The sequence below is a fragment of the Microcoleus sp. Z1_B2 genome (genome assembly GCF_036700325.1).
In the GTDB taxonomy this organism is placed as follows: Bacteria; Cyanobacteriota; Cyanobacteriia; order Cyanobacteriales; family Microcoleaceae; genus Microcoleus.
Genome location: NZ_JAUBOQ010000006.1, coordinates 102,289 through 159,959, shown reverse-complemented (window position 1 = coordinate 159,959; position 57,671 = coordinate 102,289). Strand labels below are relative to the sequence as shown.

Sequence of the window (57,671 nt, the reverse complement as noted above, 5' to 3'; positions counted from 1 at the left end):
AAAACTGTGATGAAGTCGTCCTTATTCCCCCTGTCAGCTCTCCCCTTCTGCCCTCGGACAGTCCGCCGATGGCGATCAGTTTGTCACCGGGCGGGCGATCGAGCTAAACTGAGAACTGAGGCCTCCCTTCGATCGGAAGAAGTCCTCAAACTTCTTGGAAGAAATTGTTTTACCTAGGAGTGGGTCAAGCCCACTTTTTTTGTTGCATTAGTCGCAGGAAAAGAGCTCAGGGCGTCTGACTTGCAAGTTGAGGACTGATTTAGTAGGGGTATCCCCCCGCTTGAGATCCCTGCTGGGATGTTGGGTAAGTCCCAAAGTTGAAGACGAAAGTCGCAGCCACCTAATCAAACCACCTCAAAACCAAGCAATCTCAACAACAAATTTTTCCTTGCCCGTGTCCGAGTTTAGGAGTTTTAACTTAAGTATTCGATATGACTCATCCCCTAATCCCACAAATCATTGACTTAGCTACCCCCGTTGCGGAAACACTGGGATTGGAAGTAGTGGGAGCAGTGTTTCACACCAACCAAAATCCTCCCGTCTTGCGGGTAGACATCCGCAACCTCCAACAAGACACTGGTTTAGCCGACTGCGAGCGCATGAGCACAGCCCTCGATGCCGAGTTAGAGGCAGCCGACATCATAGCCGATGCCTACGTGCTAGAGATTTCCAGTCCCGGAATATCCCGATTGCTCAGCAGCGATCGAGAATTCATTACCTTTAAAGGTTTCCCCGTGACAGCCAAAACCACCGAACCCGACTCGCGAATCAAAGAGTGGAAAGGACTACTCCTGGGCCGGGATGAAACAGCGGTTTATCTCAATCAAAAAGGGCGACAGGTTAAAATTCCCCGCCCTCAGATTGTCAAAGTTGAACTAGACGAAGGAAAGGAGATGTAAAGGGAAATTTTGAGTTTTGAGTTGTAGGGGCAGTGCCCCTGTGCCCGCCCGATTTGAGTTTTGCGATTGCCTCGCAGCAAGCTGAAAACGCTTGGCTGCGAGTTAATTTTTAACAATCACATCTGTAGCAGCGGGTTGAAGAGGAACAACAAATAAATTGTTACTGCACCTAGCTTCCCTAATCCTATCCAGTAACTCATCACTCCTCGTCATCACTTTTTCTGGAAATTTTTCCAGTACCAATTACCGATTACCAGTTACTTGTTACCACAGCAAAAAAGGAGAGTTTTATATGTCAATGGTTCCCCTGCCCGGACTAAAAGAAATGGTCGAAGGTATTAGCAAAGAACGCAATTTACCCAAACACGCCGTCCAAGCAGCCTTGCGAGAAGCTCTGCTCAAAGGATACGAACGCTACCGCCGTACCCAAAAACTCGACCACTTCAGCGAAGAATACTTCGACAACTTTGATGTAGAACTAGACGCAGAACAAGAAGGTTTCCGCGTTTTAGCCAACAAAACTATTGTCGAAGAAGTCATCAATCCCGATCACGAAATCTCACTTACGGAAGTGCAAGAAGTAGCCACGGAAGCTCAACCTGGGAGCATCGTGCTCGTAGACGTAACACCAAATCAAAAAGAATTTGGTCGCATGGCGGCGATCCAGACCAAACAAGTTCTCGCTCAAAAACTGCGCGACCAACAGCGCAAAATGATTCAAGAAGAGTTTAAAGATTTAGAAGAAACCGTTCTTCAAGCAAGAGTGCTCAGGTTTGAGAGGCAGTCGGTAATTTTAGCTGTCACCAGCAGCTTCGGTCAGCCAGAAGTAGATGCCGAACTCCCTAAGCGCGAACAGTTGCCCAACGACAATTATCGGGCCAACGCTACATTCAAGGTTTATCTCAAAAAAGTAGGCGAAGGCTCAACTCGTGGGCCGCAGTTACTTGTTTCTAGAGCCGACGCAGGTTTGGTGGTTTACCTGTTTGCTAACGAAGTACCAGAAATAGAAGACGGGGTGGTGAGAATTGTTGCCGTAGCCAGGGAGGCAAATCCGCCATCCCGGCACGTCGGCCCCCGGACTAAAATAGCAGTTGATACTCTCGATCGCGACGTAGACCCTGTAGGAGCCTGCATCGGAGCGCGGGGATCGCGGATTCAGGTAGTAGTCAACGAATTGCGGGGCGAAAAAATCGACGTGATCCGCTGGTCTCCAGACCCAGCAACTTATATTGCTAACGCTCTGAGTCCCGCTAGAGTAGATGAAGTACGTTTAGTTGCTCCAGAAGGCAGGAGAGCTCACATTTTGGTCGCTGAAGACCAACTGAGTCTTGCCATTGGCAAAGAAGGTCAGAACGTGCGTCTCGCAGCCCGCCTCACCGGTTGGAAAATCGATATCAAAGATATTGCTAAGTACGATCGCGCGGCCGAAGACAGCAAATTGGCTGCAGAAGCAACTAGGCTCGAAGAACTAGAAGGCGACTACGAGGAAGCAGGCGACTACGACGAGGAAACCGCAGAATTTGAGGAAGAGGAGGCAGCAGCTACGGAGGAAACCGAAGCCGCTGTCTAAAAACTGTGACATTTACCGAAGAAGAATTCAGAATTCAGAATCCAGAATGGGTTCCGTGCGACAGGATGGAGAATCGAGCTTTAAAGCCCCCGATTTTAATCGTGGAACACAAAAAATTTTTTCCGTAACCCTTACCCCTGACTTGGGGCATGGCGTATTTTGAATTCTGAATTCTGTCTTCTGACTCCTTGTCCTAAGATTTTCTATCTTCGCCAGACAAGGAGGAGTTGTCCCCTACTCCCCCTCTCACAAGAAATGAAACCGAACTACCGGTGCTGTGCAAGTTGTCGAAAAATAGCTCCTAAGGAAGCTTTTTGGCGAGTAGTCAGGCTCTATCCTTCTCATCAGGTACAATTAGATCGTGGCATGGGTCGTTCTGCTTACCTTTGTCGGGAAGCCGAATGCCTCAAAGCAGCTCAGAAAAAAAATCGACTTGGGCGATCGCTCAAAGCGCCTGTGTCTGACGAACTCTACCAAACACTTTGGCAGCGTTTAGCCACATCTGACTGTACATCTTACTCGGGCCTAGCCGGACGAAAAACCGACAATAGTTCGGCATCGACTGTATAAACCCTCTTGGCAGCCCTACCAGTAATTACCGGTAGCGCCAGCTATAAAACCCCAATCCGATCTGCCCACCAGTCTGGAAAGATTTGTGTCAGATTAGATAAGGGTAGGGTACTAGCAGAGGTATCCTCAAGGTGGAAAGGCAAACTTTGAAGCTTGAGAGAGTGGGTTTTGCCAAAACTCAGACTTCGGAGTTCCAAGTTCCCAAACAGACTTGAGAATTCTTCAACCGCAGACTTCAGCGAGTTGCATCTTTTAGATAAAATTGCTGAGCGAGTACCAAAACCCCGATTCCTGACACTGAATCAATCACACCGAATGATGTCGTCATTAGCACAAAAAATCACAATGTAAAAACTGGTTGGCACAAAAGAGGGCAGAGTGGATGAACAACGGCAAAGTAAGAATTTACGAATTATCACGGGAACTAAATTTGGATAATAAAGACATCTTGGCAGTTTGCGAGCGGCTCAATATTTCAGTCAAGAGCCACAGCAGCACAATTACAGAATCCGAAGCAGAGCGCATTCGCAAAACGGCGGAAAAATACGTAGCCAGTAGCCACTCTTCCCCCGGCAAGCCAGCTCCACCCGAAAGAGCAGCCGCGCCATCGAGAGAATCTGGCCCTCACCCTAACGACCAACAAAAAAAGCAGCAAATTTTAGAAATACGCAGTCCAAAAGTACGGCCGGCTGGTGCCTCCTCCCAGCCTGCAGGCAACGAGGAGAACAAAAACCAGCCGGCGGCAACCGTGGCAACTCCTCCCAAGTCGCCTGCTGCTCAACAACTCCAGCCTCCAGCTAAACCAAATATCAATCGACCTGTACTGTCGAAGCCAAATGTCGCTGTGTCGGCGGCTCCGTCAGAAAGAGTGTCGGAAAATGTAGGTGCGATCGCCCCGGAAACCACCGCCCAGGCTCAGGCACCGGCGGCACCTCAACCGCCGTCGTCCAAGGCTCCAGAACGCACCCAGCAACCGCCGATGGCCCCTCCTGCGCCCTCGGCAAAACTCACGTCGCCGCCCGTCAGAGGGGCGTCCGAGTCGGCTAGCCGTACCCCACAAAATCTGGGGAACAAGCCGGTACTCAAACTGGCAAAAACCGAGCAAGAGCAATCAGGACAGTCAGAAACTCTGGAAGCGCCGGCTAAACCGAGCCGCCCCAGCAGACCTGCACCGGGAGGTACCGAATCTCGCGACGCGCGCATACCGCGCCGGGAAGGCCCTGGTGGCCCAGTCAAAACTCCACTGGCCGATCGACCCCAGCCCGGTGGGCCGCGCCGGAGCCTGGCCCCCGCAACGTCAGCTACCGGGCTGCGTAGCCGGGGCGGTGGCACCGGAGCGCTAGGGGATGACACTGATGACAATGAAGAAGATAATACGCCGTTGCTGGAGATTCCTCTCCTCGAAAGGCCCTCCCTCCCTCGTCCTGCCAAAAAGACATCGGTCATTTGGGAAGAAGATGATGACGAAAACTCAGATGCTGCCAAAGCTGCCAAAGCTGTTAAGGCAAAACGTTCTCGCCTCAAACCCATAGACGAGGATGACGATGACTTAGAAAACGGCTTGGATCTCCCAGCACCAGTCACGGTCAGCCTGTCCCTAGCCCGCCCAGCGAAAGCGAAGGGACAAGCAGCACCCAAGTCAACACCAACTCCGGGCGCACCCGGAAGCAGCGGAAAAAATAAGAGACCAGGCCCTTCTCACGATAAAAGTTCTTCAGGTTCGAGCGGGGGACGCGGCAACCGGGGCAAAACAGCCGAAGCTAAGGTAGAACGTCCAGAAAAGCTGCTGCTGAGCAGGCCGATGACCGTTCAAGAACTAGCAGTTACTCTGGCTGTTCCCGAAACCGAAATTATTAAGCGGCTTTTCTCTAAAGGAATTGCGGTAAATATTACCGAAACCCTGGACATTCCAGCGGTGAGGATGGTAGCCGAAGAAATGGGCGTAGAGGTGGAAACCCCAGAAAAAGTAGCCCCAGCTATCAAAGTGATCGAGATGCTGGACGAAGCGGATTTGGAATACCTCGAACGCCGTCCCCCAGTAGTAACGATTATGGGTCACGTGGATCACGGTAAAACTACCTTGCTCGACTCGATCCGCAAAACCAAGGTGGCTCAGGGAGAAGCTGGGGGCATTACCCAGCACATCGGTGCTTACCACGTGGATGTGGTACACGAAGGCAAGAGCCAGCAGGTGGTATTTTTGGATACGCCCGGTCACGAAGCCTTTACAGCGATGCGGGCTCGGGGAACACGGGTTACGGACATCGCCATCTTGGTGGTGGCGGCGGACGACGGCGTGCGACCCCAGACAATTGAAGCGATCAGCCACGCGAAAGCTGCGAAAGTGCCAATTGTCGTGGCTATCAATAAAGTTGACAAGGAGGGTGCTCAGCCGGAACGGGTGAAGCAAGAGCTTACTGAGTACGGCTTGGTGGCAGATGACTGGGGGGGCGATATCACGATGGTTCCAGTCAGCGCGATCCGAGGCGAAAACCTGGATACGCTGTTGGAAATGATTCTGACAGTCGCGGAAATGGAAGACCTCAACGCCAACCCGCACCGACCGGCTAAGGGTACTGTGATTGAAGCTCACCTCGACAAGGCAAGGGGGCCTGTGGCAACTCTGCTGGTTCAGAACGGCACTCTGCGAGTGGGCGATATTGTGGTCGCAGGCTCGGCTTTGGGCAAGGTGCGGGCAATGATCGATGACCGGGGCGATCGCGTAGAACACGCAACTCCATCCTTCGCGGTGGAAGTGCTAGGGCTGCGGGAAGTTCCTCGCGCCGGAGACGAGTTTGATGTCTTCGCAAACGAAAAAGAAGCTGCGGCGATCGCAAGCGGAAGAGCTACCTCCAGACGAGATTCACGCCTGCTGCAAGGCGGCCGGATCAGCCTCAGCGGCTTCTCTCAACAAGCTAAGGAAGGCGTTCTCAAGGAACTCAACTTGATCTTGAAGGCAGATGTCCAAGGCTCCCTCGAAGCAATTGTCGGCGCTCTGACTCAACTTCCTCAAAAAGAAGTTCAACTCCGACTGCTGCTATCTGCTCCTGGGGAAATTACAGAAACGGATATTGACCTCGCAGCAGCCAGTAATGCTGTAATTATCGGGTTCAATACTACTCTGGCCACCGACGCTCGCCTCGCGGCTGACCAAGCTGGCGTAGACGTGCGGGAATACAGCATCATCTACAACCTCTTGGATGACATTCAAGGGGCGATGGAAGGCCTGCTGGAACCCGAATTGGTGGAAGAACCTTTGGGAAGCGTCGAAGTGCGCGCTGTCTTTGCGATCGGTCGCGGGGCTGTGGCTGGATGTATGGTACTCTCTGGCAAAGTCATCCGTAACTGTAAGGTGCGGGTGCGCCGGGGCAACAATGTCGTTTACGAAGGTGTCCTCGACTCCCTAAAACGGATGAAGGAAGATGCCAAGGAAGTCAATGCTGGCTTTGAATGCGGCATTTCCTTGAGCGGGTTTAGCGACTGGGCGGATGGCGATATTATTGAAGCCTACCGGATGGTTACTAAACGCCGGACTCTCTCTCAATAGTTTTGAGTGGTGAGTGTTGAGAGGGAAGAGAATTTTTGAGCGATCGCAACTAAATTGCCGATCGCTCGCAACTCTTCTCTTCACTCAATACTCCTAAAGTCATCACTCGCAACTTTTGTTTTTAACTTATAGCAGAAGCAAGAATCCAGAAGGCAGAAGGTTTTAGTTATCGAGGAGAGAAGGAAGAAGTAAGAAAAGCAAATATATCCACAATTAACAACGTCCTCATCGTCTTGGCTGTTGCTAAAAATTCAAAATTTCAAACTCCAATAAGACTTACGCACCGCAATCGAGTTTCCTCCCAAAATGCTTGGTGTTACTTCTAGAGATGTACTCTTTGCACCAGGTTTATTGCTTAAGAATGCGTCCCCGACTATCAAAACTCAAAATTCAAAACTCATAACTCATAATTATTTTTTAAAGTGCGTTCTTTTTGGTCAGATCCTTTCTTGTGGATTCATCTTTCTGGGGCGGCTGCACTGCCGATATTCCTAGGAGTGTGCTTGCTGGGACTCGCAGTGGGTTCTCCCCTGCTCCCTGTCTGGTTAGAAATATTTTTAGTGGCTGTAGCCGGTATTGTTCCTGTGCTGTGGATGCAGTGGTTCCGCCCTTTTTACATTTTTAGTATTTTAGTTGTGGCGGTGAAACCGCAGAATTTAACTTCGGTGCAGCAGCGGCTTCTGACTCGATTTAAAACTAAGTTAAATCAAGGAATCGCTCTTTTTGTAGCTGTTTTGCTGGCAGTAATTTTGTGGCAACTCTACCGATTGGCTCCCCTCGCGGCAACGGTTGCTCCCTTTCCTCCTTCCTGGCGGTGGGCTGGATTGTTGTTGGCAGTTGCTGCTTTTTTAGCTAGCAATTTGTTTTTGCAGGTGTCTGCTAGTGTCATGGCGGTTTTGCTGACGCCGGAATCAGAATTTGCAGCGACACAGCCTCATGTTTTAGAAAAAATTCGGCAGGATTTTACGATCGCGCCTTGGCAAGTCGATCGACTTTTGCCGGCTTTGGCAGCCGAGACAACTGCCGCTGTGGCTGCAGCGGCAGAGTCAATTGGTTCAGCATCCACAAGAGGGAATTCGTCAGTCGGCAGTATTGTCAACCCAAAACCTGCTGACTCCAACGGCGTTACATCTCTACCCGAAGAGTCGATCGAAAAAAAGTGAAATAAAAAATTAATAAGGGGACAATTGTAGTTTAAGCTACTTTAATTTGTACAGATGTATGCTGTGAAGAAAATAGGTAACACCCCTCTTGTGATAGAGATTATTAATAGTCTTAATATTTAATTTTTAATCGCAGGTTGTGGATATTTTAGGTTGGCTCTTTGGAGAGAAGAATCTATAATAGAGAGTGTCAAGGTCAGCTTTCAATCCTTACAGGGGATTAAAACAGAGGTATAACAATATGGCGAATTATCTACCGATCGCACAAGAACCTCAAGCCGCCGAGCCGATCGAGCTGTGCGAAGATTCTGAAATCTGGGGCAGTCTCAAATCCGCGATCGGCGCAAGTTCAGGATTTCAACGCTGGCAGCTAGAACTCAATTTTGAGCGTCAGCACCAAAATGCCACCCTCGATCAGCAGGTTCGTTCCTATCTGCGAGAAACTTTAGAAACTTTGGCTTATTGAGCGCCGTAAAACCAAATATTGTCACGATTTGTGAACTTTATAGCCCAATTCTGCTGGCATCCCCTCCAATATGCTAACTGAGTACCGATAGTGAGTGTCGAGAGTGAGTGTCGATCGCAACTTCGGAGATCAAATTGCAGGGGACAGTATTTCTCCTTACTTAGTCGGGATTAATTCCCGCATTCTACTTGCAACACACTCTCAGATACATCAAGAGAAAATTAGCCTGAAACCCCCAATACAAAGCGACTGCGGCCGCTATCTATTGACCTGGCTGTTGCCGAAACTCTTTATAATAAGACTGAAGCAAAATAAAATTAATAGTGCGGTTGTGGCGGTACCTCAAACCGTCCCGATCAACCTACTTACACATCTTTTGCATCGTAAGTCCTATTAAATACTTTACAACCAGAGTTGAGGAAAATGCGCTTAGTCATAGTTCAGTATGCCGGCGATTACGCAGAAGCCTTTGATCGTTTAGCCAAAGGTGGAAGCGAAACATACTACGCTCAAAAATATTCTGTTGATGCCGTCACCGAGATGGCAAAACGAGCTGAGTCAGTAACGGTTATTTGCTGCATGACACCCGAATTTAACGATCGGGTTCTAGAAAACGGCGTGCGGGCGATCGGTTGCGGATTTAATTACAAAATTGATACCCAAAAATTGATCGAGTTAATTGCCCAGCAAAAGCCGACTCATTTAGTCATGCGGACGACTTTTCCAGACATTTTTAAGTGGGCAATAAAAAACAAAATTAAAACCATCGCTGTATTTGCAGAATCTATTGCGACAACAACTTGGCGCAATAAATACCGCAACTATTTCCTGTCCCAATTGTTGAATAACAAGCAAATAGAATGGGTTGGAACTTACGGCATTACGTCATCTTTATTGTTCCAACAAATAGGAGTAAAAGCTGATAAAATAATTCCCTGGGACTTTCTCTTAGAGACCAATCCCGGCTCTTTGTCGCCGAAAACAATCCCTGCGGACATCAAAAAAATTCAACTTTTTTACGCTGGTTCGTTAATACAAAGTAAGGGCGTGGGTGATATATTGAGAGCCGTAGCAAAGTTAAGAGAACGGAATAATATATCAGTTCACTTAAAAATGGCAGGTAAAGGTGAAGAGGAGTTTTTTGCCCAGCGAGTCGAAGAGTTACAAATTAAAGATTGTGTAGATTTTCTGGGAATCGTGCCAACTCAGAGTTTAGAACCTTTAATGAGAGAATCCGATCTCGTGTTAGTTACTAGCAGGCACGAGTATCCCGAAGGTTTTCCCCTGACTATTCAGCACGCTTTACGGACTAGAACACCGATAGTAGCTTCAGATCACCCGATGTTTAAAACCCACTTAAAACACGGTATTAATTCGATGATTTTTGAAGCGGGGAACTCTCTGGCTTTAGCAGAATGTATCGAAAAAGTTATTTCGGATTCAGCGCTTTACCACAATCTTTCTGTCGCTTCTCACTCAACCTGGCAGGAGTTGCGTCTGCCTGTCAAATGGGCGGACTTGATCGATCGCTGGCTGGATGATTCTCCTGAAAGCAAACAGTGGTTATTTGAACAACGACTAGCTTCTGCAGCCTATAGCGCGTCGCGTGAGAACCCCGGTATTTCAAGCTCTTGATGAAACGCAGTTGTAGTCTTTAGGCTACCAGTGTTGCGGAGTATTTATTTCTCTGTTCTTCAATATATTTTCGGACGGTTTCAGTTGAGACATTGCCAACACTACCGACAAAATAACTAGGAGTCCACAAGGTAGGCAATTTTCACTATTCAGGAAACTCTTTTCTTAAGTAACTGGAAGCCCTGCCTTTGACTCTTTGCAGGACAAAGCTAGCGACATCAGTCGGGTTAACGTTAACCAATAAATGTACATCCCACATTTTGCAGGTATTTAAATAGAATTGATGGTTATAAATTTAAAAAATTCCAGCCTGAAGTGATTGATCCGTAATCACTTCAGGCTTTTTTGAGTTACAATGAACGAATTAGGGCTTGCTGAATAATCGATCGCAAACTAAGAACAGGAGCTCACGATATATTCAAGCAGAGTTAAAGATGAGTTTTTCCTTCGTCAATGTGAGCAAGTTATAAACGCAGATTATATTAGAGCCAAAAATGGGCATTGTTTTCCACGAACGGCATAAAAACACAAAAAAAACCCATCTTAACCAGGTAGAAAGGTTCATGACTAAAAAAGTGATAGCAATAGCTGTCTGTGAAGTATTATCAAGTTTTGCCATGATGAGATCGAGACTAAATCTGCGTTTACGCAAGCCCCAAATTTTCCCTCAATTGCCTGACGAATCCTCTCATCTTCTAAGGCTTGCTTCTTTTTTTCTTTACTCACAGTTGCTGGGGGTCTTCCCAAGGGTGGCCCACTGATTCTAATTCCTTTTTCTTTGCACCATGCTCGGTTTTCCCGATTTCGGTAAATGCGATCCTCTTCGAGGGCTTCGCTAACGGCATGGACTGATTCACCGATAGTATCCTGTGTAATTTTTAAAGGCTTCAAATGAGTGCTTTTAAGTCTCCTGATTCGTTAAAATTATCCCAGCTCATCCGGTATAAAAATACATATCCTTCACTGCAACTCGCTGATAGTTTTGCTCCAAACTCTACAGGTTTCCCTGCTTTTCCTCTGACAATGGGACGGATGTGCGGTTGGCTTAAACTTACCCCAACTGTCCGATATACTCTGTTTTTTATTTTCAAATAACCAGAGTTGTTGCCGATAGACTTCTGTGACAACTAGCAAGGTTTTATATTGCTTTTTGGTCATACTTTGTAGGGTGGCACCTGATTCAATTAGCTGTTCAATATGAGCGAGGTTTCTTTTAATATATTGCCGTTATTTTTTCAAGGCTGGGATTTTTTTGTTTCGTAATGGTCGTGGTTGTTTGGCTACTGCTAAGTAGTCTTTTCAGGCTATTTTTCGGTAGGTTCTGGGTTTTTTATTAATTTTTACTTTGAGGGACTTATAAAGAATGTCGATGATTTTTTCTGTGTGAATTCTTGCCTTGTTTAATAGTCCTAAGTCGGTGGGGTAGCTAATGTCTGCTGGGGCACAGGTGGCATCTATGATTAATTTTCCTTGATTGGTTGATTCATTTTTTGCGTCTGATTCAAATTTCGACCAAGGAATTAGTTGGGCCATTTTTACCCAACGGTTATCTTCTGATAATCTTCCTTCAAAGGGGAGTTCTTGCGTCGGATGGGGGGCTTGGGGCAAGCTCAGCTTTTTTATACACGATCGCAGGTGGTGATGCACGGCTTTTGACCTATTCTACCTGTTGATCGCTGCGACTTTACTCTCGATCGCGCGATCAAATAACCCAGGCCACGTAACACGCGGGCGATATATTCAGCAACCCCTAAGTATTTCTGTCTAGTTAAACAGCGGGATGCTCCCACTTGGTTTGGTACTTTAGTAGGGTTGAGCTTTTTAGGCATTGGCGCAGCAAAATGCAAAATTAAGGATCGCAAATTAAATAATTTACACTATTGAAAGTGGGATGGGCGTCCCGCCCGTCCTTTATGCACGGGCGGGACGCCCATGCCACAAGAACAATAAAGATTGTAAGTTATTTAATTCTCATTCCTAAGCGCAAGATTTCCTAAGTTAGGTAGGGTGTGCATTAAGTACCTTACGAATAGCTGTTATGCACACCTTACGAATAGCCGCAGTGCCTCACAATTTGCTAACAGTAGAGTAAATTATGGATAGATAAAATGTGCCCAAACATTCCCATCTGGCCCAGCAACTTGATTGACATAACTGTAGGGATACATCAACTTTCTCCCCTCAGTATCGCTGTAACCAGTGAGTGCATCTCCCCAAGGATCTTGCACGATATAACCCTGAGAATTGTAGCCAATGACAGTAAGAATGTGACCGGCAGCAGTAAAATCTCCTGCTAAAACTACTGGCCGCCGATTTAGCAATTCCGATCGCACCTCGGCCCATTTGCGAGTCGTACTAAAACTCGTCTTAAACCCGTAGGCCTGAATCAGCGCCGAAAGCACGCTGTGATCCGTTTGAGATCCCTGGCCGGCATAGTCGAAACACCACTGCAACAACTCATCCTCCAACTGTCCGCCCCACTTAGAACGAAGGCCGTAATAATAAAGCACCATGGCGATCGAAGTTACGTTGCAAGTAGACCAGTCAAAACGCGGATTGTCTCGCTGCGAAAAATACGGCACGTTCAATTCCACATTGTTCGGAACCGGATCGAAAATTTTATCTCCCCGCTTGAACTGAACAAAACTAGGAAAAACATAACCTGTATTGCCCAAATTCGGCAGTTCTTCAGTCAGAGAAACTTTCAGGTGAGATCCTTCCGCACCGTAGCTGTTCACGCCGTAAACTCGACCTAAAGGCAGCGTAGTTTTCTCGGTACTGCTCAGGCTAGAAGAATCTACCGGCCGTTTTTTAAAGACAGTTGCTTGCAGGATTGTCATCGTCAAAGCATCCGCGTCAAAGGGAACTTCTTTGCCGTCTTTTTTAATTTTAACGTCCTGCCAATAAATAAATCCGATATTGCCGAAACCGGGAATAGATTGGGCGAGAGTTACTCGGAAATGCCCCAAAATGCAGGCATAACCAGTAATGGCATAGGTGCTGCCTAAAAGTAGGTCAGCAATTTGATCGGCAGGCAGTTTCGATGAATCTTCGGGTTTAGCTTTAATCTGAGTTGTTTGAGTTACCAAAAGTTGAGCGCCCCCGTTGCTATTGGGTACGTCAGCCAGGTCAAATCTTAGGATTTGAGTACCTTTTGCCAACTGAACGTCGGGTTCATAAAAATAGCCAAAAGTGCCGATCGGCCAAATTGCTGAATCCAGAACCACCTTGAGATGCCCGTCAATAAATCCGTATTTGCTAACGGCCAACGTCTGGCCTGCTTTGACAACAACTTTTTGCTGATTGTTGAGCCTGGAAGAATCAAGAGGAACTACCTTAAACAAAGTGTCAGAAACTATCTTTAAGGTCAAACCTCGTCCGACAGTTAGCGGATCGGAAGTTACGGCAATGTAAATTATTTGGCTGCCAGTAACGTTGCCTTTGCTGTCAGTTGCCCGCAACCTGAGCCACCGAGCTCCAGCTACGCTAAATCCTTTAGACAAATTAACTTGCCAAGTGCTAGTCTCTTGGTTTAGAGTGACGGTTAGGGGAAATTTATCCTCAGCTATCACGTCAATTTTTGCTGCTTGTTGCCGGTCAAAAGTACCCCGAAGGACGATCGGCTGATTTACTAAAACTTCTGACGGCCCTTGATAAGTTAAATTCACAGCGGGATTAAAAGATTTGCCACCGCGGCTGAATTGCACAAAATCGGGATAAATGAAGCCTGTATTGCCAAATTGTGGCAAATTCTCGGTCAGCGAGACTTTAATGTGGCTTTGTTCGATCAAGAATCCGGCAATTCCGTAAATCATTCCCGCCGGCAAGGTAATTTTTTCTTGGGGTGGCAGGCTAGCGGCATTTATCGGCCGCTTTTTAAACACAGTTGTTTTGATGATTGTCATCGTAACTGCATTTCTATCATACTCAATTCCCCTCCCGTCTCGCAAAATTTGGACGTGCAGCCAGTACAGAAATCCCGAAGTTCCTAAGTTAGGAACTGCCCGAGCAAAAGCGACTCTGAAATGGTTTTCCACGCAAGCGTAGCCGAGAAGATTGAAAGTTTCTCCTGGGTTAAATAGTAATTTCTGAGTTGGGCCTAAAGTTCCAGAATCTGCGGGGGTGAACTTTAACCAGGTCTTTTTGATCACCCACAGTAACTGCATTCCAGGAGGCGGGGTCGGCAACTCGGCGCGATCGAATATGAGAATTTTTGCGCCTTTGGTTATGAGTACGTGTTTTTCGTAGAAAAAGCCGGTTTTTCCCACCGGATAAATTGGATTATTTAGTTGAACATTCAGATGTCCGTCTTCTAATTCGTAGTCGCTAACTGGATAAATTTTCCCTGCTGGTATGTCCGCTTTTTGCAGCTCGTTGAGATTGCTGGCGGGCAGTGTTCCGGCTTTGAATTTGGTATCTGTGAGAGTAATTAACGTGAAAATTTGAGCGGGTGCCCCAGAAGCAGGATTAACTTTGATGTTAATTGTTTGTTGGCCGATAACTTTGCCAGTCTTATCAGTTGCCCTCACCTGCACTGTGCGAGTTCCTGCGCTATCGAATCCTTTTTCTAAACTGATGTTCCAAATGCCTCTAGAGAGATTTCTCCCGACATTCAGGGCATTTGAGCCTTCTAATGCTGAAATCGCTGCCACTAGATTTGTGTCAAAAGTGCCAAGTAACACAGCGGCTCTATTGACCTCAATTTCTCGCGGGCCTAAGTAACTCAAAATAATGTTGTTGGTTGTCATTATATATCCCTCTACCTACTTAGTTATTCAGCTAAAGCAAGGATAACTTCTGATTTTATCAGAAGATTGGGTTTAAAACCCCGTCCTTTGAGGACGGCTTTTTCCATTTTTAAGTAAAATAACACATCCATCTAAACAAATGAATATGGTACAATAAGCAGATCAGACAAGATTTAAAAACCTACCCCCGGACTGGGGGAAAGTCTACGCCCAAAACATTCACAGAGGAGATATGACTACACACCTATGTGCTTTTCGTGGTCAGCCTGGGAACCCTATTACTAGGGATATTAAGATCGAAATGTCTTAAGAATCCTCGTGCCTTCAGGGCGAGGAGTGTCAACAAACACAATGACTCGAACCAGGACAAAATCGCCCCTAGATTCAGCCTACGGGCGGTTAATGCCTTTTCCAGCATAAGTTTTTAACTATTGGCGGGAGTTGCGCCACAAATCTAACTTTAGACGTACCATAAGCACCTTAACCGAATATATGCCTGGTTGAGCTGATTTGTGGTGCAAGTTTTGAGGGAAGGAATTTAATTCGAGTCGGTTGTTTCCCCCTGTACCCTTGACCCCTCACTTGCTGAGTCAATCGATTGCGCGATTTTAGATTTTAGATTTTAGATTTTAGAATTGAAGCATTGACTTGCGCGAGATGAATGCGGGGGCTTGTATCCTGGATGCTTTCGGTCAATCGATTGCGCGATTTTAGATTTTAGATTTTAGATTTTAGATTTGAAGGATTGACTTGCGCGAGATGAATCCGGGGGCTTGTATCCTGGATGCTTTCGGTCAGGACTTACGAAAAAAACCCGGTTCCTAGGAGAATATTGCTTATAGCAACGAGGCATCTAGGAAGAAACCGGGTTTTTAGCCGTTTGGTGCGTGCAGGAAGGTTAGCGCGATCGGCTAAACTTCGGCTAAACTTCGACTAAACTATGGTGACGAGAATATCTTGAGCGTGAGTGTCAACTTTCATGGTTTCGCCCTCATAAACTTGAATGATTTTGCCGGTACCGTCGATGACGAAAGTAACGCGCTTGGCATAATCGCCTTTCTCGACATCGTAAGCTTTGGTAATCGTGCCATCAACATCTGCTAAAAGCTGGAAAGGCAAACCGTATTTCTCTGTGAACTTTTGGTGCGATTCCTCGTTGTCGCGGCTGACACCGAGAACTACTATATCTTTGCCCTTGTATTCTTCATGGGCTGCTTTGAAGCTTTGGGCTTGTCTGGTGCAGCCGGGGGTGTCATCTTTGGGGTAGAAATACAAGATTACGGTTTTACCTGCGAATTGGGACAGGGAGACGGTGTTGCCGTTGGTGTCTTTGGCGGTAAACTGAGGGGCAGCGCACCCAACTGGTAATGTCATAGTTTTGTTTTTCTTGGGATTTACCAACCTATTTTAGTTGATTTTGTGCTACTACCGTCAATGTTTTGAATGCGAGGTTCGGGATTGAGTTCATCCCAAGGAAAATTTGCGCTTGGAAATAGTTCGATTGGGCGATTTTCTGCGTTGACTTGCGGGCGATCGCGTGTTAGATTATCCGTGTGTTTTCCTGATTTGCCGACTCGCTGAAAATTAATTTAGCAAATAATATATGATTGATTTCTACACTGTGATTATCAGAAAAAGTGCTGATTATTGGGTTTCTTTGTGTTTGGAAAATGGCTTGGTGGGACAAGGCAATACTCCAGAACAATCTATTGATAAACTCAAACAAGCTATTGAGTCATTTTCCGAAGTCTATGAATCCGAGTCTGATGTTTATCTCAGCCCTCTTTCTATTAATGAGTTACACGAGTTTCTAACTTTAGAAGATGCCGAAGCCTCAGACACTTATGAACTAAGAAAAGTTTATGCCTAAAAACCTTCCATCTTTAAAACCTAAAGCATTAATTAAGATTTTAGAAGAAAACGGATGTCAGTTTTACCGAGAGGGGAAAGGGGATCACCGTTTGTATATGCGTGAAATTGAAGACCGAAAAAGGATTGTTCCGATTGATATGGGTGCTGGGGAAATGTCACCAGCTTATGTGTTGCGGATTTTCAGGCAATTTGGGTTTACCGATCCAGAAATTGAGGGGATGATTAGTTAAGTCCGCATTAATATGCTCCCTGGTTGGCTGTTTCAACATTGGGAGTAGCCGTCTTTGCGACTCAGAAAAGCGATCGCCTAAAATGGCTTTTACAGCCAAACTCGTCTAGCCTGTCCTAAAATAGAAGACACATCCTATATTAATTCCCTACCATGTCGATCGCCGTCATTAAAGAACATATCGAAATCACCCCAGGAATCTGTGGGAGAAAACCCCGTATCGCCGGACATCGCATCCGAGTTCAGGATATAGTTGTTTGGCACGAACAAATGGGAATGTCACCAGACGAAATTTTGTATCACTATCCGAGTATTACTTTATCTGATATCTATGCAGCTTTAGCCTATTATCACGATCGTCGAGATGAAATTCGCTCTGCAATCGAAGCAGATGCAGAATTTGCCAGCCAATTGAAAGCTCAAAACCCATCGCTCTTGCAACAAAAATTAAAAAATCGTCTGTAATTAATTCACTGGGATTTTATACAACAGGTGGCAAACAGGGAGCGACAACAGGTAATCCCTCAGTTTCTCGCTGTGCAACTTCAAAGTTTAATTCTAATAGAAACTTTAAGGGGTCTTGGTTTGTTTTGATATCGTAGGCTTTGCAAACGAGTTGGTCTAATTGGGCGTGGAGTTTGGCGAGTTGGCTGGCAGGTTCATTAAAAAACTCGTTGTATAATTGGGTAATACCACACTGTTTGCGCTCCATATACTCTGTACGATAGTTATGGAGAACCTGCATAGCTGCTCGAATTTCAGTTTTGGTTTTTTCTGGGCAATTTTGGGGAAAGGGAAAGGTTTCAAAACAGGTGTTGTGAGTGTAAGAAATATCGGCTTTAAGTGTTGATTTTTGTGCGTGCATCCAAATCTGATGAGTGCTAGATGTGAGTATTCCCAAAATATAAAAGTCGTCGCAGGTAACAACTCGCGTTCTAGCATTAGGTAGCCATTCAATAGGACAAGGAAGAAAAATTGCCCATTTCGATGTCTGAGTAACTGCAAAGTATTGAGAAACCGATTTTAGGGCTTGACGCATTGCGGGTCTTCGTTCTCCAAATTGCCACCAGTATTTTTGATAAACCTTTCTACGATTCAAATCTCTTTCTGGTTTCACTCTCATTTTAACCCATTGAAAAGGCTGGACATATTCACTTGCCTCTTCAATGCTCATGTCATTAAAGTCGATAATCAAATTTTTTAGACCTCTGTAGGGGTTGTTGGCTACGAGGTCATTACCTTCTAGAAAAGGACGAATTACTTCCCGATTTTTGGGATTGACTTTATTCCATGCTTCTGCTTGCTCCAATGACACAATAAAGCCCGTACCTACAGGAGTTATACCTGCAAAACATCGATTCAAATTTGTCTTCAGTCGCACTGCTTGGGTAACATCAACTTCAGCTTTTAGAGAAGAGTTAATGTTTGAGACAATTGTGTGATCGATACGGTAGGTTAATTCTTGAGCATCAGAGGTTTTGAGCCAGTTGATAATGCTAATATGTACTTTAGCTTCACCAGACCAAGGTTGTGTGGAGATGGCATCGTAAATGCAGCCGCCATTTTGGGCAATGTAATCTAGGGCAGCTTTACGACTTTTACCCTGAGAAATGGAATTGGTGGCGACTAAACCAGCGCGGCAATTTTCTCCTAAATGTTGATGGGCAAGACGGAACCAATAGGTGCAAAAATCCACAGAATCTTTTACTTCAGGAAATTTAGCAAAGATGCGATCGATATATTCATCACCCAAAACCAAGCGCATCTGCTTACCACCCAAAAAGGGAGGATTGCCAATAATTACATTAACTTGTTCCCACTCGCAAAACAGAGCATCATCACAGCGGATATTGCGATCGAGATTATCGAGCGGCAATGCTTGCTCTAGTTCCAATGCCAGGTTCAACTGTACCGTATTGAGCAACTGGTTTTCTTCATCTAAGGCTAACTTTTTGGCAAGCATCAGCGTCACTTTTGCCAATTCCACGGCAAAGGGTTTGATGTCAATGCCGTAAAACTGGCTTGTCTTCACCAGCGACATCGTACCTATCGCATTAGCAGCACGAGAGAAATTTTCATGAATTTTAGTTAGCAGTTGTGCCTCTAGTCGCTTCAGTTCCCGATAAGCAACATAGAGAAAATTACCGCTGCCGCAAGCTGGATCGAGAACTTTGAAATCAAGTAATTCTTGCCGCAGTGCCAACAAATCTTTGAGCGTCTTCGCAGCTTCAATCCGTTCTCGCCACGGGCGGATAATCGTAGGCAAAACCACTTTTTGAATGTCTGCCTCGCTGGTATAATGAGCACCCAAGGCATGACGTTCCTCTTTGCCCATACTGGACTCAAACAACGCACCAAAAATCGCAGGTTCTACCTTTGACCACCGTTCCTTTGCTGCCTCCAATAGCAGATCGATTTCGCTGCGAGTCAGGGCGATGGGTTCAACAACTGAGAAGATACCGCCATTAAAATAGGATACATCTCGATAGCGGCTGTCTTTAGGTGCGGGGCGATCGCTCCCCATTTGCCGAAACAATCCCCCAATTAAATCGTAGGAACTAACTCGATTCATCTGGCAATCACCTAAAAACTCGGTGAATAAACCGCGCGGCAACAAATCGATATCTTCAGCAAACAATGCTACTACACACTGAAGGATAAACCTTTGAGCCGTTTCTACTTTTTCGCCGCGCTCTACCAAGCGATTGAAAACTAGAGCAACTTTGTCAGCGGCAGTTCGCGTTACATCAATTTTATTGTTATTGAATAAAGGCTGGCGATTTTCGGGGAAAAGAAAGTTTAAGGCTGTGAAGCGATCGGGTATCTCTTCGAGATTTATGCGATCTACCGGTTCCCGCAGTTGTAAATCGAAGTCATAAATCCAAAATTCATCAAAGTTGCAAAGAACCACATATTTGGGACGTTGCGGCACTAGCTCCAGCCAGTATTCAAAGGCTTGTTGATAGTGTTTTTCCAGTCTTTCGCCCCGTTTTTTCATCTCCAGCAACAACCTGGGCCGCCACAGCAAATCGGCAAATTTCGTAGTTTTGCCTTTCGCCTTTACTCGAAATTCTAGTTCGGCTCCCGCTTCCTTGTAGCCTAGATGACCGAAGGCTTGAAACAGGCGATCGCAGAATACCTGTGCCTCGCCTTTTTCGTCTCCATTCAAAGTACGGACGTATTCAACAAACCTGTTGATATTATTTAGTGTATCGGTCATAATAAGTGTAAAATTAGGATCGATAGGGTGAATCAGCCCGCTCGGATATCTGTAACAATTAAAAATATAGTACCTGTTCAGAGGTTTTTTGAATGACTTTTATTCCATCTGAAGCGTTTAAATCTATTAGTTATCCCGATCGCACTGTCAAAAGAGCCGATCGCGCGGTCCGGTGCAGCCCTTTTCAATTACACTTCTTCCAGACCATCCGCGATAACAGTGTTTTCCTAACTGCGATCGCATCTAATTCCGGTGTCGAAAGCGGGTACACCCGATCGCCCGTATCCGAACTCGTAGCCGAAAACTCGCTACTGTGGCTTATCCAAGTCGGCGTACTGCGGCGGGAAGTAGACGGACAAGGGATTACCGACAGTTTTCGCCTCACGCCCCTGGGCCGCCAACTCGTGGAAAAATGGGAACAGGAAGGACAGGGAGTGCCGGATGCTTCGTTGTGCGATCGTATGGGAAATGCCGTTAGCCGCGGATTGGGAGTATTTCTTTAAGCGTTTATTGCTTGTCCCAGTCCGACAGTCCGACAGTCCGACAGTCCGACAGTCCGACAGTCCGACATTCCGACAGTCCGACAGTCCGACATTCCGACAGTCCGACAGTCCGACAATCCGACAATCCGACAGTCCGACAGTCCGACAATCCGACAATCCGACAGTCCGACAATCCGACAGTCCGACAGTCCGACAGTCCGACAGTCCGACAGTCCGACAGTCCGACAGTCCGACAGGGAATGAATTCCCTGTCTCATAGCGAAAGTCGGTTAAAACCGACTGCAAGTCTAAATTCAATTCGATGTTGAGTTTCGCATAAAAGCGACTGCAAGTCTCAATTTAACTTGATGTTGAGTTTCGCATTGCACGTTAATCAACCTCCTCAGTCCTCTTGCAGAGGACTTGCGCTATGAGACAGGGATTTCAATCCCTGTCGGACTGCAAGTGTCAATTCAATTCGATGTTGAGTTTCGCATAAAAGCGACTGCAAGTCTCAATTTAACTCGATGTTGAGTTTCGCATTTCACGTTAATCAACCTCCTCAGTCCTCTTGCAGAGGACTTGCGCTATGAGACAGGGATTTCAATCCCTGTCGGACTCGCCGTCAAACGAGTTAGACCCCTTAAAGCCGTCAAGCGAAGGACAGGGTTTTAGACCCATTTTCTTGATAAATTAAATGCCCGATCGCTTAACTAATACAAATTAAACTTAAATCAACTTAAAATAATGGTTCAAACCGCTTCTAAACCTTTGAGTCTCGATGAATTTCTCCAACTGTCGGAAACCAAACCCGCCAGCGAATTCATCGATGGTCAGATTATCCAGAAACCTATGCCCCAAGGAAAACACAGCACAATTCAAAGCGATTTGGGTGCTGACATTAACCGGGTACTCAAACCCCAACGCATCGCCCGCGCCTATTCAGAATTGCGCTGTACCTTTGGTGGTCGATCGACAGTACCGAATCTTGCAGTCTTTACCTGGGAACGCATTCCCCGCGATGAAAACGGCGAAGTAGCCAACACTTTCGCCCTCGCCCCCGACTGGACAATCGAAATTCTTTCCCCCGACCAAAGTCAAACTAAAGTCGTCCGCAACATTCTCCACAGTCTCGGCCACGGAACCCAGATGGGCTGGTTGATTGACCCGGAAGAAGAACTGGTATTTGTCTATTTTGCCGATCGCACTTTAGCAGTTTTTGAAGAACGGGGCGATCGCATCCCCGTTCCAACCTTTGCCGAATCCTTCAATCTCACCGTCGGTGAAATGTTCAGTTGGCTGACTGAGTAGCGCAACCTTGATTTATGAAGGATTTTTTAACCGCAGAGGGCGCAGAGGGCGCAGAGGAGGAGAAGAGAGAGAGCTCTACGGATTTGGTTCGATCTAATGTGCGGTCGATCGCTTATACTAAAATATCTGGTTGTCAGCTCTTCAATGACGAGAGATGACTAAAGTTGTCACTACCAACTTAATTATGATTATTTAACCGGACTTGATATCATCTTTCAAATAACCGCTAACTACTAACAACTAACTACATAAAACGTTTCTCAAAAATGGAAGCTAAATCTTACAAAGACACGGTAAACCTGCCCAAAACCAAGTTTGATATGCGCGCCAACGCCACCAAGCGCGAACCAGAATTGCAACAATTTTGGGCCGATCAAGAAATCTACGATCGCCTTTCGGAAAATAACCCAGGCGATTTGTTCATCCTCCACGACGGGCCACCCTACGCCAACGGACAACTCCACATCGGCCACGCCCTCAACAAAATCCTCAAAGACTTTATCAACCGCTACCAAATGTTGCGCGGCAAAAAAGTCCGCTACGTGCCCGGTTGGGATTGTCATGGATTGCCGATCGAACTTAAAGTATTGCAAAACATGAAATCGGACGATCGGCTAAATCTTACGCCGATCGAACTCCGCCGCAAAGCCGCCACCTTCGCGCAGCAAACAATGGAACAGCAGCGCGAATCCTTCCAGCGCTACGGCGTTTGGGGCGACTGGGAACACCCGTATTTAACCCTAAAACCCGAATACGAAGCCGCTCAAATCGGCGTTTTCGGTCAAATGGTGCTCAAAGGCTACATCTACCGCGGCTTTAAACCGGTTCACTGGAGTCCGAGCTCGAAAACAGCCCTCGCCGAAGCGGAATTGGAATATCCAGAAGGTCACACGTCGCGCAGCATCTACGTCGGCTTCCATGTGAGAAAATTGTCAAAATCTTTGCAGTCGAAGCTCAAGCGCTATATGCCAAGCCTCTGGGCGGCGATTTGGACGACTACCCCCTGGACAATTCCGGCAAACTTGGCGATCGCCGTCAATCCTGAACTGACTTATGCGGTGGTGGAACCGCCGGCAAATTCCCACATCGCACAACAATTTATGTTAGTAGCTGTCGATGCGGTCGATCGGCTGTCGGCAACTTTTAACACTGAATTAAAAATACTGGCCACCTTCAAAGGCAAAGAATTAGAAGGTTGCATCTACAAACACCCGCTGTTCGATCGCGAAAGTCCAATTGTTGCCGGCGGTGACTACATTACCGCTGATTCCGGGACGGGATTGGTGCACACTGCACCGGGCCACGGACAAGAAGACTTTATCGTCGGAAAACGCTGCGGTTTGCCAGTTTTAACGCCCGTAGACGAGAACGGAAATTTCACCGCAGAAGCGGGACAGTTCGCAGGTTTAAATGTCCTCGGAAATGGCAATGGCGCAGTGATTGATGCCCTTGCCGAAGCAAATTGTTTGATTAAAGAGGAAAGTTACGCTCACTCTTATCCTTACGATTGGCGCACGAAAAAGCCGACTATTTTTCGGGCGACGGAACAGTGGTTTGCCTCGGTTGAAGGGTTCCGAGATGAAGCCTTAAAAGCGATCGCCGGTGTGAATTGGATTCCCGCCCAAGGGGAAAATAGAATCACTGCAATGGTGGGCGATCGATCGGATTGGTGTATTTCTCGCCAGCGGACTTGGGGCGTTCCCATTCCCGTATTCTACGACGAAGAAAACAACGAACCGCTGTTAAATGAAGAAACGATCGCCCACGTGCAAGCCATCTTTGCCGAACGCGGTTCCGATGCTTGGTGGGAATTGTCGATCGAGGAATTGCTGCCGGAATCTTACCGCAACAACGGCCGCACTTACCGCAAGGGAACCGACACGATGGATGTGTGGTTTGACTCCGGTTCTTCCTGGGCCGCAGTTGCCAAAGGGCGATCGGAATTAAACTATCCTGCTGATATTTATTTGGAAGGTTCAGACCAACATCGGGGCTGGTTTCAATCCAGCTTGCTGACCAGTGTAGCAACTAACGGCGTTGCTCCTTACAAAACAGTTTTGACTCACGGTTTTGTGCTCGATGAAAAAGGCCGGAAGCAGAGCAAGTCTGAAGGTAATGTCGTCGATCCGGCAGTCGTAATTAAGGAATATGGAGCCGATGTTTTGCGGTTGTGGGTGTCTTCGGTAGATTACTCCGCCGACGTGCCTTTGGGCAAAAACATTCTCAAACAGCAGTCGGATGTTTACCGCAAAATCCGCAATACAGCTAAGTTTTTGCTGGGTAATTTGCACGACTTCGATCCGGCAAAGGATGCCGTTGCTTACGAGGAATTGCCGGAACTAGACCGCTATATGCTGCACAGAATGGGCGAAGTATTTGCGGAAGTCCAAGATGCTTTTGAAAGCTTCCAATTCTCCCGATTTTTCCAAACTGTGCAGAATTTCTGCACGGTGGATTTGTCTAATTTTTACTTGGATATTGCCAAAGACAGACTTTACATCAGCGCGACAGATACCTTTCGCCGTCGCAGTTGTCAGACGGTGATTGCCATTGCTGTGGAGAATTTAGCACGGGCGATCGCACCTGTTTTGTGTCACATGGCTGAGGATATTTGGCAGTACCTTCCCTATCCGACTCCTTACAAGTCCGTGTTTGAAGCAGGCTGGGTGCAAATTGATGCTTCATGGCATAATCCAGAATTGGCTACTCGCTGGCAGTATTTGCGACAAGTGCGGGGCGAAGTTAACAAGGTTTTGGAAAAAGCCCGGATTGAAAAGGCGATCGGTTCTTCTTTGGAAGCTAAGGTTTTATTGTACGTTCCTGATGTTGAGAAAAGAGAGCAATTGCAAGCTTTCAATCCCAGCAGCGAAGAATTGGTGGATTATGTGCGATCGCAAAATTCAGTCATAGAGTTAGCTGCAGAGGAGGAAGCAAAAGCAGCACAAGATAAACAGGAAGAACAAGCGGCAAAAGTTGCCAAAGTCTTGACAGAAAATACAATTTATGTTGAGCCGAAAACGATCGCACAAAAGAGCGATCGACCTTCTCAGATAGTAGAGTATTCTGTCCCTGAACTGTCGGCTTCAGATTCGGGGCAAATCTTCGATCGAGCCGCCGAGTTTGTGGCTAATTTGCCTGAATATGCGGGCAACTTTTTCACAGAATACCAACAAGCGCTGGTAACACTTGGGCTGTTAGCCTCTGTGTTAGTAACGGGCAGAGTAACGCTGGCGATTTTGGATACGATGAATCAGATTCCGATGTTGGGAGGCCTCTTTGAAGTCATCGGCATCTTATTTACAATCTGGTTTGCTTTCCGTCACTTGCTGTTTGCGGCCAACCGTCAAGAAATTGCACTACAAATTGATTTGCTGACAGCAGATGTGCTGGGCCAGACAACCGCGATCGTGCTTGCAGAAACAAAGGCGATCGTCCTCGCACCGGCATTAGATACAGCGCTTGTGCTTGTAGAAACAGAGGCGATCGCCCAAACAGCCCCAGCCGAAAAAGTGTTTGTAGAAACACCCCAAATCCCGCAACCAGAATTAGTTGCGATCGAACCCAAACCAGAAATTCCTGCTGACCTAGCTGCAGGGCACCATTCTACAATGACCGGCAAGGGTGTAGATGAATTGCGCTATTTGTTCATTACTTCGGAAGTGGAACTGGTAGAATCGAATGCAGCCATCCAGGAATTGCCGTACAGTTATCAGTCTCCAGAGTTGGCGATTGGTGTAGTCAAAGCAGACGGCCAAAAGTGCGATCGTTGCTGGAACTACTCTACTCACGTCGGAGAGTCGATCGAACATCCGCTAATTTGCGAACGTTGCGTTTCAGCAGTAGACGGCAAATTCTAACTAAAATGTGTACTGCGGAATGAGAATTAAATAATTTCCCTTTTTTCTTGTGGGATGGGCGTCCTGCCCGCCCAGAAAGGACGGGCGGGACGCCCATCCCACAACAAACATGAAAAGTTGATTACTACTCGTTACCAGGCTCCTGCCTGGTAACGCAGATCCGGAGGCTCTGCCTCCATCTTCCCAGCCGAGGCAGAGCCTCGCTTATATGGGTTCCAAGGCAGAGCCTTGGAAGCAGTTAAATCAATCAAACAATGAGTGGGATGGGCTTCTAGCCCGTCACAAATATGCTATTTCTTAAAAAAACTGCAGACGATTTCACCAGGGTTGTTTTGTCCAAACGTCAAAACAGTTCCATCTTTCTTAACTGTAGTGCGATCGCGGCAATTGTAGACTTCCAGAGGCTGTTTCACTCCATCAACACTCAGAATTACCCTGTATTCCCAATAATTTTTTGCACTGCGTTTGATATCGACAATGCAAATCTCGCTTCCTTGATAATTGCGGCAAACAGAGGCGTCAGCAGGAAGGGCGGCCCCGAAAAAAGATATTAATAACAAAAAGTAGCAAACACATTTCATCATCTGCGATCTATTCCACTGCATAACCCGTATACTTCCGCATAAAGGGCGGCTGAAATCCCCAAACAATATCCTCTTTTGGAACTCCGGCTATTACTAAATTTTCAGCAATATCATCTTCAGTCGCATTCCATTGAAGCCAAATTTTTCCGCCCTTGATATCAATGTGAATGCTACAATGATGCACCCTAGTCTGCTTGTCCCAGCCCACATAAAAGATTTGGTAATGATCTCGTTCTGTATCAATAATTGTCTCGACTTCAATGTCTCCGTGAGCAGGTTTGTGCTGGCCGTACTCCAGTAACATTTGCTGCACAATTTGCCGATATTTGATTAATTTTTCCATTCTACAATAACCTCAACTGCTGTATCATAAACAATCATTTTTACCTGATTTTCCTCGATCCTTGCTTTCGGGAAATCTAGTTGAAAGAATTCTTCATAAGTTATTAACGGCACAGCCAAGTACAAAATGCGATCGGGTGCTTTTTCTTTGAGTGCTGCTCGGTAATTAATGAACTGCCCCAATGCTCTGTGAAATTCCGAGATTGCCGACGATTTTGCCAAAAAACTTTTGACCTCAACGGCAATTTTTTCGCCTTGCCTTTCTGCCGCAATCAGCCTTTCTGCTCCCAGATCGATCGACATATCTACACCGCCCACACTAATCGGAAACGGATCGTGGGTAATATGCCAGCCTTCTTTTTGCAAAGCTGTTTTGACAACTTCATGAAAAACATCTTTGGCAGACATAATATATCGATAACTAACTTACTTATTCCTATCTTACCTTTTTTGATAACCAACTGACAGTATTTTTGCAAGCGACTTAGCAATTGGGCGCGCCCTCAAGTCGCGACATCATAAGATAGCTGAACCATGCCAGAACTGTATGTCTGACATCCAGTTAACTGCAAAGCTGTAGTATTTATCGGATTAACAAATAAAGGAATTCCCTCGCCCAAAATAATCGGGTGCACCGAGAGAATTAGCTCCTCAACAAAATTTTGATTCAGGAAATCGCGAATCAGCAGAGAACCTCCCACCAACCAAATATTCTTTCCCTCAAGCAAGCGCAAATCCTTGACAAAATTCTCGAAATTTGTTACCACTTCGACATCCGAAGTAGCTTGAAAATCTAGATTATTCGTAAAAACATAACTCTTTTTTTCCTGGTACGGGTACTCGCCAAAAGTTAGAACTTGTTCGTAAGTTTTCCGACCCATGAGAACCGTATCGATGCTATCTAAAAATTTACTATAACCGTAATTTTGGTCTGTAAACAGCCAATCAATATCGCCATTCGATCGGGCGATATAACCGTCCAGACTAGATGCAATGAATAGTACAATTTTACGCATGGCAACACCTAGGTTTTGGGAATGATTGGGGTGATCATCGCCCCAACTTTAATTTTAAATGATTTAGTGTCCTGACGGTAGCTTGAGTTCGATACCCACTTGGTCTCTCGGTAGTCTTGATTTTATTGTGACAGGATTTTTCGCTGGTTGGGGATTAGCCCGCGCGTCACAATCAAAGAAACCGAGTTTTTTGGGGTTTCTACACTGTCATGCGTCTTCTCAACAAAAACCCGGTTTCTGGCCTACGCATCAGGGAGCATCTCAATGAAAGCAGCCACGCTAAAAATTGGAGTTTTGAGGCCCTCTTGCTGGGGAGCATCTCAATGAAAGCAGCCACGCTAAAAATTGGAGTTTTGAGGCAGGAGGGAAGAGGGAAGAGGAAGAAGGAAGGAGCCAGAAGAAGTGTTTTTACAAATATGAGATGCTCCCAGTACACACAATCCTGTAGTAAGCATCGGTGCGTCGCCACCCGTCAATCTGCAAGTTCTATTTAAAAGGTTGCAGATCCGCACCCTACATATTAAAATCACACAACATAAATATAGCGGCTACTGTACTTCATCAACCACCGAATCTGCTGTATGATTTACTAAAAATTAAAAACAGTCGAGCGAGCAGACTTGACAATTTAACAATGATTCCCAGGGAGGGTTTTATGAAATCCATTGCTAAAAACAGCCTCCACTAGACTTACTCAGTGGCTAGTTTCTGTCTCCTTTTCGCAATACAGCAACAAAAAGCTACAGCAGCAACGCTATCTAACGGCTGGAATTACGCGATCGATTCCTTGAACGACGGCGTGACAGGGGCTCAAATCGGCGGCGGGGAATTTGAATTTTACGGCATCGCCATCAAAGAAACATCAGATACAGCTTTCATCGCCATCAATTCTAATCTAAGTTTAGCCGGATATGCCGACTCACTAGCTCAAAGAGGCAACATCAACTACGGCGATTTATTCTTCAATTTTTCCGGTCAAAATTTCAATACAGCTAACGCAAACGGCAGCTTGTTTGGTAAGCTGTTGTGCATTTAAATTGTATGTTGAGGGCGGGCTATAGCCATCCTAAATCATTTGTGAATTTCTTACTCCCTCCCCTTGGGTTCGGGGAGGGCTGGGGTGGGGTAAAAAATTTATGACTCCTGCAAGGATTGCTATATGGGGCGTGATTTTGTAGATGCCGAGACCGGATTCTATTAATAATTCGATTGTTTGATTAATAATTTTCATAAATTGTCTTTCATCGCCAGCCCTGTTCAATATACCTCTCCAATAATTATTGTGGAACAGGCATCCTGCCTGTTCAAGACAGGCTTTGCTGGAGATGTCTAATAATTATAATTACCTTGGTTGGGATGACTTCATTCCTCAAACTCTTCAAATGCCGATCGCGCACAGCAATTTTACTAATTTTACCATCAGCGTTCAACCCAACAGGCTCTCATGAATCAGCACTTTTTCTGTAAGTGCCACCCAAAGCGAGAATTGGATAGTCAAAAAAAATCATACGGCAAGAACGATCGCACGTTTTTAGAACACCCAATCAACTTCCGGCCCTACATCCGCTGCAGGCATCGTGGGTTCCTTCTAACTCCCTCGGTGGTTTCTGCACTCTTAGGCGCTGCATGAATCAATCAAATTTTTAAATCCTGTTAATATATCGCCGACAGTTCGTTGACTATCTTGACTCTTCCCTTGATCACAGAACGCAGCAGGCGGTTGATCGAATGTCTGTATTCATCGTCGAGAGAGTCGTCCAAAACAGCGGCCATCAAGCCGTAGCGATCGGCTAAAGTCAAACAACCCGTCTCCGTAACAGAGGCAAGCATTTCGGAAATAGCGCCGGGGATAAGTTGAACTAAAAGCATGAGACGTTCCTTAAATTCGATGCTTATATCATCTCTCGTTCTGGGAAAATTAATAGTGACGCTGGCATAGCACACAATGTGATGTTTTGAGGCAAACTGTGTGACAGCGACCGCTCTAATGTTGTGACGATCTCGTTTTAAGTCTGCGATCGCAATCACAAAATTAATTTTAGATATTCCAATTTCCCCCTTTCCCTCCTAAATCTAAAGATTTAGAGAGATTTTTCGGTTTTGGGGGTCTCTTTACCCATTTCCCATGTATAAAACGCATGGGCATTATGCGAAATATTCATAAAACTCAATATTTTGTAAAAATAGATACGAATATTTACAATCGTGGGCTTTACATTAGCTCATAACAAAGGTGCATCGAAACAGAGCGATCGACCGAATCATCGGTAGCAACTATAACCATAAATAGTTTGGCGACGTTCGAGCTAGCGCCCAGTCAAGCTCAAGTTTACAGAAGACCAACCATGCTTAAAAGAAATTCCATCTAGTAACTAAATATACAGTTTTAAATCCATACAGTCACTAAGGTTAGCAGGAAACACACACTTTATGCTCCAAGTCAATACCTCCCCACACAAGCCAGCAGCGAGGGTAAACCGATGACCCAAACAGTAGAACCCAAAGCCCAAGCGAGCCTGAACAAGTTTGAAAAACTCAAAGCCGAAAAAGATGGCTTAGCATTAAAAGGCGAACTCGACCACTTCGCCGCAATCGGCTGGGAAGCAATGGACGAAATCGATCGCGAGCACCGCCTCAAATGGCTCGGCATCTTCTTTCGGCCAGTAACTCCGGGCAAATTCATGATGCGGCTGCGCTTGCCCAACGGCATCATAACTAGCAATCAAACCAGAACCCTAGCAGAAATCGTCCAACGCTACGGCGACGACGGTAGCGCCGACATCACCACCAGACAAAACCTGCAATTGCGCGGAATTCGCATCGAAGACGTACCCGACATCTTCCGCCGCCTCAAAGAAGCGGGCATGACCAGCATCCAGTCTGGCATGGACAACGTGCGTAACATCACGGGTTCCCCAGTCGCGGGGCTGGACGCCGACGAACTGATAGATACGCGGGAACTGGCGAACCAAGTCCAAGACATGATTACGAACAACGGCGAAGGCAACCCCGCGTTTTCAAATTTGCCGAGAAAGTTTAATATTGCGATCGCAGGCTGCCGCGACAACTCAGTCCACGCAGAAATCAACGACATCGCCTTCGTACCCGCTTACAAAGACGGCAACATCGGCTTTAACGTATTAGTCGGCGGTTTCTTCTCCGCCAAACGCTGCGACGCTGCAATTCCTCTCAACGCATGGGCAAGTCCCAGCGACGTTGTAGATTTGTGCAAAGCAATTTTAACTGTGTTTCGCGATCGAGGCCCAAGAGCAAACCGCCAAAAATCGCGGCTGATGTGGCTGATTGACGAACTCGGAATCGAAAAATTCCGAGCCGAAGTCGAACAAGAATTAGGGCGCACTTTGCCCGCCGCCGCGCCCAAAGATGAAATCACCTGGGACAAACGCGACCACATCGGCATCTACGCCCAAAAACAATCAGGGCTCAACTATGTAGGGCTCCACGTTCCCGTCGGACGGCTGCAGGCATCGGATTTGTTCGATTTGGCCAGAATTGCCGAGGTTTACGGTAGCGGCGAACTCAGGCTCACTGTGGAAGAAAACGTGATTATTCCCAACGTTCCCGACTCGCGGATAGAATCGCTGGTCAAAGAACCCCTGTTGCAGCGTTTTTCCATCGAGCCCGCACCGCTGACACGAGCCTTGGTTTCCTGCACCGGCGCCAAGTTTTGCAACTTCGCCCTCATCGAAACCAAAAGCCGATCCGTGGCAATGATTGAGGAACTCGAAGCTGAACTGTCAGTACCCAAACCGGTCAGAATTCACTGGACGGGTTGCCCCAATTCCTGCGGTCAACCCCAGGTAGCAGACATTGGTTTGATGGGAACAAAAGTTCGCAAGAACGGCAAAACCCTCGAAGGTGTAGACATTTACATGGGAGGCACAGTTGGCAAAGACGCTCATTTGGGTGCTTGCGTCCAAAAAGGCATCCCTTGCGAAGACCTCAAACCGCTGCTGCATCAACTGTTAGTCGAGCAGTTTGGGGCAGTTCCTAAAGAGATTACAGGGGATGTAGCTGTGCTGAACCGGCAACTGCAATTGACGGTTGAGGAGGGCGAAACAGCAGTCTCGGCAGCCCAACCTCAGACATCTACTGTCATTTTCGCTCGATCGGGCAAAGAAGTTGCTTGCAGCGAAGATGAGTACATTCTCGATGTTGCCGAACGGGCCGGGGTCGAACTTGACAGCAATTGCCGGTCAGGAAGCTGTGGCACTTGCAAGCAAAAACTCCTAGAAGGCCAAACAGTCTACGACAGCAAACCAGACGCGGCTGCTGACTTAGAACCAGGGTTCATTTTAACTTGCAGCGCGCGGGCGATCGGCAAAGTGTCGATCGACGCCTAATCTAAATAATGTCAGATGCGATGCGAAGGTCGCGAATCAATCTGACATCTCACATTTCCACCATCTCCAAGTACAACAACAATTCAAGACAAATGAGCAACCTTTCTAGAAGAAAATTCATCATCACCGCTGGAGCAACAGCAGCCGGCACCCTCCTAGCCCACGGTTGCAGTTCCAGTCCCACCACATCTAACGCAACTCCCGGCGGCGCTTCGCCCACCGCCGCCCCAGCAGTCAACATCAATCCCGCCGACGCCCCAGAAGTTACCGCAGCCAAACTCGGATTCATCGCCCTCACCGACGCAGCACCCTTAATCATCGCCCAAGAAAAAGGGTTATTTGCCAAGTACGGCATGAAAGACGTACAAGTTACCAAACAAGCATCTTGGCCAGTTACTCGCGACAACTTAGAACTCGGTTCCGAAAAAGGCGGCATTGACGGGGCCCACATCTTATCCCCCATGCCTTACCAAATGACATTAGGCACTATTACCAAAGGCAATCAGCCAGTGCCGATGTACATTCTCGCCCGGTTAAATACTAACGGTCAGGCAATTTCGCTCAGCAAAAAATACCTAGATTTAAAAGTAGGTACAGACAGCGCACCGCTGAAAGCAGCTTTTGCCAATCAAAACGTTCCTATTGCTATGACGTTTCCCGGCGGCACCCACGATTTGTGGATACGCTACTGGCTAGCAGCAGGCGGTATTAATCCAGATACAGATGTTTCCGTGATTCCCATACCGCCGCCCCAAATGGTAGCGAACATGAAATCTGGCAGCATGGAAGCCTTTTGCGTAGGCGAACCTTGGAATGCTCAGCTAGTTACTCAAAAGGTAGGATACACCGCCTTAATAACTGGAGAAATGTGGAAAGATCATCCTGAAAAAGCTTTAGGTTTAAGAGGAGATTGGGTTGACAAAAATCCCAAAGCTGCAAAAGCACTTACCATGGCCGTACTGGAAGCCCAGCAGTGGTGCGACAAGCCAGAAAATCACGATGAAATGTGCCAAATCATTTCTCAAGATAGGTGGTTAAAAGTGCCAGTAGCAGATATTATCAGTCGCTCTAAGGGCCAAATTGACTACGGTACCGGTCGCGTTGAAGCCGCCAGCCCTGTGGCAATGAAATTTTGGGCAGATAATGCTTCTTATCCCTACAAGAGTCACGATGCTTGGTTCTTAGCTGAAAATATTCGCTGGGGTTATATCCCGGCAACTACCGATATCAAAGCAACGGTTGATAAAGTTAACCGCGAAGATATTTGGAAAGCAGCAGCGACAACACTTGGCGTCCCCGCAGCCCAAATTCCTACTAGCAGTTCTCGCGGTGTAGAAACATTCTTTGACGGCGTGAAGTTTGACGCCGAAAAACCAGAAGAATATCTGAAGAGTTTGGCAATCAAAAAAGCATAATTAGTGCACAGTTGACAGTTGACTGTTCACTTTTGATAGTTGACCGATTTTTTAATTGAGTGGAGTTGGGTTTCCTAACTCAACCCACCCCAGACACGGTGAACACTTCAAAGTATCTACAAATAATCGATTATTCACAATCTTGGAAAAAGAAAAATGGCAACAAACCTCGCTGTTACTAAAAGCAAAAATCCAGTAAATTTCGTTCTGGATCAGGTTCAGAAAAACCGCCGGAAAATCATCCGCCCGCTGGTAGCAATTGCAGTTCTGCTCATAATCTGGCAAATCCTCTGCAACAGTCCAGAGTCCAGCTTGCCGGGACCCATCAAAACAGTCCAAGAAAGCTGGAATCTAATTATCAATCCTTTCTTCGACAACGGCGGTACAGACAAAGGCTTGTTCTGGCAAATTTTGGCTAGCTTGCAGCGGGTGGCGATCGGCTTTACTTTAGCAACAGTTCTCGGCATCAGTTTAGGAATCCTGATCGGGACAAACTCCCTAATGTTCGATGCTTTAGATCCGCTGTTTCAAGTATTTAGAACTATCCCGCCCCTGGCTTGGCTGCCGATCGCCCTGGCCGTATTTCAACAGTTCAATCCCTTTGAAGGCATGGGGGTGAAAGCTAACGAAGTTTCTGCACTCTTCGTAATCTTAATTACAGCAATTTGGCCGATTCTAATTAACACCACAGTAGGCGTTCAACAAATACCCCAAGACTACAGAAACGTCGCCCGCGTCTTGCGCCTCCCCAACCAAAAATACTTCTGGAAAATCCTGCTTCCCTCTTCTGTTCCTTACATCTTCACTGGCTTGAGAATTGGCATCGGTTTGTCTTGGCTGGCGATCGTAGCTGCGGAAATGTTAGTCGGCGGCGTCGGCATCGGCTTCTTCATCTGGGACGCTTACAACAGTTCTCGACTCAGCGCAGTGATTATAGCAGTGCTTTATGTAGGAATCGTCGGTTTGATTTTAGACAGAATCGTTGGTTTCATTGCTTCCAAAGTTGTTCCTGAAGAACAAAAATAGGATTTGGGCATCGGGCATCGGCCAAACAGGGCATCGGGCATGGCGAATGGGGAATGGGGAATGGTTGCCAACTACAAACTGGTAGAAATGAGTTGTAAATTAATGCCCAATGCCCTGTTTGGCCAATTCCCAATTAATAATCAGCATCATACAAATTACAAACTAACCTAAAATTGCCATGTCAGTATTTGTTGAAGTAGACCACGTTGACCGCGTATTTAACTTGCCCAACGGAGAGCAATACATCGCTCTTAAAAATATCGAACTGAAAATTAAAAAGGGAGAATTCATCACCTTAATTGGGCACTCTGGCTGCGGCAAATCTACGCTGCTAAATATCATCGCCGGCCTCGACAAAGCAAGTCAGGGCGGGATTACTTTAGAAGGGCGGGAAGTCCGCGATCCAGGCCCGGACAGAATGGTGGTGTTTCAAAATTACTCGCTACTACCTTGGCTGACGGTGCGCGAAAATATCGCCCTAGCAGTAAATGAAATTTACAGCGGTAACTCTCAAGAAGATCGGGAGTTGGTGATCGAACACCACATTAAATTGGTCGGACTCGGACACGCGGCCGACAAACGCCCAGGCGAAATTTCTGGGGGGATGAAACAAAGAGTTGCGATCGCCCGCGCCCTGGCGATTCGCCCGAAATTGCTGCTGCTAGACGAACCCTTCGGCGCCCTCGATGCCTTAACTCGCGGCGGTTTGCAAGACCAGTTGATGAAAATTTGCGAGGAAAGCAAAGTCACCAGCGTGATGGTAACTCACGATGTGGATGAGGCTTTATTACTGAGCGATCGCATTGTGATGCTCACCAACGGCCCGGAAGCCCAAATCGGGCAAATCCTCGAAGTGAACATTCCCCGCCCCCGCAAGCGCATGGAAGTTGTCAACCATCCGAGTTACTACGCGCTGCGTAACGAAATGGTTTACTTCCTCAACCAGCAAAAGCGGGTCAAACAGCGCCGGGCCAAACAACAACCCGCTGTCATCGCCCGCAACGGCCTGGAAAAAATCAACCTCGACATCGGCTTTATTCCCCTCACCGACTGCGCCCCCTTAGTAGTAGCTAAAGAAAAAGGATTTTTCAAAGCCCACGGGTTGGAAGAAGTTACTCTCAGCCGCGAACCGGGCTGGAAAGCGATCGCCAAAGGAGTTGCCGAAGGACGGCTGGACGCGGCGCAAATGGTCGCAGGAATGCCGATCGGGATGCTGTTGGGCCTCGACGGTGAAGCCCCTGTACCCGTCTGTAGCGCCATGACGCTCTCTCGCAACGGCAATTCGATTGTTTTCAACAAAGACCTTTACAGACAAGGCATTCGGACATTAGAGGATTTCAAAGCTGCGATCGCCAAGACTCCCGATAAAGTTCACACCTTGGGCATGGTACACTCGGCCTCCATGCACAATCTGCTGTTCCGTTACTGGCTGGCCGCCGGCGGCATCGACCCCGACCTCGACGTGGGCTTGACCGTGATTCCGCCCCCGCAGATGGTATCAAATTTAAAAGCAGGCAACATTGACGGCTACTGTTCAGGCGACCCCTGGAACTCGCACGCAGTCAACAGTGGTACGGGTTTTGTTATGGCCCGTTCCCTGGATATTCTGCCCGGACACATCGAAAAAGTTCTCGGTGTTAGCGAAGATTGGGCTCAGAAATATCCTCAAACCCACCTCGCCCTCGTCAAAGCGCTTTTGGAAGCCTGCGAATACTGCGACGATCGCCGCAACCGCGAAGAAGTCCTAGGATTGATTAGCCAAGAACAATACATCGGCGCCGATCCCAAAGACATCCGTCCAGGGTTCATCGATCCGTACAACTCCGGTACGGAGGCAGAACCAGAAATGCTCTACAATTTCAACCAGTTCTCTGTTGACAAAACCAATTTTCCAGACCGCCTAGAAATGGTGTGGGTGATGGCGCAGATGGCTCGGTGGGGACTGATCCCGTTCCCGAAAAACTGGGTGGAAGTGGTCGATCGAGTTTTGCGGCCCGATGTTTTCGGTCAAGCAGTACGGGAATTGGGTTTGCCGGATATTGCCAGAGATCGCCGGACGATCGAGCTATTTGACGGCACTGTGTTTAATCTCGACGACCCGATCGACTATCTTCACAATGTCAAAATCAAACGCGCCGTCCGCATTGAAGAAATCTTAATTGAACAAATAGGCAGTCAGTGTTCCATCAAACTGCCAGCATAACTAGCAAATAGGAAGAGGGAATGAGGAGCCAGAAATCAGGAAACAAGACTCCACATTTTCCGCTTCCTAACTCCCTAATTTCAAATTCTCAATCGAAATTTGTCATGTCTAATTCATCAACCCAAAATCCAAATCCTGAAAATATGCAAACTCTCAAAACTCCCCAAACAACCAAAATTCAAACGCCAAAGCAAGACTTTCTTACTATTAAAGACGTATCGAAAGTCTACGAAACTCCTAAAGGCCCTTACGTCGTTCTCGACGGTGTAAACCTGACTATTAATGAAGGCGAATTTATTTGTTTGATAGGTCACTCTGGCTGTGGCAAATCAACTTTGCTGAATATGATCGCGGGATTCAACGGGCCGACAAACGGAGAAGTAGCCCTGGAAGGTTCGCAGATTACTGAACCAGGCCCCGATCGCATGGTGGTGTTTCAAAACTACTCGCTGCTACCGTGGCTGACTGCTACAGAAAATATTCACCTCGGTGTTGAAAATGTTTACCCGGAAAAGTCCGCAGACGAACACAATACGATCGTCAAGGAACACTTGGAATTAGTGGGGCTGACCGAAGCTTGTAACAAAAGACCCGGCCAATTGTCCGGGGGAATGAAACAGCGGGTGGCGATCGCCAGAGCCCTGGCAACTCGTCCCAAACTGTTGATTTTGGACGAACCTTTCGGAGCTCTGGACCCGATTACCAGGGAAGAGTTGCAGGAAGAATTGCTGAAAATTTGGCGGCAGGAAAAAATTACCGTCATTATGATTACTCACGATATTGATGAGGCTTTGTTTTTGGCCGATCGCATCGTGATGATGACCAACGGGCCAGCAGCTTCCATCGGCGAAGATATGCACATTCCGTTCAGCCGTCCCCGCAACCGGGCGCGGATTATGGAAGACCCGAAATACTACGAACTGCGTAACTTTGCTTTGGAGTTCCTGTTTTCTCGCTACGCCCACCACGAAGAAGGTGAAGAAACGGACTCGGAGACAGAAGCCGTCGCGCTACCGATGCCATTACCTGCTAGCAAAAAGCCTGCGGTTGCTGATAGGCCTCTTGCACCTGCACCTTTTGTGTCTCACGCTGCCGAACCCTCAGAAGCCTCGTCGATCAAACGTGGCATCCTGGCAGCCTCGTGGTTCGTCGCAATGTTTACTTTAGCTGCGGTCAATATGTCGGTTGTTTCCAGCCAGCTAAAGCAAGCGAAACTAGCAGAAACTGCACCTCCGGCGCCGACTGCCGGGGCGATTGTGAGTTCTCCCCCCAGCCCGCCAATCGCAGCAAGTTCGATCGCACCGAATCCTAGTCCTGCACCCATCGCTGCTGCAAGTCCTGCACCCATCGCTGCTGCTGCCACATCACAGATTTCTGACCAAGCCGAACTCGATGCGATCGGACAGAAGTTGTATGCACAAATCGACCAACAATGGAGAACAACTCCGACATTTACCGAAAGCTTGACTTATCGGGTCAAAGTAAAACAAAACGGCGATATCCTACAGTTCGATCCCACAAATAAAGCAGCTAAAGATTTCGTCAAAGAAACTCCTCTGCCGGTTTTGCAAACTCCTGCCGGTGCCACAGCAGGCGCTGCTGAAAAAACTGCTGAATTCCAAGTAACTTTTAGCCCCAGCAACGGAGGCGTATTAGAAGTTAAAACACAGAAATAGGCGACATAATACTCGCCCACTAAATCTCAGATTGCTATCAACAACAAGGTCAAAAGTAGTATCGGCGCGCTGTTTGAGTCCTGCAACAATTCTTCCTCGCTCCCCTAGGTGGGGTGACAAGATTTAGGGCAGGAGTACCTCTGTTAGAGAGGTATTTAGGAGCGAATATCCACTGACTACAAACCCGATGGCTCGCGAGTTTTAGAAGATAGCGGTTTATTTTAAGTCAGGGTATTGTCCGTTGCTGTGAAGCATTTTTGCGGTAAGTTAGTAATGATTAAAACATTATTTGCAGGAGCCCTCAGTTCCGACTATAATGACGAATTACCAATTACCCATTAGCTTTCAAAAATTAGCATCTAAAATCACCAGATGGAAACTATAAAAACTCTTTGCCCATACTGCGGTGTAGGTTGCGGTCTAGAAGTTGTTGCCGACAAAAAACAAAGTTGGAAAGTGCGGGGCGATCGCAATCACCCATCGAGTCAGGGCATGGTTTGTATTAAGGGAGCAACCGTAGCAGAGTCTATTCGGAGCGATCGGCTAATGTATCCGATGATGCGAGATACTCTCGACCAACCCTTCCGCCGCGCTAGCTGGGACGAAGCTCTCGATGCAATTGTTAACCGCATCCAAACAATTCGCAGCACCAGTGGCCCCGATGCTTTGTGTGTTTACGGTTCGGGTCAATTCGCAACAGAAGATTATTATATTGCCCAGAAACTACTGAAAGGTTGTCTGGGTACTAATAATTTTGATGCTAATTCTCGCTTGTGTATGTCTTCAGCAGTCTCTGGATACGTTCAAAGCTTTGGCTCGGATGGGCCGCCTTGCTGTTACGACGATTTAGAATTAACAGATTGCGCTTTTATTATTGGTAGCAATACAGCGGAATGCCATCCCATCGTATTCAATCGATTAGCAAAATACCACAAAAAGCATCCCCATGTCAAAATGATTGTGGTAGATCCAAGGCGGACTCCGACTGCGGAAGCGGCGGATTTGCACTTAGCAATTAAACCGGGTACCGATATAGATTTGCTTAATGGAATTGCATATTTGCTGTTACGCAGGCAAGCAATAGATTCTGAGTTTATTGAAGAATGCACGGCGAATTTTTCAGCTTTTGCTGAGGTTATTAGCAGCTACACGCCGGATTTTGTAGCCTCGCGCTGCGGCATTACTGTGGGCGAGTTAGAAACGGCGGCAAACTACTGGGAACAGTCGCAGCGCGTTTTGTCTCTGTGGTCGATGGGAATAAATCAGTCGTCGGAAGGCACGGCAAAGGTGCGATCGCTGATTAATTTGCACTTGATGACCGGTCAAATTGGCAAACCGGGATGCGGCCCGTTTTCCCTCACCGGCCAGCCAAACGCGATGGGAGGGCGGGAAGCGGGAGGACTGTCTCACTTGCTCCCAGGCTACCGATTTGTGAAAAATGCTGAACACAGAACCCAAGTCGAGGAATTTTGGGGAATCGCACCGGGAAGTATTTCCCCGAATCCAGGCCGCACAGCTTGGGATATGATCACCGGTTTGGAAACTGGCGAAGTTGAGTTGCTGTGGATTGCAGCTACTAATCCGGTGGTGAGTATGCCGGATTTGGAACGCACGAAAGCCGCTTTGCTGCGATCGCCCTTTACTATTTATCAAGAAGCTTACTATCCCACTGAAACCTCCGCCTACGCTCACATCCTGCTGCCGGCAACGCAGTGGAGCGAAAAAACCGGAGTAATGACCAATTCCGAACGCCGCGTTACCTTTTGTCCCGGTTTCGACACTCCCTCCGGGGAAGCCCGCGACGACTGGAGCATTTTCGCCGAGGTGGGACGGCGGTTGGGTTTTGCCCAACACTTTGCTTTCGAGAACAGTGCGGAGGTTTTTAATGAGTACGTGCAGTTGACGCGGGGCCAGCCTTGCGATATGACCGGCCTGAGCCACGAATACATCCGCCAAGAAGGGCCGCAGCAGTGGCCTTGCCGGGAAAACGAGCCTGTGCATCCAGCGAACGAAGCGAAACGGCTGTATACAGACAGGCGTTTTCACACTCCTGACGCGCGGGCAAGATTTTCGGCCTATCACTCGCGGGGACTGGCAGAACCTCCCGATCCGAATTATCCGTTTGTGTTGACGACAGGGAGACTTTACGGACACTGGCACACGATGACGCGGACGGGGAGAACAGAGAAAATTAATCAATTGCACCCCGATCCGTTTTTGGAAATTCACCCCCGTGATGCTGCCAAATTGCAGATTAAGGAGGGGGATTTGCTGGAAGTTCGATCGCGCCGCGGCAAGGCGCAGTTTCCGGCAAAAGTCACAAAGGCGATCGCCCCAGGTACGCTATTTGTACCGATGCACTGGGGTTCTCTGTGGGCCGAAGGCGCTGAAGCCAATGCCATGACTCATGCTGCAAGCTGTCCAGATTCCAAACAGCCTGAGTTAAAAGCTTGTGCGGTGCAGTTGGTGCTGGTTGGGGCAGAAACTGTCGCAGAAGTTGAGGAATTTAATTGGCAAAAATCCACCCTCGCCGTCACTTCTTGAGCTGCCATCGAACGACGGGATGCTACACATCACCGCCGAACGAGCGGGAACCAGCGGGCGATCGACATGGGGAAGAACGTGGTTGACGTTCGGGGATCTCTGAGTCAATCGCCCTCAGTTGAAAGATTGGAGATTTACTCCACAGATGAATCTGGGATCTTGAACAAGAGTCTAAAATTTTGCACTCTTGGCGACAGGAGTCCGGGGCTTGTATCCGTTTTTAGGATAACAACCTCTCTCGATCGAGCAATTTTGAACCCGGACATACCCTACACATAAATCTTAAATCCCAAATCCCATATCTAAAACCTAAAATCGTTATGCCATTACGCAGCCTAAAAACAGCGTTTCCCCGGCAGAGCCCGGAAACAAGGAAAATTAAATTTATATTAAATTTATTTATTCTGAGTTGTTCCTTCTTGATTGGGAGTTTTTCCTTCCGCAGAATGCCTTCTGGCGAAGGCCTTCTACCTTATTTTTAATTAATTGAGTCAGACAATTGCAGTTTGCACCTATAGGTGCTATGATTTTTTTACAAGGCTTTATTTTCGGCAGTACAGTTCGTTCGATCGGCGTTCCTCCGGATTTAAATCTCTACACCCTCTGATTCTGGAGAATGTTCAATGTCAATCTATGTCGGCAATTTATCCTACGAAGTAACGCAGGAGCACCTCAACCAAACTTTTGGAGAGTACGGTACAGTAAAGCGCGTTCAGTTGCCTGCTGACCGGGAAACAGGTCGGATGCGGGGCTTCGCTTTTGTAGAAATGTCTACTGAAGCCGAAGAAGCCGCAGCCATTGAGGCTCTTGACGGTGCTGAGTGGATGGGTCGCGACCTCAAAGTCAACAAAGCAAAACCCCGTGAAGAACGTCCTAGTGGCGGCGGTAACTGGGGTAACAACGATCGCGGTGGCAATTCTCGTCGCTACTAAACCACCCGAGCTAAATTTTTAGCTATCTTCTATATTGCGTCGGAGCAAGCTGGGAGTCAACCATCATTCTCTGTTGAGAATAGATAGTTAGTTCAGTATTAGCACCGCGCCTTAAAAGCCTCAAAATATTGCTAGACAATAGTTTGAGGCTTTTTTATGGCAAAAATTTATTAAGCAGGAGTTCATCGCGTGCGATCGATTCCTAGCTGACACGAAAAACTATAAAATATAACAGGCAGAGAGAGTCGCCTTCCCCAGTGCCCGGGTTGCCACCGTGAAACCAGGCAATCAGAGAGTTTTGCGCTTGCAAAGCGTACCGAAAAATGACAAAATCATCAAAAATGATGACTAAATCACTGGTATGCTGAAAAAAATATTTAGGCAAATTGCGAAGTTAAGCAATGATGAAAATTTTCTGCATTTTACAGAAAGTGTAGAAGTAATAATATCGAAAGTTTTATCACTGGCGATGATTTTGGTAATTATCGTCAGCGTTGCCGATTTGGTGATTTTTTTAGCACAAGAATTGGCAAACCACACTGATAATTTTTTAAAAGACACGTTGTTTGTGATATTTGGGTTATTTTTAAATGTTTTAATTGCATTGGAAATATTGGAAAATATTACAGCTTATCTGAAAAAGCACGTAATTCAAGTTGAGCTGGTTATTGTAACTTCTTTGATAGCAGTATCTAGAAAAATCATTATTCTTGACTTGGAAAAAAAAACCGCAGCCGACTTGATTGGTTTGGCGACTGCAATTTTCGCGCTTTCCATCAGCTACTTGATAGTGCGGTATACAAATAAAGGAAATGATTAATATTGGAAATTGGGAATTGGGGATTGGGCATTGTTAATAACTAATATCATATCCGGTCGAGCGACCGGACATGATATTATTCCAACAAACCAGGAGGAGGCACAATTTCAATTCTGCCTTGTTCTAAGTCAACCACTGGCACAATCTCTTCCACAAAAGGAATCAATATTTTTGTGGATTTAGGCTCTTTAACACGAATTTTCCGTGGTTTGCGGGTATTTCTGGGGTCAGCGTTTGCTTGGGGAGTTTCAGGCTGTTTTGGCTTTTCTAATTCTGCGGCGACAGTTTCCGGCGCAGTTAGATTCGTTTCTACTTCTAAAAGGTCGTTACCTGCGGGAATAATATCACTTACCTTGCCTAGGATTTCCCCGGTTAACTGGTTAAAAACTTCCATACCGATCAAATCTTGGACGTAAAACTCATCAGATTCGAGGTAAGGTCGATCGGTCTTTTCAACAAACAACTTACAGCCCCGCAGCGCCTCAGCACTATCGCGGTCTTCCACACCCTCTACCTCTACAGCATACAGCCCTTTGCCCGGAATGTAGCGACCGCCCAAAAACTCTATCGGTTCCGGTTCACTTTTGTTAGGGCGCAAAATCCACCGCTTCCCCGGTTCGATAAACCTTTCCGGGAAATCAGAATCGGGATAGACTCGCACTTCCCCGTCCAAACCTTGAGCTGCTACAATTTTACCGATTTCTATCCATTCAGACATAAACTTTTTGGGAATTGGGAATTGGGAATTGGCAATTGGGAATTGGGAATTGGGCATGGGGCATTGGTAGCAGAAAAGCCTTGGTAGCAAACAACAAATAACTAATGACTACTGACTAATGACTAATGACTACTTACTTCTTTACACCAATCCAGTTCTCAGCGCTACAACTGCGGCTTGCACGCGGTCATCCACTGCCAACTTATTCATAATACCGCGAACGTGAGTTTTAATAGTATTTGGACTCAAGTAAAGCGCCGCTGCTATCTCAGGATTGCTGTTACCTTCCACCATTAATTTTAACACCTCCAATTCCCGCTGCGACAACTGACCAAAAGTAGTTGTAGAGGCAGGTATGGGGGGTTTGAGGTGTTCGATGACAGTCCGGGCAATTTGAGGGTCAAGATATGTAGCCCCCTCTGCGGCGGCTGCAATCGCTGCTAACAGCCTGTCTACAGAAGCACCTTTAATGCAATAAGCATCAGCCCCGCTAGAAAGGGCAGCAATAATTTCAGTTTCTGCCGTGTGAGAAGTTAACATTACTACTCTAACTTCTGGCAATTGTGCTTTAATTTGCTGCGTCGCTGCTATGCCGTCGAGCCGTGGCAAACCTATATCCATCACAATGATATCAGGTTTGAGTTTCAGTGCTGCTGCTACGCCTAAATAGCCGTCTTCTGCTTGTCCTACTATTTCTATGTCTGGGGAATCGGCTAAAACTTGCTCTAATCCCAGTTGCATCATCGGGTCATCTTCAACAATTAAAATTTTCATAATACGAAGAAAGTTCGGCAACGGATTGTGTAACGGATGTAACGGATGTCAGGAAGAAGGAAGTTCGGCAACGGATTGTGTAACGGATGTAACGGATGTAACGGATGTAACGGATGTCAGTCCGATGTCCGTCGGAAGAAGGAAGATTACTTAGTTGTTAATATTTTACATGAACTTATACCGAACCAATAACCAATAACCAATAACCACTAACTACTGACTAACTTTTAAAACCTCCACGAATTCGCCCGGTACAATCCAGGTGTCCCCTGGTGGCAAAACTGCTAAACCACTCGTATTTGCGAGATTAATTAAATTAGCTGAATTTTGGGTGCCGCTAGCAGGTTCAAATTCCCAGACTCCGGCAACTAAATGTAGTTTACCCCAAACATAAGTTTCGCGTCTGCCGTGCGATCGCAATTCAGCATTACACCTAGCTTTGACAAACTCCGGCCCCCAAGCATCCGGGCCAAGCCCAGACATCTTTCTCAAAGCAGGCACAACAAACCGCCAACAGCAGACTAAAGCCGAAACCGGATTTCCCGGCAAACCAAAATAGAGACTATCCGAATTTTTTTCACCTCGTTTAAACTCAGCAACCGTTAAAGGTTTCCCCGGCTTAATAGCCACAGAACTAATGTGAACTTTTCCTCCCAAATCTGCCAAAATTTTCTCGACATAATCGTAGTCTCCTACCGAGACGCCGCCCGTAGAAAGCACCACATCCGCCGTCGCAACAGCCCCGGATATCGCCTTGTTTAATGCATCTTCATTATCAGGAACAATGCCCAATCGAATCGGTTCAAATCCCATTTGTGCCAACAAAACTGTCAAAGCATACTGATTCGAGTCTACCAGTTTCCCCGGTGCCAAAGGTTCGTCAGGCGATACCAATTCGTCACCAGTAGAAAAAATTGCCACCCGCAGCCGCCGATAAACTGGAACTTGAATGCACTGGGCAGTTGCTAACACTGCCATTTCTGGGGCATTGATAACTGTACCGGGAGTTAGCAAAGTTGTTCCTGCTTGATAAAAAGCGCCTTTGTGCCTAACAAATGCTTGCGGTTTTTCAGGAGAAACTAAGATAAAAATACGATCGCCCTCACGCCTTGTTTCTTCCTGCATTACCACCGTATCAGCACCCGCAGGCATCACCCCCCCCGTAAAAATTCGCGCCGCTTGCCCCGATTTTACGGTATTTTGAGGCTGATATCCGGCTGGAATCTCTTCAACTACTTCGAGTACCACTGGTTTTTCGGCGCTACAGTTTTCCACATCAGCAAACCGCACCGCGTACCCATCCATTGCTGAATTATCCCAATAAGGAAAATCAAGGGAACCAGTGACGGCAGCAGCCAAAATGCGCCCCGATGCTGCCAGCAAGTCTACAGTTTCTACATCCCGCTGACTGTCGAGGGGTTGCACCAAATTTAGAACGATCGATTCTGCTTCTTTCACTGACAGCATGACTGTCTCCTTGTTTTGATAACACTCATGATTAAGTTTAGCAAAATATCCAGAGATATTGGTGATATAATTTTTTTTGATTTGGGCAGTAAACCTAATTTTTGGTGTTAATTGCTTATGACTATTTCTCGTTTGGTTGTTAGACTCAATTGTTTATCCTTATTTGTGGTGGCGATACTGATATTTTTCACTCAACTTTCCGGGTTAAAAGTCAGCGATTTATTCTTGCCGCCTTATTCTTATCCCCATCCCAATGTCGCTTTGTTAACTCGGACTTTTCAAGTTTTATGTTCTGTACCCGTCATTATTTGTACTTTCACCTATAAATTAGCTCAAAGTATTCAACCGCGCACTTCAGAAAATCGATTTATTCTGTTTTCGGCTTTGTTAACAGGTGGATTTTTACTAAATGAAATTTACAGAATTCATATATATATGGTAGCAGGGGGAATTCCTAAGCTCGGAGTAAGTCTTTTATACGCCGTGGTTTTGTCCTCCTACGGATGGTTTTTTCGGCGAGAACTACAGTTAACTCCCTACCAAATATTCTTAGCGGGTGTAGGCTTGTTGTTTTTTGCGATCGGCGTCGATGCCCTGCATATAAAAAACAAAATATTCTCCAGTTTACTAGAGGGACTACCTAAACTGTTTAGCGAAATCAACATTGCATTTTATTATTGGTATGTCTGTAAGTGTTTCCTCCAAAAAGCGTTTGATAAAACTATTAATAGCTAGTTATAAGGATGTGATATAATGAGCAAAAGTGCATAAAAAGATATCCATTAAATCCTCTTAACCCTTAATAATATTTACAGCATCTGCATCGCTCGGCATTGAGCCGCATTCATATACATAATCTGGCTTAAAAGTCCCAACGCATCCTGATAAAATACCATGATAGCAGTTACCATTAACTTCAACTCGATCGCCAAAATAACCGACGACCAATTTTATCAACTGTGTCGCGAAAACCCCGATGTCAAATTTGAACGCAACGCCGAAGGAGAAATAATCGTTATGCCACCCACAGGAGGAGAAACCGGAAATTACAATTCAGAAATTAATGCGGATTTTGTGATTTGGAACCGACAAACTAAACTGGGAATTTGTTTCGATTCTTCAACTTGCTTCAAACTGCCAAGCGGTGCCAACCGTTCTCCCGATGTCTCTTGGATTGAAAAATCAAGATGGGATGCACTCACTCCCGAACAAAAACAAAAATTCCCTCCCATTGCCCCGGATTTTGTCTTAGAGTTAATGTCGCCGACAGACAGCCTCAAAGATACTCAAGACAAAATGCAAGAATACATGAATAACCAAGTCAAATTAGGCTGGTTAATCAACCGCAAAACCCGGAGAGTCGAAATCTATCGCCAAGGACAAGAAATAGAAGTTTTGGAATGTCCAACAGAACTTTCAGGAGAAGATGTTTTGCCCGGTTTCGTGCTAAACTTGCGATCGCTGTGGACATAATAGCTAAATCCGAAGCCGAGAAACCGGGTTTTTTCCCGAATCTGCGGGTGGCATCGAAGTATGTATTAAAAAACCCGGTTTCTGAGTCCCTAATCTGCGTTAAAAAAATCTAATGGAAACTAAAGAAACAACTTCCCTAACAGCCGAACAGCACAAACAAAAAATGCAGCGCCGACAAGAAGTACAGGCGCAGCGAATTGCCGGGGCTTCCAAAGACAAAGGTTTAATAATTGTCAATACGGGTAACGGGAAAGGCAAAACCACGGCAGCTTTGGGAATGGTTGTGCGATCGCTCGGTCACGGATACCGCGTCGCCATAGTACAATTTATCAAAGGAGCTTGGGAACCCGCAGAAAAAGCGGTTTTTCAACTCTGGGAAAAACAGCTAGAATTCCACGCAATGGGAGAAGGCTTTACTTGGGACACGCAAGACCGCGATCGAGATATCGAAACAGCTCAAAAAGCCTGGGAAAAATCCCTAACTTTTATCTGCAATCCCGAATTTAAATTAGTTCTTCTAGATGAAGTTAATATAGCATTAAAACTAGGTTATTTGCAAGTAGAGCAAGTGCTTTCTGGGTTAGACCAAAAACCCGAAGAAACCCACATTATTTTAACAGGCAGAGGCGCCCCGCCCGCGCTAATCGAACGGGCCGACTTGGTGACAGAAATGACTTTAGTTAAGCATCCATTCCGAGAACAAGGGATTAAAGCTCAAGCAGGTATTGAGTATTAATGTTGTTGGTCTTCAAAAGTTTAGTCCTAATTAGCTAAAAGCTGATTGGGAGTGGACTGATATTATGTCCGGTCGATTACCCCCAATACGGTAGGGGATCCCCTCACGAAAAATATCTGCCAATAATTGACAATCTCAAAAACCCGCCCTTTTAATCGCGGTAACTCGATCGGACATGATATGAAGCCCTGACTACAAACCGTATTTATGTTGTTTCTAGTCAGGACTTTTTACCAAATCTAAAATCTAAAATCTAAAATCTAAAATCGAGCTATGCTGGCAACATCAGAGTAAAAGTTGACCCCTTGCCAAACTCGCTAGTCACAGTAATTTCTCCCCCCAGCATCTGAGAGTATTTCTGCGCTATTGCCAAACCCAAACCCGTTCCTCCGTACTTGCGGGTAGTCGAAGCATCCGCTTGCGTAAAAGGTTGAAATAACTTTTGTAGCTGTTCAGGAGTAATCCCAATCCCCGTATCAGTACAGTTAAAAATCAACTGTTCCGAATCCCAACTATTCTCGTCATTTTTAATTCTTTCAACGCTGAGTGTAACTGTTCCTTTATGAGTAAACTTAGCTGCATTACTGAGCAAATTAAACAAAATTTGAGTAAACTTAATTTGATCGGAATACAATTTGCCAATATTATTAGGACACTCCACATTCAGGCGATTAGTGTTTCGCAAAAATAGCGGTGCAACAGTTTTGGCTACATCTTGAACTGCCTCCGACACGTCAAAAGTTTCTAATTCAATTTCGGCGTGACCAGCTTCAATCTTCGACAAGTCCAGAATATCATTAATTAAGGAAAGTAAAAGCTGGCCTGAATTGTGAATTCTCTCCAAATCCGACACAAAATTTTCTTCGCCTAAATCAACAGCCTCTTCTTGCAGGATCTCGCTGTAACCGATAATCGCATTCAGAGGAGTTCGCAGTTCGTGGCTCATGTTAGCCAAAAACTGACTTTTAGCCAAATTAGCTGCTTCTGCTGCTTCCTTTGCCTTGTAGAGTTCTGCCTCGGCTTGCAAGCGGTCGGTCACATCGTGAGCCAGCACTAATTCAGCATTTCTGCTATCAAATACCAGAGCATAAGAAGTAATTTCTACATCAATAATTGTTCCGTCTTTTTTCTGGTGCTGCCACACACCTGCAAACTCAATACCGGCATCTACTTGGGATATATTTTCTAGCAATTTCGGCAGATATTGGGGGGGACGAATGTCCGCAACGGTCATGTTGAGAAATTCGTCGCGAGTGTAGCCGTAGTGTTGGATAGCAGCCTGATTGACGGCTATAAATTCCTGAGTTTCTAAATCGTAAACCCACATCGGATGGGGGTTATTTTTAAACAAAAGTCTGTAGCGTTCTTCCGAGGCTCGTAGTTCGGCTTCGGCTTGCTTACGCTCGGTAATGTCACGGACAACCGTGCAAATAATCTCGCGGCCACCGTAGGAAATCACGCTCCCGCTCACTTCTACATCCACGCAGGAACCGTCTCGGCGGCGGTAGAGAACTTCGCCAATTCTGAATTGTTTGTCCGTCAGCAGTAACTCGATATTGTTGTCAATTAGGTCTTTAGAGTAAGCGATGATATCGTAAATAGTTAGTTGCGAAATCGCATCAAGATTGTAATCTAGCAGGTCTCTAAACGCTGTATTGGCTTCCAAAAGGCGTTTGGTTTGAGCGTCCCACAGGAATATACAATCTGTAGCTTGCTCGACTACGGCTCGGTAGCGGGCTTTTTCCTCAAGTTGTTCGCTGTCGGCGATCGCGATCGCACTCAACATTCCGTTGATAGTATGGGCAAGGTCGGACAACTCGTCTTCCCCCGTCACCGGTAGTCGCACCGAGAGGTCTTGACTGCTGCTGACGCGGTTGACTGCTTTCGCTAAACCGCTCAACCGAGACAGCACCAGACGCTCTAGCAGTAGCAGAGTGCAGCCGATCAACCCAATTCCCACTAACGCTACAGACACCAGCAGGTACAGCAAACTAATTTGACCTTGCCGATATATTTCTCTGGGAATATCCACCCGCAATAGCAGCGCAGGTTGGTTGTAAATATCGCGGATCAGGGCGTAACCTGCGATCGAATCTTCGCTTAAAGGACGCACCAAAATCGGTTTTTTTTCCGACAGTTTCTCCCGCACTTGCTCAAAGTCTGCAGGCAACCTAGCCTCATTCACGCTGTGTACGATTAGCGGCAAGCGAGTAATTTTAGAAACCTTCGCAATGCCTGCAGCATCCAAATTGCGCCCGAAGATCAGCGTACCTCGGATCGGGCCGGTGCTTTTAGTCGTGAGAATAGGCCGAGAAGTAATCAGTATTGGCCCTGACGGTAGCAGCATGATACCAGCGAGGCTGCTTTTGGCGTTGGGGTGCTGCAACAGCGGGTCGCTTAGAGAAATACGCTGTTTTAATGCTTCTGGAACAGGAGTTAATTTCAGCTTTTCGCTGTCTAAACCTGTACCGTAAACTATTTTGCCAGAAGTATTGACAAATACGGCTATATTAACTCTTATATTAGCCAGCCCTTCTGGAATTAAATTGGAGTCAATGAATTCTGAGTTGCGGTTTTGGATAAAATCGTAGGTGTCGTCCCACGCAGACCAGTCGGCAAAGCGCGAGTTGAAGTCGTCGGCAGTTTGCCCGAACACGCTGAGCACTCCCTTGACAACCTGTGTGGCTTCTTGTTCCTCTGCTTTGATCAGGCTGCCCAAGAGGATACTTGAGGAGGCGACATACAGAATCCCAGTCAATCCAGCGATGGTAATGCCAATTATCGATAGTGTTTTCCGACGCAGTTTCATTTTGCCATGTGTGTGGTGTCCGTCCGAAGAAATTCTCAACTCAGGAGCAATTTTACTACTGTTTCCTGAAGCCTGACCGAAAGCAATTTGGTCCGGGCGCCCCCGATGTATCAGTGGGGTTGCTTTCTTCAAATCTCAAATCTCAAATCTCAAATCTCAAATCAAGAGCAATTTTACTACTGTTTCCTGAACCCTGACCGAAAGCAACTTGGTTCGGGGGCGCCCGATTTATCAGTGAGGTTGCTTTCTTCAATTCTAAAATCTCAAATCTCAAATCTAAAATCTAAAATCTAAAATCTAAAATCGATTGACTGGTGGCGCAGCGCGTGTTTCCTACTTTTCCCACACCTGCTCTTTGTGAGCTTCCGTGCAAAGACCCAAGATGCGATGATCGTTCTCGCTGATGGTAGAAATTGGGTAATACTGTTCCAGATTTACCGAGTAGGGAGAGCGACTGCCGTCGTAAGTGTCCACTACTGTTAAATTTAACTGAGTTCGATCGCCCGTGCCGTAAAAACAGTAAAAAGCAGACCGAGGTAGGTAAAAAGCGCCGACCACCTTACTCTGTCGCATTTCAAATACAAAATATTCTTGTTTAAGTTCCTCTGGCTTGCTCGACTGACCGTAGAGGTAAATGCCATCTGCTAAACCTGTGCTAGCTGTATCTGGGGGAGGGTTTGGGGGAGATTGCGAGCTTAAAACGCCGGATTTGATCTCCGAGTTGTGCGATCGGCCTGCGGGTAATGCGATGCTCAAGTTACCGGGCAACAGAGCAAGCACGATCGCGATCGCTTCTAAACTTCCTGTCAATATCAAATAAGTCAAAACCACTCCAGACCCCAAAATTTAAAATAACTGGTTCCAAGCGCCTCTTGTACCAGTTTCACCAAGATTGTAGAGAAACCGGGTACTTGGCTTAATGTTGGCTATTAACTTGAATGAACGATCGCCCGCCCGGTTCCTGAACTTAAATCTAAGATTAGTTTGGACAAATTTTGCCTCCGCCCCGATCGGGCGATCGACCCGTCAATCGATTGCGCGATTTTAGATTTTAGATTTTAGATTTTAGAATTGAACCATTGACTTGCGCGAGATAAATACGTTCGGCAAGTTTCTCGGATACAGGTTTTTTATTTCTGGACGGATGAATCACGTGGCGGGTATCCTGGATGCGGGAATTGTCAAATGATACCATTTTAGATTTGAGATTTTATATTAAAGAATTAAATAATTTGGCGTGACCTATTCCATAAGGGTTTGGAGCACCGGCCTACAGTCCATTCTTTTTTAACTGGTATAAAATTATCCTTCCCAGCAGGGCCAACACGAAAAAAAAAGTTGAGATTTCTCAAAATCTCAACTTTTTTAGTGACTAACTAGCCAAGTATTCTCGGACTTGAGATTGGCGGCGGCGCAGGTGGGCAAGGGCTTGATGTTCTAGCTGCCTCACCCGTTCCCGGCTGAGATTTAACCGTTCTCCGACTTTCGCCAGTGACATTTCAGTGCCGTCTTCCAAACCGAAGCGCAGAATTATTACATCTCGCTGCTGGGGGGTAAGTTCTGATATCAAAGTATCGAGGTCTTGCCGCAGCAATTCCGAGGTAATGTAGTTGTCTGGAGATGCAGTTTCGTCTTCTAAGAGTTCTTGCAGTTCGGTATCTTGGTTGTCTCCTACCCGCAAGTCCAAAGAAACTGGATGTCTTGCCATCAGCAGATATTCCCGAATTTGGGAAGGGTGCAGTTCCAAGGCCGCGGCAATTTCCCCAGGGGAGGGAGACCGGCCCAACTGCTGGGTGAGTTCCCGCTGCACTTTTTTGATTTTGTTGAGTTTTTCGGTGATGTGAATTGGCAATCGAATTGTGCGGGCGTGTTGGGCGATCGCGCGAGTAATTGCTTGCCGAATCCACCAGTAGGCGTATGTGGAAAATTTGTATCCCCGCATCGGGTCAAATTTTTCGACTCCTCGTTCTAAACCAAGGGTGCCTTCTTGAATTAAATCCAAGAATTCCATATTGCGTTTCTGGTATTTTTTGGCGATCGCCACTACTAGCCGCAAATTCGCTTCAATCATCTTTTGCTTGGCCCGCCGCCCTATGTGTAAGATGCGGCTAAGTTCAGGTTCGGTCAACTCCATTTCGGCGGCCCACTCTTGATCTGTCAGATCCCGCTGCCATTCTTTAGCAAGTGCTTGTTTTGCTTCGATTAATTTCATCATTTGCTGCACCTGCTTCCCGAAAACAATTTCTTCTTCTCGGGTTAGCAGGGGTACGCGACCGATCTCGTGCAGATAGGTACGAACCGTATCCGTTGAGGAGTATGGCCGGCTGCCCATGCGATCGGCTTTCACTGTTTTGTTTTTGGGGGTTGTGGTGGACATGGGTGAGTATTGCACTCCTTGTAACAACAGATAAAAAGTTGGTGATACCCTGTCCCACTTTTGCAAGTGGGATAAAGACTGCGACAAAGGGGATGTTTCCCCTCTTGTTTATCGGTGACGATCGGTAGAAGCTTTTTGTTTGGGATTACTTTTGTGCTTGATTTCCAGTAATCGCCGTCGATTTTCGGTAGTTCGCTAGCTTTAACGGCTAGTTCAAGGCGAAGTGGAGCAAGAGTTTAGTTTTCTCAATATTATTCCCAATTTTGAGGATCGTAAAGAGTAAAAACCTCTGTCTTAAGGTCAAGATTCTACATTTTTCCTTAAGGTTTTGAATTCCCTGTTAGTTTTAACTGCAACTCAACTTAACAATACTCATGCAAACAGACTCATGCTATTCGAGGGCTTTGTTTTGCTCTCTGTTCCATCATCGCTTGAAATTTTCTCGCTGCCTAGATGGTAGGATGCGAGATAACCGAACTCGATCGCCGTATTAGATGCCAGTAACTGTTTAAAATATTTATTGACATTTTGATTTAAATATGCTAAGCAAATTCTGCTACGAGTAACGACAAGGTGTATAAAGGCTGGCTGTTGCCCTGTTTGACTTTCATTGTGCCCCTAGGCTCCATCATCTCCATCATGTTTAAGCTTAAGCAAATTTTGGGCCGTTAGGGATGAGGGGTAAGGGGGTGAAAGGGGAAAAGCTTCTGACTCAAAGCTGGGGCCTAATTTTTTGGACGTTCGATCGCAATTTCTAGTTTATAACTGAGGCAAAAATCAGATATTTCTGTCATTGCCAGCGATCGCCAATTGTTCGCAAAGACTAATTTACAGTAACATTTGCCTAAGTTCTGTAAGGAATCTAGCAGTTGTCAATCTAAAATCCTAAATCCATTTTAGCAGATTCTGCCTCGGCAAATACTTGTTCATCGGGCATTTCTTGCCAGTCAATATCCCCAATTTCTCTGTAGAATTGCTCGTCGTAAGGACGAGTTTGCACGACTACGGGCATCGGTACGGCGTGGCCCAAAACTAATGCTTGCTGTTTGGAGTCGAGTTTTGCCAAAACCGATCGCAAACTCTGCCCTCCCGAAACGCCGGTAAAAATAGCATCGATGTCTTTATCATCGTTTAGCAAGGCTGTGATGCGTGTTCCGACTTGCGACATGACTTCCGCGTCGATTCCTGACGGGCGCTGGTCTACAATCAGCAGGGTGACGAAGTATTTTCGCATTTCTCTGGCAATTGTACCGAAAATAGTCGATCGCACGATCGCCGGATCGAGAAAGCGGTGAGCTTCCTCAATGGTAATCACCAAGGGCTGCGGGCGATCGCACGGATTTTTACTCTGCAAAAACTTCTCAGCTTTGCGTACATAAGCTTCGTGAATGCGGCGAGTAATCACATTTGCCGCTAACATATAGGACAGCAAATCCGAGTGCGAACCGAACTCAATTACTACATTCTTCCCACCATCTAAACACTGCAAAACTTCAGTTACATAATTTTTGGGACAGCGTTTCCGAATGTATTTCAAATCGTTTAAACGCTCTAATTTCCGCTGCAAAGCCATAATCGAAGACTTATTTCCCCGCTTTTCTTCGCAAAACCTTGAAATATCTTCATTGCTCATTTCCAGCAACTTGTTGATCCAACCGCTACCCAACTCGTTTCGCAAAATGATCGCATTTTCGATACTAGCTTCCGACAAATTCAACTCTCTCTGTACGAGGGAGATATCTTCCACTTCAATTTGATCGAAACTCAAAAACAACTCTTGAGCGTCGCGGACTCCCCGGCGTTTTGTCGATTCTGGATCGAGGGTATAAATCTGCATTTTATCGGGAAATAACTGCCGCAAACCTTTAACAGTGCTGAACTGTTTCCCTTCCGAAACAGCTTCCCACCCGTACTCCGAGTGCATATCGAAAATTAAATTAACAGCAGCTTGCTTGCGAATAATTCCCGACAATAGCAAGCGCGTCAGAAAAGATTTTCCCGTTCCCGACTTCCCAAAAACGCCGTTGCTGCGTTCCACAAATCGATCTAAATCCAAGCACACAGCAACGTCCATGTCAATCGGTTTGCCGATCGCAAAATTGCGGCGATACGGGTCATCTTCCCAGCCAAAAACCGCCCGAAAATCAGTTTCTTTGGCATCAAACACCTGGGAAAAGTGGCTGGGAATAGTTTTGACCGGCAGCAACTCAATATCCGCGCCACTTTGTGGCTCAAAAGATCCCAAATTTCCTAACGCCAGCTTATTCTCACGAACTCCGCCGTTTTTCGTTGGGTCGAAAATTGCCTGCTGTTTTTCTCTCTCAGCAGTCAACATCAACATCGGCGATAGTTCGATCGTACCGTAGGTGCTGCTACCTGCTAGCACTGCGAGCAGAAAATCGTCGTCGGGATTGGGAGGATTCGATAAAATGCGGGCGCTAGAAGTTCCCAGAGAAACGTCGGTGAGCATACAGAAAAAGTGCGATCGCACCCCCCGCACTACTAGAAATTTCCCGACCCTCATATCTTCCACCGAAACATCGGCGTGCAGTCGCACTTCTAATCCCTTGCTCAGGGAACCTTGAATAACAGAGCCTAACGGTCGATCCATTTTAGATTTTAGATTTTAGATTTTCGATTGTTAATAATCGAGCAATTTTCGCGGGGCGAGTTTTGATTGTAGATTTTTGATTGTTAACAGTCAACTAATTACCATTCCGATTCTAGTGGCAATTCAAAAAAACTCGGACTCAGATCTAGATCTGTCAAATCCGTTTCGCTCAAATAAGCGTCGGTCAAAAATACCCCTTTTAAACTTGCGCCTTTGAGGTTAGTACCTTTCAGGTTAGCACCTCTGAGATTAACTCGGAATAAATGAGCATCGCTCAAGTCGGCCTCAGTTAAATCTGCTCCCTCCAAATTTACTCTCATCAAATCTGCTTTTCGGAGATCGGCTTCGTTTAACTTAGCGCCACTGAGGTCAGCTTTTGTCAAATCTACACCTCTTAAGTCTGCCCCGCTCAAGTTCGCGAACAGCAAAGTAGCTCCGGTGAAATCTGTCTCCCTCAAATCGGCATCCCTTAAATTAGCGCCACTGAGGTCAGCCCTTGTTAAGTCTACACCCCGGAGGTCAGCAGAACTCAAGTTTACTTGGTGTAAAATTGCGCCGCTTAAATCGGCTCCTCTTAAATCAGTTCCCTCCAAGTTTGCACCTTTGAGGTAAGCTTTTTTTAAGCTAGCTCTGCTGAGGTCTACATTTTTGAGATTGACCGAAGTTAAGTTAGAAGCGCTCAAATTAGCTCCGCTTAAATCTGACCCGTTTAAGTCGGCTCCGGTTAAATTTACCCCTTGCAGCGATACATTGGGAGCAATTAAATAAGCTCCGCCCAGACTGGGGTCGATACCTTCTGAAAACAAAGTCTGGTTGCTGTAAACAGCTTTCTCCAAAATCGTGCCGCTCAAACTAGCTTCCCTCAAGTCCGCTCCGCTGAGGTTGGCTCCTGCTAAGTTTGCCCGATCGAGTTTGGCACCAAATAAAATAGCTTTGTATAAGTTTGTCCGCCGCAAATCGGCTCCTTTTAAATCCGCTTCGGTCAAATCTACCATAGCCAGATTTAAGCCAGGGAGCGAAGCATTGGGAGCTAGCAAAAATGCTCCCATTGCACCCGGATCAATATCATCGGGAAAGATAGTCCGGTTGTTGTATACGGCCTTGTCTAAAATGGCGCCGCTCAACTGAGAACCGCGTAAATCCGCCCCACTGAGGTTGGCTCTGGTTAAGTTGGCTTCGTGGAGATTTGCTCCTACTAAATTAGCCTTGATCAAACTTGCTTGTTTGAGGTTGGCGCCCGTGAATTCGGCTCCTACGAGATTAGCTTCTCGGAGGACAGCACCAGTCAAATCAGCTCTAGTGAGGTTAGCTAAATTAAGAAATGATTCAGATAAATCCGCCCCGCTGAGATTAGCGCCTGTGAGATCGGCTTCAATCAGGTCTGCATACCTGAGCATAGCGCCGCTGAGGTTAGTTTCTCGGAGATCCGTGCCTCGGAGGTTGGCTCCCCGGAGTTCCGCACCGCCAAGGTTGGTGCCTTTAAGTGCTTGTCCCCTGAGATCGAGTCGGTGCAAAAAGTCACCAACGTTCATTTCCATGTCAAATTCACCCTCTCTATTCCGATACTTTTTTCCTAACCTTTGAAATTAAGTTAGATATTCTGAAAGTACCTTTGCTGAGTTCTGGTCAAAACCATTGTAATCATCAATAGCCACAACTGGTGCATCTGGCGGATAGTGTTCTGGAATATTGTCAATGGCTACCCAAGGTGAGTTTTGTGCTTGGTTTTCTCGAAGATACTCAAGAACTTCCTGGTGTCGTAAATATTTGTGTTGGTGAATATTTTTGGGGTTGAGAAAAGGGGTGAATCCGATAATACGGATAGCGATATCTGGTGAAAATAATGGAGGTATTACCTCGAAGGGGAATATTTCACGCCCGGATGATGAAATTACTACTCGCGCATGATAGATAGGAACGAAGGACATTCTCAAAGTGATTAAGGCAATCTGAATTGAATTTCATTCTGTCTGTTGGCAAGCTCGATGTTTCATGTCTTCTGTCAGGAATAAGTACACCATTAATGTCTGAAAAATGTAACATTAACTAAAAGTTAAGTTGAATAATTTATTAATTATTAATACTGCTTAATAATATAAATTTCCATCGACGATGCTCTCTCAAGTGCTCGCTGCATCGACTTGTTATATCATGTCCGATCGCTTGACCATAATATCTCGGTCGGGCGGGTTTTTGAGATGGTCAATTATGGGCC

The 57,671-nt window shown here is 46.4% G+C and carries 45 protein-coding genes and 3 pseudogenes (1 of these 48 running past the window's edge); 28 read left to right on the top strand and 20 right to left on the bottom strand.

Annotation, left to right across the window (positions count from 1 at the left end):
• The 8 genes from QT984_RS29750 to QT984_RS05295 all read left to right on the top strand — a co-directional run.
• A protein-coding gene (locus QT984_RS29750) for a MoaD/ThiS family protein (protein ID WP_445243017.1) crosses the window boundary here: on the top strand, positions 1-107 show its final stretch. Its footprint begins 109 nt before the window's first position; the window shows 107 of its 216 coding nt (coding positions 110-216); its start codon lies off the left edge, out of view; its stop codon occupies positions 105-107.
• Between the two features lie 324 nt (positions 108-431).
• Positions 432-899, top strand: a complete 468-nt coding sequence (rimP, locus tag QT984_RS05325) for a ribosome maturation factor RimP (RefSeq protein ID WP_333057842.1) — start codon at positions 432-434, stop codon at positions 897-899.
• A 292-nt stretch (positions 900-1,191) separates the two neighbouring features.
• Positions 1,192-2,469 (top strand): transcription termination factor NusA, encoded by a 1,278-nt coding sequence (gene nusA / locus QT984_RS05320; RefSeq protein WP_333057841.1) that lies wholly within the window; start codon positions 1,192-1,194, stop codon positions 2,467-2,469.
• Positions 2,470-2,724: 255 nt separating this feature from the next.
• Positions 2,725-3,039, top strand: a complete 315-nt coding sequence (locus QT984_RS05315; protein WP_333057840.1) for a YlxR family protein — start codon at positions 2,725-2,727, stop codon at positions 3,037-3,039.
• Between the two features lie 382 nt (positions 3,040-3,421).
• Positions 3,422-6,586 (top strand): translation initiation factor IF-2, encoded by a 3,165-nt coding sequence (gene infB, locus QT984_RS05310; RefSeq protein ID WP_333057839.1) that lies wholly within the window; start codon positions 3,422-3,424, stop codon positions 6,584-6,586.
• Positions 6,587-7,008: 422 nt separating this feature from the next.
• Positions 7,009-7,749, top strand: coding sequence for a low-complexity tail membrane protein (locus QT984_RS05305; protein ID WP_333208484.1), 741 nt, complete (start codon positions 7,009-7,011; stop codon positions 7,747-7,749).
• 241 nt (positions 7,750-7,990) lie between these two features.
• Positions 7,991-8,215 (top strand): hypothetical protein, encoded by a 225-nt coding sequence (locus QT984_RS05300; protein WP_333057837.1) that lies wholly within the window; start codon positions 7,991-7,993, stop codon positions 8,213-8,215.
• Between the two features lie 423 nt (positions 8,216-8,638).
• Positions 8,639-9,850 carry a glycosyltransferase family 4 protein gene (locus QT984_RS05295; RefSeq protein WP_333057836.1) on the top strand — a complete coding sequence of 404 codons (1,212 nt, stop codon included), beginning with the start codon at positions 8,639-8,641 and terminating at the stop codon, positions 9,848-9,850.
• Positions 9,851-9,869: 19 nt separating this feature from the next.
• On the opposite strand, the pseudogene tnpA reads toward QT984_RS05295, so the two are convergent.
• The 4 genes and pseudogenes from tnpA to QT984_RS05275 form a co-directional block, all read right to left on the bottom strand.
• Positions 9,870-10,100, bottom strand: a pseudogene (gene tnpA / locus QT984_RS05290) (IS200/IS605 family transposase); the annotation flags it as partial.
• Positions 10,101-10,268: 168 nt separating this feature from the next.
• Positions 10,269-11,473: pseudogene (locus QT984_RS05285) on the bottom strand (transposase).
• Positions 11,474-11,943: 470 nt separating this feature from the next.
• Entirely contained in the window at positions 11,944-14,598 is a 2,655-nt protein-coding gene (locus QT984_RS05280; RefSeq protein ID WP_333058607.1) for a C39 family peptidase, read from the bottom strand.
• A gap of 933 nt (positions 14,599-15,531) precedes the next feature.
• Positions 15,532-15,972, bottom strand: coding sequence for a peroxiredoxin (locus QT984_RS05275; protein WP_172192900.1), 441 nt, complete (start codon positions 15,970-15,972; stop codon positions 15,532-15,534).
• 229 nt (positions 15,973-16,201) lie between these two features.
• On the opposite strand from QT984_RS05275, the gene QT984_RS05270 reads away from it, so the two are divergent.
• The 3 genes from QT984_RS05270 to QT984_RS05260 all read left to right on the top strand — a co-directional run bounded on the left by QT984_RS05270 (position 16,202) and on the right by QT984_RS05260 (position 17,164).
• Positions 16,202-16,468, top strand: coding sequence for a type II toxin-antitoxin system HicB family antitoxin (locus tag QT984_RS05270; RefSeq protein ID WP_228050329.1), 267 nt, complete (start codon positions 16,202-16,204; stop codon positions 16,466-16,468).
• The gene (locus tag QT984_RS05265) at positions 16,461-16,700 is read left to right on the top strand and encodes a type II toxin-antitoxin system HicA family toxin (protein WP_190662701.1); all 240 of its coding nucleotides are present in this window, start codon (positions 16,461-16,463) and stop codon (positions 16,698-16,700) included. Before QT984_RS05270 ends, QT984_RS05265 begins: the two co-directional genes overlap by 8 nt.
• Before the next feature lie 152 nt (positions 16,701-16,852).
• A complete protein-coding gene (locus tag QT984_RS05260; RefSeq protein WP_333056195.1) occupies positions 16,853-17,164 on the top strand; it encodes a DUF433 domain-containing protein in 312 nt (103 codons plus the stop codon).
• 16 nt (positions 17,165-17,180) lie between these two features.
• On the opposite strand, the gene QT984_RS05255 is transcribed toward QT984_RS05260, so the two are convergent.
• Positions 17,181-19,919: a DNA methyltransferase gene (locus QT984_RS05255; RefSeq protein WP_333373429.1), complete on the bottom strand. Its 2,739-nt coding sequence runs from the start codon at positions 19,917-19,919 to the stop codon at positions 17,181-17,183.
• Positions 19,920-20,011: 92 nt separating this feature from the next.
• On the opposite strand from QT984_RS05255, the gene QT984_RS05250 reads away from it, so the two are divergent.
• Positions 20,012-20,422 carry an Npun_F0494 family protein gene (locus tag QT984_RS05250; protein ID WP_333168711.1) on the top strand — a complete coding sequence of 137 codons (411 nt, stop codon included), beginning with the start codon at positions 20,012-20,014 and terminating at the stop codon, positions 20,420-20,422.
• On the opposite strand, the gene QT984_RS05245 is transcribed toward QT984_RS05250, so the two are convergent.
• Positions 20,419-20,679, bottom strand: coding sequence for a hypothetical protein (locus tag QT984_RS05245; RefSeq protein WP_333373426.1), 261 nt, complete (start codon positions 20,677-20,679; stop codon positions 20,419-20,421). The genes QT984_RS05250 and QT984_RS05245 overlap by 4 nt on opposite strands.
• Positions 20,680-21,148: 469 nt before the next feature.
• Between QT984_RS05245 and QT984_RS05240 the strand changes: the two genes are divergently transcribed.
• Complete coding sequence (locus tag QT984_RS05240) at positions 21,149-21,712, top strand: Uma2 family endonuclease (protein WP_333056191.1); 564 nt, start codon at positions 21,149-21,151, stop codon at positions 21,710-21,712.
• 266 nt (positions 21,713-21,978) lie between these two features.
• Positions 21,979-25,569, top strand: a complete 3,591-nt coding sequence (ileS, locus tag QT984_RS05235) for an isoleucine--tRNA ligase (RefSeq protein WP_333373423.1) — start codon at positions 21,979-21,981, stop codon at positions 25,567-25,569.
• A 290-nt stretch (positions 25,570-25,859) separates the two neighbouring features.
• Here the strand turns inward: ileS and QT984_RS05230 are convergent, their stop codons facing one another.
• From QT984_RS05230 to QT984_RS05215, 4 genes are all read right to left on the bottom strand, one after another.
• On the bottom strand, positions 25,860-26,174 hold the full coding sequence (locus QT984_RS05230) for a hypothetical protein (RefSeq protein ID WP_333056189.1): 315 nt from the start codon (positions 26,172-26,174) through the stop codon (positions 25,860-25,862).
• Entirely contained in the window at positions 26,161-26,496 is a 336-nt protein-coding gene (locus tag QT984_RS05225; protein WP_333056188.1) for a XisI protein, read from the bottom strand. Before QT984_RS05225 ends, QT984_RS05230 begins: the two co-directional genes overlap by 14 nt.
• Entirely contained in the window at positions 26,484-26,903 is a 420-nt protein-coding gene (locus QT984_RS05220) for a XisH family protein (RefSeq protein WP_333056187.1), read from the bottom strand. Before QT984_RS05220 ends, QT984_RS05225 begins: the two co-directional genes overlap by 13 nt.
• Before the next feature lie 95 nt (positions 26,904-26,998).
• Positions 26,999-27,511: a dihydrofolate reductase family protein gene (locus tag QT984_RS05215; protein WP_333373420.1), complete on the bottom strand. Its 513-nt coding sequence runs from the start codon at positions 27,509-27,511 to the stop codon at positions 26,999-27,001.
• A gap of 697 nt (positions 27,512-28,208) precedes the next feature.
• Between QT984_RS05215 and QT984_RS05210 the strand changes: the two genes are divergently transcribed.
• Positions 28,209-28,547, top strand: coding sequence for an XDD3 family exosortase-dependent surface protein (locus tag QT984_RS05210; protein WP_333239285.1), 339 nt, complete (start codon positions 28,209-28,211; stop codon positions 28,545-28,547).
• A gap of 617 nt (positions 28,548-29,164) precedes the next feature.
• Here QT984_RS05210 and QT984_RS05205 read toward each other — a convergent pair.
• Positions 29,165-29,380 carry a hypothetical protein gene (locus QT984_RS05205; RefSeq protein ID WP_333056184.1) on the bottom strand — a complete coding sequence of 72 codons (216 nt, stop codon included), beginning with the start codon at positions 29,378-29,380 and terminating at the stop codon, positions 29,165-29,167.
• A gap of 611 nt (positions 29,381-29,991) precedes the next feature.
• Between QT984_RS05205 and QT984_RS05200 the strand changes: the two are divergent.
• The 9 genes and pseudogenes from QT984_RS05200 to QT984_RS05160 form a co-directional block, all read left to right on the top strand.
• A pseudogene (locus tag QT984_RS05200) lies at positions 29,992-31,530 on the top strand (ferredoxin--nitrite reductase); the annotation flags it as partial.
• A gap of 18 nt (positions 31,531-31,548) precedes the next feature.
• Positions 31,549-31,875, top strand: coding sequence for a 2Fe-2S iron-sulfur cluster-binding protein (locus QT984_RS05195; RefSeq protein WP_333056200.1), 327 nt, complete (start codon positions 31,549-31,551; stop codon positions 31,873-31,875).
• A 92-nt stretch (positions 31,876-31,967) separates the two neighbouring features.
• Positions 31,968-33,290 (top strand): CmpA/NrtA family ABC transporter substrate-binding protein, encoded by a 1,323-nt coding sequence (locus QT984_RS05190; RefSeq protein ID WP_333056183.1) that lies wholly within the window; start codon positions 31,968-31,970, stop codon positions 33,288-33,290.
• A 156-nt stretch (positions 33,291-33,446) separates the two neighbouring features.
• Complete coding sequence (ntrB, locus tag QT984_RS05185; RefSeq protein ID WP_333056182.1) at positions 33,447-34,316, top strand: nitrate ABC transporter permease; 870 nt, start codon at positions 33,447-33,449, stop codon at positions 34,314-34,316.
• Between the two features lie 178 nt (positions 34,317-34,494).
• Positions 34,495-36,519: a nitrate ABC transporter ATP-binding protein gene (locus QT984_RS05180; protein WP_333056181.1), complete on the top strand. Its 2,025-nt coding sequence runs from the start codon at positions 34,495-34,497 to the stop codon at positions 36,517-36,519.
• Positions 36,520-36,623: 104 nt separating this feature from the next.
• Positions 36,624-38,195 carry a nitrate ABC transporter ATP-binding protein gene (locus QT984_RS05175; RefSeq protein WP_333373416.1) on the top strand — a complete coding sequence of 524 codons (1,572 nt, stop codon included), beginning with the start codon at positions 36,624-36,626 and terminating at the stop codon, positions 38,193-38,195.
• A gap of 372 nt (positions 38,196-38,567) precedes the next feature.
• The gene (locus tag QT984_RS05170) at positions 38,568-40,739 is read left to right on the top strand and encodes a nitrate reductase (RefSeq protein WP_333056179.1); all 2,172 of its coding nucleotides are present in this window, start codon (positions 38,568-38,570) and stop codon (positions 40,737-40,739) included.
• Between the two features lie 623 nt (positions 40,740-41,362).
• Positions 41,363-41,671, top strand: a complete 309-nt coding sequence (locus QT984_RS05165; protein ID WP_015179102.1) for an RNA recognition motif domain-containing protein — start codon at positions 41,363-41,365, stop codon at positions 41,669-41,671.
• 361 nt (positions 41,672-42,032) lie between these two features.
• Positions 42,033-42,491 (top strand): phosphate-starvation-inducible PsiE family protein, encoded by a 459-nt coding sequence (locus tag QT984_RS05160; RefSeq protein ID WP_333056178.1) that lies wholly within the window; start codon positions 42,033-42,035, stop codon positions 42,489-42,491.
• 76 nt (positions 42,492-42,567) lie between these two features.
• Here QT984_RS05160 and rimM read toward each other — a convergent pair whose 3' ends face one another.
• Both rimM and QT984_RS05150 read right to left on the bottom strand, forming a co-directional pair.
• Positions 42,568-43,209, bottom strand: coding sequence for a ribosome maturation factor RimM (gene rimM, locus QT984_RS05155; protein WP_333056199.1), 642 nt, complete (start codon positions 43,207-43,209; stop codon positions 42,568-42,570).
• A 141-nt stretch (positions 43,210-43,350) separates the two neighbouring features.
• On the bottom strand, positions 43,351-43,983 hold the full coding sequence (locus QT984_RS05150; RefSeq protein WP_333056177.1) for a response regulator transcription factor: 633 nt from the start codon (positions 43,981-43,983) through the stop codon (positions 43,351-43,353).
• Between the two features lie 25 nt (positions 43,984-44,008).
• Here QT984_RS05150 and QT984_RS05145 point away from each other — a divergent pair, with 25 nt between their 5' ends.
• Complete coding sequence (locus tag QT984_RS05145; RefSeq protein WP_333056176.1) at positions 44,009-44,137, top strand: hypothetical protein; 129 nt, start codon at positions 44,009-44,011, stop codon at positions 44,135-44,137.
• 59 nt (positions 44,138-44,196) lie between these two features.
• Here QT984_RS05145 and QT984_RS05140 read toward each other — a convergent pair whose 3' ends face one another.
• The gene (locus QT984_RS05140; protein ID WP_333208476.1) at positions 44,197-45,450 is read right to left on the bottom strand and encodes a molybdopterin-binding protein; all 1,254 of its coding nucleotides are present in this window, start codon (positions 45,448-45,450) and stop codon (positions 44,197-44,199) included.
• 117 nt (positions 45,451-45,567) lie between these two features.
• Here QT984_RS05140 and QT984_RS05135 point away from each other — a divergent pair, with 117 nt between their 5' ends.
• From QT984_RS05135 to cobO, 3 genes are all read left to right on the top strand, one after another.
• Positions 45,568-46,185 (top strand): hypothetical protein, encoded by a 618-nt coding sequence (locus QT984_RS05135; RefSeq protein ID WP_333261832.1) that lies wholly within the window; start codon positions 45,568-45,570, stop codon positions 46,183-46,185.
• A 159-nt stretch (positions 46,186-46,344) separates the two neighbouring features.
• Positions 46,345-46,923, top strand: coding sequence for a Uma2 family endonuclease (locus QT984_RS05130; protein WP_333056173.1), 579 nt, complete (start codon positions 46,345-46,347; stop codon positions 46,921-46,923).
• 112 nt (positions 46,924-47,035) lie between these two features.
• Positions 47,036-47,659, top strand: a complete 624-nt coding sequence (gene cobO, locus QT984_RS05125; RefSeq protein ID WP_333056172.1) for a cob(I)yrinic acid a,c-diamide adenosyltransferase — start codon at positions 47,036-47,038, stop codon at positions 47,657-47,659.
• Between the two features lie 271 nt (positions 47,660-47,930).
• Here cobO and QT984_RS05120 read toward each other — a convergent pair whose 3' ends face one another.
• From QT984_RS05120 to QT984_RS05095, 6 genes are all read right to left on the bottom strand, one after another.
• Positions 47,931-50,468, bottom strand: coding sequence for a CHASE4 domain-containing protein (locus QT984_RS05120; RefSeq protein ID WP_333056171.1), 2,538 nt, complete (start codon positions 50,466-50,468; stop codon positions 47,931-47,933).
• Positions 50,469-50,801: 333 nt separating this feature from the next.
• Positions 50,802-51,299, bottom strand: a complete 498-nt coding sequence (locus tag QT984_RS05115; protein WP_333056170.1) for a hypothetical protein — start codon at positions 51,297-51,299, stop codon at positions 50,802-50,804.
• A 541-nt stretch (positions 51,300-51,840) separates the two neighbouring features.
• Positions 51,841-52,845, bottom strand: a complete 1,005-nt coding sequence (locus QT984_RS05110) for an RNA polymerase sigma factor, RpoD/SigA family (protein WP_333056169.1) — start codon at positions 52,843-52,845, stop codon at positions 51,841-51,843.
• 877 nt (positions 52,846-53,722) lie between these two features.
• The gene (locus tag QT984_RS05105) at positions 53,723-55,456 is read right to left on the bottom strand and encodes an ATP-binding protein (protein ID WP_333373410.1); all 1,734 of its coding nucleotides are present in this window, start codon (positions 55,454-55,456) and stop codon (positions 53,723-53,725) included.
• A gap of 98 nt (positions 55,457-55,554) precedes the next feature.
• Positions 55,555-56,994, bottom strand: a complete 1,440-nt coding sequence (locus tag QT984_RS05100) for a pentapeptide repeat-containing protein (RefSeq protein WP_333056164.1) — start codon at positions 56,992-56,994, stop codon at positions 55,555-55,557.
• Positions 56,995-57,042: 48 nt separating this feature from the next.
• Positions 57,043-57,384, bottom strand: a complete 342-nt coding sequence (locus tag QT984_RS05095; protein WP_333056163.1) for an HAD domain-containing protein — start codon at positions 57,382-57,384, stop codon at positions 57,043-57,045.
• Between the last annotated feature and the right edge of the window lie 287 nt (positions 57,385-57,671).

Coding starts and splice junctions, on each gene's coding strand:
- QT984_RS05225 (WP_333056188.1), bottom strand. CDS start 26,496: ATGGAAAAATTAATCAAATATCGGCAAATTGTGCAGCAAATGTTACTG.
- QT984_RS05110 (WP_333056169.1), bottom strand. CDS start 52,845: ATGTCCACCACAACCCCCAAAAACAAAACAGTGAAAGCCGATCGCATG.
- QT984_RS05105 (WP_333373410.1), bottom strand. CDS start 55,456: ATGGATCGACCGTTAGGCTCTGTTATTCAAGGTTCCCTGAGCAAGGGA.
- QT984_RS05130 (WP_333056173.1), top strand. CDS start 46,345: ATGATAGCAGTTACCATTAACTTCAACTCGATCGCCAAAATAACCGAC.
- QT984_RS05220 (WP_333056187.1), bottom strand. CDS start 26,903: ATGTCTGCCAAAGATGTTTTTCATGAAGTTGTCAAAACAGCTTTGCAA.
- rimM (WP_333056199.1), bottom strand. CDS start 43,209: ATGTCTGAATGGATAGAAATCGGTAAAATTGTAGCAGCTCAAGGTTTG.
- QT984_RS05165 (WP_015179102.1), top strand. CDS start 41,363: ATGTCAATCTATGTCGGCAATTTATCCTACGAAGTAACGCAGGAGCAC.
- QT984_RS05140 (WP_333208476.1), bottom strand. CDS start 45,450: ATGCTGTCAGTGAAAGAAGCAGAATCGATCGTTCTAAATTTGGTGCAA.
- QT984_RS05250 (WP_333168711.1), top strand. CDS start 20,012: ATGACTTTTATTCCATCTGAAGCGTTTAAATCTATTAGTTATCCCGAT.
- QT984_RS05315 (WP_333057840.1), top strand. CDS start 2,725: ATGAAACCGAACTACCGGTGCTGTGCAAGTTGTCGAAAAATAGCTCCT.
- QT984_RS05180 (WP_333056181.1), top strand. CDS start 34,495: ATGTCAGTATTTGTTGAAGTAGACCACGTTGACCGCGTATTTAACTTG.
- cobO (WP_333056172.1), top strand. CDS start 47,036: ATGGAAACTAAAGAAACAACTTCCCTAACAGCCGAACAGCACAAACAA.
- QT984_RS05265 (WP_190662701.1), top strand. CDS start 16,461: ATGCCTAAAAACCTTCCATCTTTAAAACCTAAAGCATTAATTAAGATT.
- ntrB (WP_333056182.1), top strand. CDS start 33,447: ATGGCAACAAACCTCGCTGTTACTAAAAGCAAAAATCCAGTAAATTTC.
- QT984_RS05270 (WP_228050329.1), top strand. CDS start 16,202: ATGATTGATTTCTACACTGTGATTATCAGAAAAAGTGCTGATTATTGG.
- nusA (WP_333057841.1), top strand. CDS start 1,192: ATGTCAATGGTTCCCCTGCCCGGACTAAAAGAAATGGTCGAAGGTATT.
- QT984_RS05255 (WP_333373429.1), bottom strand. CDS start 19,919: ATGACCGATACACTAAATAATATCAACAGGTTTGTTGAATACGTCCGT.
- QT984_RS05275 (WP_172192900.1), bottom strand. CDS start 15,972: ATGACATTACCAGTTGGGTGCGCTGCCCCTCAGTTTACCGCCAAAGAC.
- QT984_RS05095 (WP_333056163.1), bottom strand. CDS start 57,384: ATGTCCTTCGTTCCTATCTATCATGCGCGAGTAGTAATTTCATCATCC.
- QT984_RS05160 (WP_333056178.1), top strand. CDS start 42,033: ATGCTGAAAAAAATATTTAGGCAAATTGCGAAGTTAAGCAATGATGAA.
- QT984_RS05175 (WP_333373416.1), top strand. CDS start 36,624: ATGTCTAATTCATCAACCCAAAATCCAAATCCTGAAAATATGCAAACT.
- QT984_RS05215 (WP_333373420.1), bottom strand. CDS start 27,511: ATGCGTAAAATTGTACTATTCATTGCATCTAGTCTGGACGGTTATATC.
- QT984_RS05190 (WP_333056183.1), top strand. CDS start 31,968: ATGAGCAACCTTTCTAGAAGAAAATTCATCATCACCGCTGGAGCAACA.
- QT984_RS05240 (WP_333056191.1), top strand. CDS start 21,149: ATGGTTCAAACCGCTTCTAAACCTTTGAGTCTCGATGAATTTCTCCAA.
- QT984_RS05295 (WP_333057836.1), top strand. CDS start 8,639: ATGCGCTTAGTCATAGTTCAGTATGCCGGCGATTACGCAGAAGCCTTT.
- QT984_RS05300 (WP_333057837.1), top strand. CDS start 7,991: ATGGCGAATTATCTACCGATCGCACAAGAACCTCAAGCCGCCGAGCCG.
- infB (WP_333057839.1), top strand. CDS start 3,422: ATGAACAACGGCAAAGTAAGAATTTACGAATTATCACGGGAACTAAAT.
- QT984_RS05150 (WP_333056177.1), bottom strand. CDS start 43,983: ATGAAAATTTTAATTGTTGAAGATGACCCGATGATGCAACTGGGATTA.
- ileS (WP_333373423.1), top strand. CDS start 21,979: ATGGAAGCTAAATCTTACAAAGACACGGTAAACCTGCCCAAAACCAAG.
- rimP (WP_333057842.1), top strand. CDS start 432: ATGACTCATCCCCTAATCCCACAAATCATTGACTTAGCTACCCCCGTT.
- QT984_RS05100 (WP_333056164.1), bottom strand. CDS start 56,994: ATGGAAATGAACGTTGGTGACTTTTTGCACCGACTCGATCTCAGGGGA.
- QT984_RS05230 (WP_333056189.1), bottom strand. CDS start 26,174: ATGCAGTGGAATAGATCGCAGATGATGAAATGTGTTTGCTACTTTTTG.
- QT984_RS05245 (WP_333373426.1), bottom strand. CDS start 20,679: ATGAGACAGGGAATTCATTCCCTGTCGGACTGTCGGACTGTCGGACTG.
- QT984_RS05120 (WP_333056171.1), bottom strand. CDS start 50,468: ATGAAACTGCGTCGGAAAACACTATCGATAATTGGCATTACCATCGCT.
- QT984_RS05135 (WP_333261832.1), top strand. CDS start 45,568: ATGACTATTTCTCGTTTGGTTGTTAGACTCAATTGTTTATCCTTATTT.
- QT984_RS05205 (WP_333056184.1), bottom strand. CDS start 29,380: ATGCTTTTAGTTCAACTTATCCCCGGCGCTATTTCCGAAATGCTTGCC.
- QT984_RS05280 (WP_333058607.1), bottom strand. CDS start 14,598: ATGACAACCAACAACATTATTTTGAGTTACTTAGGCCCGCGAGAAATT.
- QT984_RS05170 (WP_333056179.1), top strand. CDS start 38,568: ATGGAAACTATAAAAACTCTTTGCCCATACTGCGGTGTAGGTTGCGGT.
- QT984_RS05260 (WP_333056195.1), top strand. CDS start 16,853: ATGTCGATCGCCGTCATTAAAGAACATATCGAAATCACCCCAGGAATC.